Origin of the sequence: Pseudomonas sp. BN417, assembly GCF_029871205.1 — a bacterium.
Taxonomy (GTDB): domain Bacteria; phylum Pseudomonadota; class Gammaproteobacteria; order Pseudomonadales; family Pseudomonadaceae; genus Metapseudomonas.
The window spans coordinates 45140-102317 of record NZ_SSOJ01000163.1 but is presented as its reverse complement, the minus strand read 5'-3'; the positions used below and the strand labels follow the sequence as shown (position 1 = coordinate 102317).

Annotated in this window: 51 protein-coding genes and 6 pseudogenes (1 of these 57 only partly in view); 36 read left to right on the top strand and 21 right to left on the bottom strand. The window is 60.7% G+C overall.

Translation table 11 applies throughout. The features are described 5' to 3' along the window. The 5 genes from E8F11_RS28620 to potE form a co-directional block, all read right to left on the bottom strand. On the bottom strand, positions 1-90 hold the 5' end (the start) of the coding sequence (locus E8F11_RS28620; protein ID WP_280292286.1) for an AI-2E family transporter. 1014 nt of this gene lie to the left of the window's left edge; 90 of the gene's 1104 nt are visible here — the first part of the coding sequence; the start codon lies at positions 88-90; its stop codon lies off the left edge, out of view. Positions 91-240: 150 nt separating this feature from the next. Further along, the gene (locus E8F11_RS28615) at positions 241-1200 is read right to left on the bottom strand and encodes a biotin/lipoyl-binding protein (protein WP_280292285.1); all 960 of its coding nucleotides are present in this window, start codon (positions 1198-1200) and stop codon (positions 241-243) included. A gap of 2 nt (positions 1201-1202) precedes the next feature. Further along, positions 1203-1571 (bottom strand): DUF3302 domain-containing protein, encoded by a 369-nt coding sequence (locus E8F11_RS28610; RefSeq protein WP_280292284.1) that lies wholly within the window; start codon positions 1569-1571, stop codon positions 1203-1205. Positions 1572-1742: 171 nt separating this feature from the next. Then, on the bottom strand, positions 1743-2648 hold the full coding sequence (locus E8F11_RS28605) for an amino acid ABC transporter substrate-binding protein (protein WP_280292283.1): 906 nt from the start codon (positions 2646-2648) through the stop codon (positions 1743-1745). 15 nt (positions 2649-2663) lie between these two features. Beyond that, on the bottom strand, positions 2664-4022 hold the full coding sequence (gene potE, locus E8F11_RS28600) for a putrescine-ornithine antiporter (protein ID WP_280292282.1): 1359 nt from the start codon (positions 4020-4022) through the stop codon (positions 2664-2666). A gap of 310 nt (positions 4023-4332) precedes the next feature. Here potE and E8F11_RS28595 point away from each other — a divergent pair. The 9 genes and pseudogenes from E8F11_RS28595 to E8F11_RS28555 all read left to right on the top strand — a co-directional run. Beyond that, positions 4333-5076: pseudogene (locus E8F11_RS28595) on the top strand (DUF1302 family protein); the annotation flags it as partial. Further along, positions 5068-5262, top strand: a complete 195-nt coding sequence (locus E8F11_RS28590; RefSeq protein ID WP_280292310.1) for an AraC family transcriptional regulator ligand-binding domain-containing protein — start codon at positions 5068-5070, stop codon at positions 5260-5262. The pseudogene E8F11_RS28595 and the gene E8F11_RS28590, both read left to right, overlap by 9 nt. 140 nt (positions 5263-5402) lie before the next feature. Then, positions 5403-5780, top strand: coding sequence for a helix-turn-helix transcriptional regulator (locus tag E8F11_RS28585; RefSeq protein WP_280292281.1), 378 nt, complete (start codon positions 5403-5405; stop codon positions 5778-5780). Positions 5781-6351: 571 nt separating this feature from the next. Beyond that, positions 6352-8253 carry a potassium transporter Kup gene (locus E8F11_RS28580; protein WP_280292280.1) on the top strand — a complete coding sequence of 634 codons (1902 nt, stop codon included), beginning with the start codon at positions 6352-6354 and terminating at the stop codon, positions 8251-8253. Between the two features lie 270 nt (positions 8254-8523). Next, entirely contained in the window at positions 8524-10179 is a 1656-nt protein-coding gene (locus E8F11_RS28575; protein ID WP_280292279.1) for an arylsulfatase, read from the top strand. 147 nt (positions 10180-10326) lie between these two features. Further along, a complete protein-coding gene (locus tag E8F11_RS28570) occupies positions 10327-11592 on the top strand; it encodes an outer membrane protein transport protein (RefSeq protein ID WP_280292278.1) in 1266 nt (421 codons plus the stop codon). Positions 11593-11611: 19 nt separating this feature from the next. Next, positions 11612-12625 carry an HAD family hydrolase gene (locus E8F11_RS28565; protein ID WP_280292277.1) on the top strand — a complete coding sequence of 338 codons (1014 nt, stop codon included), beginning with the start codon at positions 11612-11614 and terminating at the stop codon, positions 12623-12625. Between the two features lie 36 nt (positions 12626-12661). After that, positions 12662-13117 (top strand): glycine zipper 2TM domain-containing protein, encoded by a 456-nt coding sequence (locus tag E8F11_RS28560; RefSeq protein ID WP_280292276.1) that lies wholly within the window; start codon positions 12662-12664, stop codon positions 13115-13117. A 187-nt stretch (positions 13118-13304) separates the two neighbouring features. Next, positions 13305-13625, top strand: coding sequence for a hypothetical protein (locus tag E8F11_RS28555; protein ID WP_280292275.1), 321 nt, complete (start codon positions 13305-13307; stop codon positions 13623-13625). A gap of 514 nt (positions 13626-14139) precedes the next feature. Here the strand turns inward: E8F11_RS28555 and E8F11_RS28550 are convergent. Beyond that, on the bottom strand, positions 14140-14640 hold the full coding sequence (locus tag E8F11_RS28550) for an outer membrane beta-barrel protein (RefSeq protein ID WP_280292274.1): 501 nt from the start codon (positions 14638-14640) through the stop codon (positions 14140-14142). Positions 14641-14676: 36 nt separating this feature from the next. Continuing rightward, positions 14677-15441, bottom strand: a complete 765-nt coding sequence (locus E8F11_RS28545) for a DUF3313 domain-containing protein (protein WP_280292273.1) — start codon at positions 15439-15441, stop codon at positions 14677-14679. Positions 15442-15718: 277 nt separating this feature from the next. Between E8F11_RS28545 and E8F11_RS28540 the strand changes: the two genes are divergently transcribed. Next, positions 15719-16564, top strand: a complete 846-nt coding sequence (locus tag E8F11_RS28540) for a winged helix-turn-helix domain-containing protein (RefSeq protein ID WP_280292272.1) — start codon at positions 15719-15721, stop codon at positions 16562-16564. Next, positions 16561-17034: a hypothetical protein gene (locus E8F11_RS28535; protein WP_280292271.1), complete on the top strand. Its 474-nt coding sequence runs from the start codon at positions 16561-16563 to the stop codon at positions 17032-17034. Before E8F11_RS28540 ends, E8F11_RS28535 begins: the two co-directional genes overlap by 4 nt. A 60-nt stretch (positions 17035-17094) precedes the next feature. On the opposite strand, the gene E8F11_RS28530 is transcribed toward E8F11_RS28535, so the two are convergent. Continuing rightward, positions 17095-17724, bottom strand: coding sequence for a hypothetical protein (locus tag E8F11_RS28530; RefSeq protein WP_280292309.1), 630 nt, complete (start codon positions 17722-17724; stop codon positions 17095-17097). Positions 17725-18036: 312 nt separating this feature from the next. Here E8F11_RS28530 and E8F11_RS28525 point away from each other — a divergent pair, with 312 nt between their 5' ends. The 3 genes from E8F11_RS28525 to E8F11_RS28515 all read left to right on the top strand — a co-directional run bounded on the left by E8F11_RS28525 (position 18037) and on the right by E8F11_RS28515 (position 20240). Further along, positions 18037-19062, top strand: coding sequence for a hypothetical protein (locus E8F11_RS28525; protein WP_280292270.1), 1026 nt, complete (start codon positions 18037-18039; stop codon positions 19060-19062). A gap of 27 nt (positions 19063-19089) precedes the next feature. After that, positions 19090-19554, top strand: a complete 465-nt coding sequence (locus tag E8F11_RS28520) for a hypothetical protein (RefSeq protein ID WP_280292269.1) — start codon at positions 19090-19092, stop codon at positions 19552-19554. A 68-nt stretch (positions 19555-19622) separates the two neighbouring features. Then, positions 19623-20240, top strand: a complete 618-nt coding sequence (locus E8F11_RS28515) for a DUF3313 family protein (protein ID WP_280292268.1) — start codon at positions 19623-19625, stop codon at positions 20238-20240. A gap of 157 nt (positions 20241-20397) precedes the next feature. Here the strand turns inward: E8F11_RS28515 and E8F11_RS28510 are convergent, their stop codons facing one another. Both E8F11_RS28510 and E8F11_RS28505 read right to left on the bottom strand, forming a co-directional pair. Further along, complete coding sequence (locus E8F11_RS28510) at positions 20398-20961, bottom strand: TetR/AcrR family transcriptional regulator (protein ID WP_280292267.1); 564 nt, start codon at positions 20959-20961, stop codon at positions 20398-20400. 244 nt (positions 20962-21205) lie between these two features. Continuing rightward, positions 21206-21643, bottom strand: coding sequence for a thioesterase family protein (locus E8F11_RS28505; protein ID WP_280292266.1), 438 nt, complete (start codon positions 21641-21643; stop codon positions 21206-21208). Positions 21644-21884: 241 nt separating this feature from the next. On the opposite strand from E8F11_RS28505, the gene E8F11_RS28500 reads away from it, so the two are divergent. From E8F11_RS28500 to E8F11_RS28430, 15 genes and pseudogenes are all read left to right on the top strand, one after another. Next, the gene (locus tag E8F11_RS28500; RefSeq protein WP_280292265.1) at positions 21885-23516 is read left to right on the top strand and encodes an AMP-binding protein; all 1632 of its coding nucleotides are present in this window, start codon (positions 21885-21887) and stop codon (positions 23514-23516) included. A gap of 202 nt (positions 23517-23718) precedes the next feature. Next, positions 23719-24315: a DsbA family protein gene (locus tag E8F11_RS28495; protein WP_280292264.1), complete on the top strand. Its 597-nt coding sequence runs from the start codon at positions 23719-23721 to the stop codon at positions 24313-24315. An 8-nt stretch (positions 24316-24323) separates the two neighbouring features. Further along, positions 24324-25028: an SDR family NAD(P)-dependent oxidoreductase gene (locus E8F11_RS28490; RefSeq protein WP_280292263.1), complete on the top strand. Its 705-nt coding sequence runs from the start codon at positions 24324-24326 to the stop codon at positions 25026-25028. Between the two features lie 148 nt (positions 25029-25176). After that, positions 25177-25251: pseudogene (locus E8F11_RS28485) on the top strand (OprD family outer membrane porin); the annotation flags it as partial. After that, positions 25251-25676 (top strand): annotated as a pseudogene (locus E8F11_RS28480) (restriction endonuclease); the annotation flags it as partial. The pseudogenes E8F11_RS28485 and E8F11_RS28480, both read left to right, overlap by 1 nt. Before the next feature lie 64 nt (positions 25677-25740). Next, positions 25741-27384: an acetolactate synthase large subunit gene (locus tag E8F11_RS28475; RefSeq protein ID WP_280292262.1), complete on the top strand. Its 1644-nt coding sequence runs from the start codon at positions 25741-25743 to the stop codon at positions 27382-27384. A 279-nt stretch (positions 27385-27663) separates the two neighbouring features. Next, positions 27664-27981 (top strand): annotated as a pseudogene (locus E8F11_RS28470) (OprD family outer membrane porin); the annotation flags it as partial. Between the two features lie 192 nt (positions 27982-28173). Next, positions 28174-29421: a cystathionine gamma-synthase family protein gene (locus E8F11_RS28465; RefSeq protein ID WP_280292261.1), complete on the top strand. Its 1248-nt coding sequence runs from the start codon at positions 28174-28176 to the stop codon at positions 29419-29421. A 176-nt stretch (positions 29422-29597) separates the two neighbouring features. Continuing rightward, complete coding sequence (locus E8F11_RS28460; RefSeq protein ID WP_280292260.1) at positions 29598-31037, top strand: amino acid permease; 1440 nt, start codon at positions 29598-29600, stop codon at positions 31035-31037. 65 nt (positions 31038-31102) lie between these two features. Then, positions 31103-31993, top strand: a complete 891-nt coding sequence (locus E8F11_RS28455) for a LysR substrate-binding domain-containing protein (protein ID WP_280292259.1) — start codon at positions 31103-31105, stop codon at positions 31991-31993. Positions 31994-32008: 15 nt separating this feature from the next. After that, positions 32009-33382: a threonine synthase gene (gene thrC / locus E8F11_RS28450; RefSeq protein ID WP_280292258.1), complete on the top strand. Its 1374-nt coding sequence runs from the start codon at positions 32009-32011 to the stop codon at positions 33380-33382. A 13-nt stretch (positions 33383-33395) separates the two neighbouring features. Continuing rightward, positions 33396-33833, top strand: coding sequence for an Lrp/AsnC family transcriptional regulator (locus E8F11_RS28445; RefSeq protein WP_280292257.1), 438 nt, complete (start codon positions 33396-33398; stop codon positions 33831-33833). 309 nt (positions 33834-34142) lie between these two features. Next, positions 34143-35186, top strand: coding sequence for a homoserine dehydrogenase (locus E8F11_RS28440; protein WP_280292256.1), 1044 nt, complete (start codon positions 34143-34145; stop codon positions 35184-35186). A gap of 16 nt (positions 35187-35202) precedes the next feature. Further along, positions 35203-36621: an aldehyde dehydrogenase family protein gene (locus E8F11_RS28435; protein ID WP_280292255.1), complete on the top strand. Its 1419-nt coding sequence runs from the start codon at positions 35203-35205 to the stop codon at positions 36619-36621. A gap of 133 nt (positions 36622-36754) precedes the next feature. Further along, positions 36755-37066 (top strand): annotated as a pseudogene (locus E8F11_RS28430) (RidA family protein); the annotation flags it as partial. A 287-nt stretch (positions 37067-37353) separates the two neighbouring features. Here E8F11_RS28430 and E8F11_RS28425 read toward each other — a convergent pair. The 3 genes from E8F11_RS28425 to E8F11_RS28415 form a co-directional block, all read right to left on the bottom strand. Then, on the bottom strand, positions 37354-38283 hold the full coding sequence (locus E8F11_RS28425; protein WP_280292254.1) for a malate dehydrogenase: 930 nt from the start codon (positions 38281-38283) through the stop codon (positions 37354-37356). A gap of 604 nt (positions 38284-38887) precedes the next feature. Continuing rightward, on the bottom strand, positions 38888-40186 hold the full coding sequence (locus E8F11_RS28420) for a HAMP domain-containing sensor histidine kinase (protein ID WP_280292253.1): 1299 nt from the start codon (positions 40184-40186) through the stop codon (positions 38888-38890). 231 nt (positions 40187-40417) lie between these two features. After that, complete coding sequence (locus E8F11_RS28415; RefSeq protein WP_280292252.1) at positions 40418-42469, bottom strand: multicopper oxidase domain-containing protein; 2052 nt, start codon at positions 42467-42469, stop codon at positions 40418-40420. Positions 42470-43047: 578 nt separating this feature from the next. On the opposite strand from E8F11_RS28415, the gene E8F11_RS28410 reads away from it, so the two are divergent. Further along, positions 43048-43551 (top strand): hypothetical protein, encoded by a 504-nt coding sequence (locus E8F11_RS28410; protein ID WP_280292251.1) that lies wholly within the window; start codon positions 43048-43050, stop codon positions 43549-43551. A gap of 62 nt (positions 43552-43613) precedes the next feature. On the opposite strand, the gene E8F11_RS28405 is transcribed toward E8F11_RS28410, so the two are convergent. The 3 genes from E8F11_RS28405 to E8F11_RS28395 form a co-directional block, all read right to left on the bottom strand. Beyond that, positions 43614-44222, bottom strand: a complete 609-nt coding sequence (locus E8F11_RS28405; protein ID WP_280292250.1) for a ribose-phosphate pyrophosphokinase-like domain-containing protein — start codon at positions 44220-44222, stop codon at positions 43614-43616. Positions 44223-44306: 84 nt separating this feature from the next. Next, complete coding sequence (locus tag E8F11_RS28400) at positions 44307-44849, bottom strand: Hsp20/alpha crystallin family protein (protein WP_280292249.1); 543 nt, start codon at positions 44847-44849, stop codon at positions 44307-44309. Positions 44850-44960: 111 nt separating this feature from the next. Beyond that, a complete protein-coding gene (locus tag E8F11_RS28395) occupies positions 44961-45524 on the bottom strand; it encodes a GNAT family N-acetyltransferase (protein ID WP_280292248.1) in 564 nt (187 codons plus the stop codon). A gap of 579 nt (positions 45525-46103) precedes the next feature. Here E8F11_RS28395 and E8F11_RS28390 point away from each other — a divergent pair. Beyond that, positions 46104-46946 (top strand): oxidoreductase, encoded by an 843-nt coding sequence (locus tag E8F11_RS28390; RefSeq protein WP_280292247.1) that lies wholly within the window; start codon positions 46104-46106, stop codon positions 46944-46946. A gap of 157 nt (positions 46947-47103) precedes the next feature. Then, positions 47104-48006: a universal stress protein gene (locus E8F11_RS28385; RefSeq protein WP_280292246.1), complete on the top strand. Its 903-nt coding sequence runs from the start codon at positions 47104-47106 to the stop codon at positions 48004-48006. 13 nt (positions 48007-48019) lie between these two features. Here E8F11_RS28385 and fnr read toward each other — a convergent pair whose 3' ends face one another. Next, positions 48020-48772 (bottom strand): fumarate/nitrate reduction transcriptional regulator Fnr, encoded by a 753-nt coding sequence (fnr, locus tag E8F11_RS28380; RefSeq protein ID WP_280292245.1) that lies wholly within the window; start codon positions 48770-48772, stop codon positions 48020-48022. 333 nt (positions 48773-49105) lie between these two features. Between fnr and E8F11_RS28375 the strand changes: the two genes are divergently transcribed. The 3 genes from E8F11_RS28375 (at position 49106) to E8F11_RS28365 (ending at position 51757) form a co-directional block, all read left to right on the top strand. Beyond that, a complete protein-coding gene (locus E8F11_RS28375) occupies positions 49106-50023 on the top strand; it encodes a universal stress protein (protein WP_280292244.1) in 918 nt (305 codons plus the stop codon). Between the two features lie 365 nt (positions 50024-50388). Next, positions 50389-51117, top strand: a complete 729-nt coding sequence (locus E8F11_RS28370; RefSeq protein ID WP_280292243.1) for a phosphoribosyltransferase — start codon at positions 50389-50391, stop codon at positions 51115-51117. Next, positions 51089-51757, top strand: a complete 669-nt coding sequence (locus tag E8F11_RS28365) for an alpha/beta family hydrolase (protein WP_280292242.1) — start codon at positions 51089-51091, stop codon at positions 51755-51757. The genes E8F11_RS28370 and E8F11_RS28365 overlap by 29 nt, the downstream gene beginning before the upstream one ends. Before the next feature lie 223 nt (positions 51758-51980). On the opposite strand, the gene E8F11_RS28360 is transcribed toward E8F11_RS28365, so the two are convergent. Beyond that, on the bottom strand, positions 51981-52964 hold the full coding sequence (locus tag E8F11_RS28360) for a magnesium transporter (protein ID WP_280292241.1): 984 nt from the start codon (positions 52962-52964) through the stop codon (positions 51981-51983). A 240-nt stretch (positions 52965-53204) separates the two neighbouring features. Further along, complete coding sequence (locus tag E8F11_RS28355) at positions 53205-54095, bottom strand: diguanylate cyclase (RefSeq protein WP_280292240.1); 891 nt, start codon at positions 54093-54095, stop codon at positions 53205-53207. Positions 54096-54214: 119 nt separating this feature from the next. Here E8F11_RS28355 and E8F11_RS28350 point away from each other — a divergent pair, with 119 nt between their 5' ends. After that, a complete protein-coding gene (locus E8F11_RS28350; RefSeq protein ID WP_280292239.1) occupies positions 54215-55579 on the top strand; it encodes an MBL fold metallo-hydrolase in 1365 nt (454 codons plus the stop codon). A gap of 519 nt (positions 55580-56098) precedes the next feature. Here the strand turns inward: E8F11_RS28350 and E8F11_RS28345 are convergent. Next, positions 56099-56524, bottom strand: a complete 426-nt coding sequence (locus E8F11_RS28345; RefSeq protein WP_280292238.1) for a potassium channel family protein — start codon at positions 56522-56524, stop codon at positions 56099-56101. A 382-nt stretch (positions 56525-56906) separates the two neighbouring features. Further along, positions 56907-57178, bottom strand: a pseudogene (locus tag E8F11_RS28340) (hypothetical protein); the annotation flags it as partial.

The following is a 57178-nucleotide window of genomic DNA, read 5'->3' as shown; positions in this document are numbered from 1 at the left end:
GATGACCAGCACTGCGATAAGTCCGGCACGGATCAGGACATCGAGCAGGCCACGGGACAGCATTCGTTCCGTGAGGGGGGTGGGTGACATCTGGCTTCTCCTTGTGATGCGACCAGGCAGGCAGAGGGAACGCGATTGTTGTATGGCGGGCCTGGAACCGCCGTAGGGATCACGGCGGTGTCCGCCCGCGGGGACGGCCTGGAAGGTTTCGGCCAGGCCGCCCGTGTTCGACCGCGACAGTCAGTGGAACGGGAAGATGTAGTTCATCCAGGCCGCCATGCGCAGGAGGATCTTGCGCATCACCGCGACATGGTGGAAATGCTTGCTGTAGAGCGCCGCCTGGCCGTAGGCGCCGCCCGGCATCAGCTTGCTGTAGGGCTCGAAGGCGGGGTCGGTGATCTCGATGATCACCGGCACCCGGCCTGGCGGTGGCGAGCCCGTGTAGCTGAGCAGGGTGCCGGAAGGCTGTACCTGGCCTTCGCCGATCACCCCGATCACTTGTTTCACCTTGCCGCTGAAGACCTTGCCGGGAATGCCGTCGAAGGCCACCTCGGCCTCGTCACCGGGAGTCAGGCGCAGTTGGCTGTTCTGCCGCATCCAGGCGGTGAAGTAGTGGCCTTCGTCCGGAATGAAAACCATCGAGGGGCGTAATGGCAACCTGGTCGCCATCATCCCGGGGCGCAGCGAGACATGGGTGACGAAGCCCTTGCTTGGCGCCCGCACCACGGTGTGGTCCAGTTCGAACTGGGCGATGTTCTGTTGCGCCTGCAGGTCATCCACCCGTGCCGTGGTGATGTCCACATCCCTTCGATTGCCGACGTTACGCGCGGCCAGCTCGCGGGCGCGGAACTGGTCGGCCTTGGCCGACACCAGCTGGGCCTTGAGGGAATTGACCCGGTTCTCGAAGGGCGTCGGGTCGATGCGGAACAGGACGTCGCCCTTTTCCAGCGGTTGGTTGCCCTGTACCGGCACATCTATCACCTGGCCGGTCACCACCGGAATCACCGGAACCGAGACGAAGTAGCTGCGGGCTACCTCCGAGTAGGGGTGGTTGTAGTTCATGGTGAAGATCAGCGCGCCGATCAGCACCACCCCGCCGAGCACGGCGGTGGGCACCGACCATTTGTTCAGCGGGATGCGGAAGATCTTGAAGATGGCGACGCAGAGGGCCGTGTAGGTAAGGATAAGCAGGAGATCCATGGTCAGACGTCCTCTTCCCGGGCCGGAGGCGCCGGCGGTTGCGGGGTGCCCCGCTGGCCTTCGAGCCGCTCCAGGCGCTGGAGGACTTCCGCCATCTGTTGTTCGAGGTGGGCTACATGGACCTGCGCAGGCTTGCCGTCACTGAAGCCCCAACCCCGGTCCTCGCGATAGGCCATGGCCCAGATCCACAGGAAGGGCCAGAGCGCGTGCAGGGTGAACAGGCTGACCCAGCCGGTGGCATGGATCGCATCCTGGTGCGGGTGGTTGCGGTGCACGGCGATCTCGTAGGGGATGTCGTGCAGCACGATGATCCCGTAGAACAACACTATCCCGACGAAAAACAGCAAGCCCAGGGCGAAGTAATCGAGCATGAAATCCTTCCCTCAACGGTGATCCATGGATATGGAAAAAGCGGAATGCTGATGGCCTCAGGTCCAATGATGGAAATTAAAAATCGTCATTACCGCCTTGATCTGCGGTGCTCCGGCCCGTGCGCTGAAGTCTAGCAGCGGTATCGTTCGAGCCATGGCCGCGGCGAGGTCTCAGGGCAATCCATAGACCTTGAACAGCAGCCTGGACGTGCCGCGAGCGCCTCCCAGGTAGGTGGCATAGGCTTTTTCGATCTCGCCGGAGCGGTACATTTCGCTCAGGACGGTGTCCACCAGCAGACGGAAGTCTTCGTCGCCACGTGTGACGATCATTGACGCCGGGGCGAACTCGAAGAGGCGGGGCACCACCATCAGGTCGGCGGCGTCCTTGCTCTTGTCCACCTGGTGTTGCAGGAGCATGCGTTCGGAAATAAAGGTACCGGCCTTCCCCCCGGCGACCGCATCCACGCCGGCGGCGATACTGTCGACCGTAACCAGCGTGGTCAGCACGCCGAGCATCTTCATCTTGTTGCGTACCCAGTCCTCGCTGACGCCGCCTGCGAGGACGGCGATGGTCTGGTTGGCCAGCCCGCGGTTGACGGTCGCGCGCCAGGTCGGCCCGCTATGCACTTCCTCGCCATTGAGCGCTCGTAACAGGGATTCAGGGGCGTCGCGGCGCACCACGGCCGAGAGGCCCGCAGTGTAGACAGGGATGGAATAGCTCACGCGCTTGCGGTTTTCCAGCGTCGCTGGCGTCGGCGTGCAGACAATGTCGACTTCTCCCGAGCTGACGGCACTCACCTCACTGTCGAGCGTCACGGCCCGATAGCGCACCTGCAGGTTGGGCAGGTCCAGGTCCTCCTTCAGGCGGTCGGCGATCTTCAGGCACAGCGCCATGGCATAGCCAACGGGTTTGTCGCCTTCCAGGCTGCTGAAGGGCGCGAAATCCTGCACATAACCGAGGGTGAGCGCATTGGTGCTGCGTACCCGCTCCAAGGTGTCGGCGCCCGCCAGCCATGGCAGAAGGGCGAGCGCGCCGGTGAGCAACATGCGAATGGCGGATGGCGAGCGTGCGTTCATGTCCTGTTCCCTGCATCAGGCTGTCTTTTCAGGCGAGGACGTGCCATCGCTTCCCGGACCAGCTCGTGTTTCACTGGCAAAGCGCTTGGCGATGACGCCATAGAACAGGTAGCCGACCGCCAGCACCAGGGTGCCGCCGAACACGGCTTCCATGCCGCAGGCGTAGAGGGCGTAGAACGAGTAGCACAGAGCCACCACCAGTACCAGGGTATTGCGGGTGTAGATCACCGGGCCGACCCCGGCCTTGTACATGATCACCAGGAGCCCGGTCAGCGCCGTGACGTAGGGGATCAGGTTGGTCACCGCGGCCAGGCTGACCAGTTTGCCGAACTGTTCGCTGGCGTTCGGCGAGATGGTCGACAAGGCCATCAGTGTCTGCAATATGCCGCAGACGATCATGCCGAAGATCGGTGCGCCCAGGCGACTGGCCTTGCTGAACAGGTCTGGGAACATGTCCTGGTCGGCAGTCATCTTGGCCGTTTGCGCCAGGGTGAACTGCCAGCCCAGCAGGGAGCCGATGCAGGCCATTACCGCCAGGGCCATGATGATGTTGCCGATGGTGGGGTTGAACATCTGCGCGTAGACATAGGCGAACGGCGCCGAGGAGTTGGCCAGCTCGGCATTGGGGACTATGCCCTGGATCACCGTGGTCGACAGCACGTACACCACTGCGGCGCCCAGGGTCCCGAAGAGGCAGGCCAGCGGCACGTTGCGCTTGGGATTTTCCACCGCATCGGTGGCTTGCGCCGCGGATTCCATGCCGAGGAACGCCCAGAGGGTCAGGGGAATGGTCTTGGCGATGGCCTCCGAAACCGGCAGCTCGTTCGGGTTCCAGGCCGCGATAAGGATGGCCGGGTCGAACCAGAACCAGCCGATCAGGCTCAGGCCCGCCACCGGAATGATCACGCCCCATACGGTTATCGCGCCGATCCTGCCGGTAGCGCTCGGGCCGCCGAAGTTGGCCAGGATGGTCAGCCAGATCAGGCCGATGGTGCCGACGCACAGCGGAATCGCGCCGCTGCCGAGCCAGGGAATGAACGCGGTCATGTAACCCACCGCGGAAATGGCGACGGCGACATTGGCGATGGCCAGCGAGATGAAGTACAGGTAGGAGCAGAGGAAGAACCCGGACTTCGCGTGCGCCTCTTCGGTATAGGCGGACAAGCCGCCGGATCGTGTGCAGAAGATGCCGCACTGGGCGAAGCAGTAGGCGATGGCCATGGAGCCGATAGCGGTGAAGATCCAGGACAGCAGTGATACGGCACCGAGCTGGGCCATGTTGGTGGGCAGCATGATGATGCCTGAGCCCATCATGTTCACCGCCACCAGGGTGGTCAGCCCGGTGAGGGTCATCTTCTTGTCTGACTCAGCCATCGACGACTCCATCCCGGATCGTTGCCTATTGGGTATAGATCATTCTGCAAGGGGCACCGCACGGAATCCGACTCTCCCTGGTATGGCCGACTGCTACCGGTGGAAACAGCTGCCGGGTATTCGGCGCCCGGGAACGCTTGCCGCCTGCCGGCCGTCGCCAGGCGATCGTGGAACTGGCCGTGGTCCCTCTCCGGGGCCCTCGACGTCACTCTTGGGGATGACTCTTAAAATCACTACTTCGTCCGTTACCGCCGCGGAGGGGATTGATTAGCTTTGGCCACCGAGCAGTAGTCCACCTGGGAAAGGCCAAATGACAACAAAAATAGCCCTCAACGCTTTCCGTCCTCATGCGCTGGCCATGGCCATCGCGTTCTGTATCGCGGCTCCGGCCGAAGCGGTGAACTTCAACGTCGGTGAAATCGAGGGGCAGTTCGACTCCTCGCTGTCCGTGGGGGCCAACTGGTCCATGCGCGGGGCCGACAAGGACCTGATCGGGGTGAACAACGGTGGCGATGGCCTGTCGCAGACCTCCGACGACTCGCGTCTGAACTTCAAGAAGGGCGAGACCTTCTCGAAGATCTTCAAGGGCATCCACGACCTCGAGCTCAAGTACGGCGACACCGGTGTCTTCGTCCGTGGCAAGTACTGGTACGACTTCGAGCTGAAGGACGAGAGCCGCCTGTTCAAGGACATCGACGACAGCGGCCGCAAGGAAGGCGCCAAGTCCTCCGGCGCCGAGCTGCTCGACGCCTTCGTCTACCACAACTATCAAATAGCCGACCTGCCGGGCAGCGTGCGCCTGGGCAAGCAGGTCGTGAGCTGGGGTGAAAGCACCTTCATCGGCAACAGCATCAACTCGATCAACCCGATCGACGTGTCCGCCTTCCGCCGTCCGGGCGCCGAGCTCAAGGAAGGCCTGATCCCGGTCAACATGTTCTATGTGTCGCAGAGCCTGACCGACAACCTCTCCGCCGAAGCCTTCTACCAGCTGGAGTGGGACCAGACCGTTGTCGACAACTGCGGCACCTTCTTCGCCCAGCCGGACGTGATCGCCGGCTTCCGCGAGCTGGTCGGCAAGCTCGGGCGCGACCCTGTCCCGTTCCTGGAGCGCTTTCGCGTCCGCCCGGAACTGCTCGACGACGAGGACGCCAGGGTGCCGCTGCGCTCCCTGGTCGGGCTGCTGGAATACGCGGCCCAGGAGCTGGACTGCGCCGACTTCGGCCTGCGCATGGCCGAGTAGCAGAACCTGAATGTGCTCGGCCCGATCGCCGTGATCGCCCGCAATGCGGTGACCGCCGGGCACGCGCTGGCGGAGATCGTCCGCTTCATCAGCTACCACAGCTCCGGGGTCCAGCTCGATCTGGACTGCAGCGAGCCCTGGTGCAGTACCTCAGCCATTTCAATCTACAGAGCTCGTCCGACCTGGTGGACCAGGTCCAGCGCCTGGTGTTGCGCATGCTGCCGACCCAGCAATGCCGCCTGCCACTGATCGCCGAGCAGATAGGTCTGCACGAACGGGCGCTGCAGCGCCGGCTCGCCGAACTGGGCTGGCGGTTCGACGACCTGGTGGAAGGCATTCGCCGCGATCGTGCCGATTTCTACCTGGCCGAGCGCGACATCCCCATGGCGCAGATCGCCGGCATGCTCGGCTACAGCGAGCAGAGCGTGTTCAACCGCGCCTGCCGACGCTGGTTCGCGATGACGCCCGGAGCCCGGCGGCGCCAGTTGCTGGCGCAACGGATGAATTCGCCTGGGTAAGGATCCGCGTTCGAAACATGACGCCCGTGCAGGGCTCAACTCTAGACCGTAGGAGCGAGCTTGCTCGCGAACAGCCCGAGCGCGACCTTTCGCGAGCAAGCTCGCTCCTACATAAGCCCCTCAAGCCGGGCACTAGTGCCTGAAGTGCAGGTGATGCCTGTCGCACCATAGTTTGATGGCTGGCCGGTTGACCCACAGGGCCATTCCGATGCAGCCGATGAAAGCGCAACCGACTATGATCAGGCCTAAGGTATTCACGCTCATGGCACGCCTCCCACATCTTTCGACCGACTACAGAAAAAACCTAACAAGGAGGTTTTCGGCTGACAAGTTGCTTCCATCTGCAACTAACGACCGTTGATCGAGAGCCGTTGAAGGGCCAGCTGCAAGCGAATTTTTTACGCTTTTTTTACGCCGGGAACGCCAATTGCACAGGATACTTGACGCCCTCTCATGGCAGGTCGGGCTGCCTATCCGAGTTTCCCGCACCTCCGCTTCAGCTCGGCGACCGACCTCGATGCCATCAACCTTCCACCCGCTTTGCCGCCAATATTTCCCCCGGAGTTGATCGATGAGCTCGAAGGTCCTGGAGCCGATGGCCCATTCTCCTGCCCACTCGTCATCCATTGGCTTGCTCGTCGCCGCCACCGGCGTGGTCTATGGCGATATCGGCACCAGCCCGCTTTACACCCTCAAGGAAGTCTTCGCCGGTCACTATGGCGTGGAAGTCAACGCGCCGGGCGTGCTCGGGGTCCTGTCGCTGGTCCTCTGGTCCCTGCTCTGGGTCGTGTCGCTGAAATATGTGTTGTTCATGCTGCGTGCCGACAACGGCGGCGAGGGCGGCGTCATGGCGCTGACCGCGTTGGCACGCCGCGCCACCGCCGCTTATCCCAGGCTCAGCGCGCTGCTGGTCCTGCTGGGGTTGTTCGGTACGGCGCTGTTCTACGGCGACAGCATGATCACCCCGGCAATCTCCGTGCTGTCGGCAGTCGAAGGTCTGGACGTCGCCCTGCCTGGTGTGGGCCATTGGGTCGTGCCGATCACCGTGGTGCTGCTGATCGGCCTGTTCCTGATCCAGAAGCACGGAACGGCGCGGATCGGCATCCTCTTCGGACCGGTGATGGTGCTGTGGTTCGTGGTGCTGGGCGTGCTCGGCATCCATGGCATCTCGCAGCGGCCCGAGGTGCTGCAGGCCGTCAATCCGTGGTGGGCCTTCAACTTCTTCGTTGCCCACCCGGGCATCGGGGTGACCATCCTCGGCGCCGTGGTGCTGGCCCTGACCGGGGCGGAAGCCCTGTATGCCGACATGGGACATTTTGGCCGCAAGCCCATTGCCAGGGCCTGGTTCAGCCTGGTCCTCCCCGGGCTGGTGCTGAACTATTTCGGTCAGGGCGCCTTGTTGCTGTCGAATCCGGCCGCCGCCCGCAACCCCTTCTACCTGTTGGCCCCGGAATGGGCGCTGCTGCCGATGATCGGGCTGGCGACGCTGGCCACGATCATCGCCTCCCAGGCGGTGATCTCCGGCGCATTCTCCTTGAGCCAGCAAGCCATTCAGCTGGGCTACATCCCGCGGATGCAGGTGCAGCACACATCCAGCGCCGCACAGGGCCAGATCTACATCGGCGTGGTGAACTGGGCGTTGATGACCTGCGTCGTGCTGCTGGTGATCGGCTTCGGTTCGTCCGGCGCGCTGGCCGCGGCCTATGGCGTGGCCGTCACCACGACCATGCTGATCGACACGCTGCTGGTCTCGGCCGTGATGCTGCTGTTGTGGCGCGCGCCACGCTGGCTGGCGGTGCCGCTGCTACTGGGGTTCCTGGTCGTGGATGGGCTGTTCTTCGGCGCCAACGTGCCCAAGATTTTCCAGGGTGGCGCCTTCCCGGTGGTCGCGGGGGTGATCCTCTTCCTGCTGATGACGACCTGGAAGAGCGGCAAGCAAATCCTGATCGAGCGCCTGGACGAGACGGCGCTGCCGCTTCGGGGATTTCTCGACAGTATCCGGATCCAGCCGCCGCATCGCGTCGGGGGCACGGCGATATTCCTCAGCGCCAGCCCCGACGCCGTCCCCCATGCGCTGCTGCACAACATGCTGCACAACCAGGTGCTGCATGAGCAGGTCGTGCTGCTGACGGTGGTGACCCGGGACACCCCGCGCATAGAGGATGAGCAGCGTTTCGAAGTCCTGCCGTACGGTGACGGCTTCTACCGAGTGCTGCTCCACTTCGGTTTCATGGAAGAACCCAACGTGCCGGGCGCGCTCCAGCAGTGCCGCGTCGAGGGCCTGGACTTCGCGCCAATGCGCACCACCTACTTCCTCAGCCGCGAAACGGTGATACCCACCAAAGGCCTCGGCATGTCGCTCTGGCGCGAAGGGTTGTTCGCCTTCCTGCACAAGAACGCCAACAGCAGCCTACGTTACTTCCAGTTGCCGGTGAACCGCGTGATCGAACTGGGCACCCAGGTCGAGATCTGATCCATTCTGGGGCTCCCCTGGGAACGAACAGTTCCCAGCTCGCAAATTCTTTGGTGAAAAAACCACCTATTGCACGCGCGATAGAAAAAGTCGCACTAGACTCCCTCCTGGCCTTAACCAGTGCATGGTCATCTTATTTGGGGGAAGTGATTCAGTACGCAGTACCTAGGCTATCCGCTCGGTGGTAAAGCACTGAAGTTCGTAGTTGGTGTGCGCTCATCACCTGGGCTGCAAACAGCATCGAGCAACACCTGCGAAAGGATACCTGGCATGAAAACCCCATCAGTTCGCTTGAAATTTCCAATCGCGCTAGCCGTGATCATGACCTTGTCCGGTCTTGCCCAAGCCCAGACGGAAAAACCCAATATTCTTTTTATCGTCTCCGACGATACCGGCTACGGCGACCTGGGGCCCTATGGGGGAGGGGAAGGCCGAGGGATGCCGACTCCGAGCATCGACCGGTTGGCCGCTGAAGGTAAAACTTTCTATTCGTTCTACGCGCAACCCAGTTGCACCCCTGGCCGCGCTGCCATGCAGACCGGCCGCATCCCAAACCGCAGCGGGATGACGACAGTGGCCTTCCAAGGACAGGGCGGTGGTCTGCCAGCCGCCGAATGGACTTTGGCGTCAGTACTCAAGACCGGTGGCTACGAGACCTACTTCACCGGCAAGTGGCACTTGGGCGAGGCGGACTACGCACTGCCCAATGCCCAAGGGTATGACGTGATGAAATACGTCGGCCTTTATCACTTGAATGCGTACACCTATGCCGACCCCGATTGGTTCCCGGACATGGACGCGGAGACCCGCGAGATGTTCGTCAAGGTGACCAGGGGTGCACTATCCGGCAAGGCGGGTGAAAAGGCGGTCGAAGAATTCAAGGTCAACGGCCAGTACGTCGATACGCCGGTCGTCGATGGCAAACCGGGAGTTATCGGTATTCCATTCTTCGACAGCTATGTCGAGAAAGCCGCGCTGGAATTCCTCGATACGGCGGCCAAGTCGGATAAGCCGTTTTTCATCAACGTCAACTTCATGAAAGTGCACCAGCCGAACATGCCGGCGCCCGAGTTCAAGCACAAGTCGATTTCCAAGTCCAAGTACGCGGACTCCATTGTCGAACTCGACACGCGCATCGGCCGCATCATGGACAAGCTCAGGGCCCTTGGCCTGGATAAGAACACCCTGGTCGTCTACACCACCGATAACGGCGCCTGGCAGGATGTCTATCCGGATGCTGGCTACACGCCATTTCGGGGCACCAAGGGCACGGTGCGAGAGGGCGGAAACCGTGTACCGGCAATCATGAGCTGGCCTGGCCAGATCAAGCCTGGCACGAAAAACCACGAAATCATCGGTGGCCTGGACCTGATGGCGACCTTCGCCGCAGTGGCTGGTGTGAAGCTACCGGAAAAGGACCGCGATGGTCAGCCGATCATTTTCGACAGTTACAACATGACCCCGGTGCTGCTCGGGACTGGCGAGTCCCCGCGCAAGGAGTGGTTCTACTTTACCGAGAACGAGCTGTCGCCCGGTGCCGCCCGAGTTGGCCATTTCAAGGCAGTATTCAACCTGCGTGGCGACAATGGTGCCCAGACCGGTGGCCTGGCCGTGGACAGCAACCTTGGTTGGAAGGGTGAGGCCAAGTACGTAGCGACCATCCCCCAGGTCTTCGACCTGCTGCAGGACCCGCAGGAGCGCTACGACATCTTCATGAACAACTTCACCGAGCACACCTGGTCGGTAGTGCCTATCAGTGCGGCGATCAACAAGCTGATGAAAACCTACATCGAATACCCGCCGCGCAAAATGCAGAGCATGACCTACGACGGCCCCCTCGAACTGTCCAAGTATCAGAAGTTCCAGTGGATACGGGAGGACCTGAAGAAAGAAGGTATCCACCTGCAATTGCCGACCGGTAATTAGCGTTGCTCTGTGGCAGCCCCGCCGGGGCTGCCATGGAAGCATTGCGCCAGGCACCACATGGAAAAGATGGGATCGCGAGCTGGTGCCTCTAATTACCGGCTTCAGAGGATGGTTCATCCCTAGCAGGGGGCAAAGATGCAGCCGAATATGCGTACGCTGTCGATGGCCAAGTTGACCCTATTGGCGCTCTTCTGCAGCCAGGAAAGTCTGGCGGGCGGCCTGATGCTCTACGAAATCGCCACGGACAACGCCGGCCTGGCCAATGCCGGCGCTGCCGCCCGGGCGCAAGGACCCTCGACCATCGCCAGCAACCCTGCCGGCTTGAGCTATCTGGACGGCACCCAGATCACCGCCGGCGCGCAAGTGCTGTTCGGCGACCTGACCTTCCATCGCGATGTGGCAACCAACACTCCGGGCACCGGCAGTGGCAACATCCTCGACCCGACGCCGGGCGCCAGTTTCTTCATCAGCCACCGGCTGGATGAGCAATGGAGCGTCGGTTTCGGTTCCTACGGCGATTTCGGCCTGGCGGAAAACTACGATGACGACTGGTCCGGGCGCTATTTCGTCCAGGACGCCAGCATCGCCGGCCTGTCGCTGGTGCCCAGCGTGGCCTATCGCTTCAACGACCAGTGGTCGGTCGGCCTCGGCCTCAAGGCCATGTTCGGCATGCTGGAGACCGAGGCAGCGATCAACCGCGCGCCTTTCGGCCTGCTGGACCGCAGCGACGGCCAGTTCAAGTACGCGGACAACACCTGGGGCTACGGCGCCAACCTGGGGGTGATCTACGCGCCGCGGCCCGGCACGCGGATCGGCCTGGCCTATACAAGCGAAATCGACCTGGATTTCGAAGACCGCCTGGACGTCGACGGGACGGGGCCGCTCCTGGATCCCCTGGATGGCACGAACCTCGAACTCGACACACAGATCCCACAAACCCTCACCCTCAGCCTGTACCAGCAGCTGGACGCGCAATGGGCACTGCTGGCTTCGGTCAATTGGCAGGACTGGTCGGAGTTCGGTGACATCGCCGTGGAGGTGGAGACGGCGCGGGACCGCGCTACAGCACGCGCTGTCGACGCCAACTACAAGGACACTTACCACCTGTCCCTGGGCGCGCAGTACCAGGCAACGCCGGCGCTGCTGTGGAATGTCGGTGTCGCCTATGACAGCGCGGCGGTTTCCGATTCCGACCGGACCTTTACCGTGCCGATGGGCGAGTCCTGGCGCCTGGCGACCGGTGCGACCTGGGCACTGGACAAGGACACCGACGTCAATTTCAGCTGGGTCTTCATCTGGCTCGGCGACATGCCGATCGACCAGACCAAGACCCTGTCTGGCGAGCGCACGTCGGGAGAGTTCGACAATGCCTGGCTCCAGGCCTTCACCGGCAACATGACCTGGCGCTTCTGACAGCGGCGGAGGGAAGCACATGAACCGCGTCTCCTTGCCCCACCTGACTGCCCGCTGGATCTTCCTCCTCCTGCTCTGGCCGCTACTGCTGCAGGCCGCCGAACCCTTGCCATCCTGGCAGGACAGCCCTCCCAGGAAGGCCATAATCGAGTTCGTCGAGGCGGTCACCGCCGAGGGATCCAAGGACTTCGTCGCGCCAGCCGAACGCATTGCGGTGTTCGATAACGACGGCACGCTGTGGAGTGAACAGCCCATGTACTTCCAGGTGCTGTTCGCCCTTGCCGAGGTCGAGCGCCTGGCCCCGCAGCACCCTGAATGGAAGACCCAGCAGCCGTTCAAGGCGGTGCTGGAGGGCGACCAGAAAACCCTGGCCGAAAGTGGCATGGAAGGGCTGATGAAGATCATCGGCGCCACCCATACCGGTGTCAGCACCGAGGCCTTCACCGCCAATGTCCGCGCCTGGCTGGCCAAAGCGAAGCACCCGAAAAGCCAGAAGCCCTACACCGAGATGGTCTACCAGCCGATGCTGGAACTGCTCGACTACCTGCGCGCCAACGGCTTCAAGACCTACATAGTCTCCGGCGGCGAGGTGGCATTCATGCGCGCCTGGACCGACGAGGTTTACGGCATCCCGCCGGAGCAGGTGATAGGCACCACCTTCACCGGCCAATACCAGTACAACGACGGCAAGCCGCTGATCATGCGCACTCCCAAGCTGGCCCACAACGACGACGGTCCGGGCAAGCCGGAAAGCATCGACGCCGTCATCGGCCGCCGCCCGATCCTGGCCTTCGGCAATTCCGATGGCGACCAGCAGATGCTGCAGTGGACCGCCGCCGGCAGCGGCAAGCGCTTCATGGGACTGGTGCACCACACCGACCCGTTGCGCGAGTGGGCCTACGACCGGCAGTCCAGGATCGGCAAGCTGGACAAGGCGCTGGATGAGGCCAAGGCCAAGGGCTGGACAGTGGTGGACATGGCGAAGGACTGGCGCAAGGTCTACCCCTTCGACGCCGAGGTGGCGAAGCAGTGACCAGGCGCGACCGTTCTGACTAATGAGGTGATCACGATGAACGTAATGGTTTCCAGGATTGCAACCTTGCTGTTCAGCCTGCTGCTTTCCGCCTGCGCAGCGGTCGATGCCGGGAGTGGTGGGCCCGGTGAAATGGAGATTCGCAGCGGGCGGATCGAGCAGATCGTGCCGACGCAGATGCAGACCAACCATGACAGCGGAGTCGGCGCCATCCTCGGTGGGTTGGCTGGTGTCGGCCTGGGTAGCCTGATCGGCCAGGGCACGGGCCGGGATGTCGCCATGGTCGCCGGTGCCCTCGCCGGAGCGGCCGGTGGCAACTATGCCGAGAAGAAGCACTATGACCAACCGCAGGAAGCCCAGCAGGTCATTGTGCGCGTGAAGAACGGTGTATTGGTCTCGGTGACCCAGCCCATCAACCCGGCGCTCAAGCAGGGCATGGCGGTGTATGTCGAGGGCTCCGGCAACGAGGCCCGGGTCGTACCGCAGAACTGATTGGCCGAACTTGGCGATCAGCAAGAAGGACGGGGCTGTTGCAATCTGTTGGCGTCGCGACAGCGTTCGCGCTGGGCGAGGCGTCGGTGGACCCTGCGCAAGTCGAAGGTCGATGATCGTCGCGCTCGTAACTTCTGGTGGGTCGCGAATGTCCAGGGCCGCACTGGGTTGGGAATGAGGTTCCGCTATGCACTACCTGAATTCTGTTATCGCGGTGGCTGCGGTCAGCTTGTGGGGAACTGGCGCATTTGCGGCAGCTGAATGCGTGGGGCCGAACAAGCTTGGCAATACCTGGAGTCTGGTTTGCGCGGCCGATGGCGACGGGGACGAGTATTACCAATGCGACTACGTACTGTCGGTGACCAATGCGCAGGGCCTGAGCTCTACCGTCAATGCCAGCGGAAGTGTTGCCGAGGGGCAGAGCGGGGTGATCATCTGGTCCGCGATTCAACACGATGGCTCCGATATCACCTCTGCCCTAGTCGAACGGGGATCCTGCAGCCGTTAGCCAATACCACCGCTGTCGGAACCCGTATGGGAGAGGCGGGCGGTTTGGGCCACGCACGCGCCGCCTTGTTGGGCTTCGCTTCGCTCAACACCAACCTACTCGGGGCTTCATGGCGTGGCGCCCCGAATTGACGATGAGTTCAAGTTGCCGATGGAGATACCCGTGGTACGTTTTCCGCTTCGCCCGTCCCTGCGCGCTCCCGTCCGGGTTGCCGCGCTTTCCCTTTTCGCCCTGGCCATGATTCCCGCTTGCGCCGATGCAAGGCCCGACAGGGCGCCCGCTGATTACCTGCAATCCTTGGCGCTGGATGTACCGGTTGCACAGACCGACGATTTCGACCGGATCGCGGAGCGGCGCATCCTGCGCACTGGCCGAGGAGCGGCAGCAGGAAAGGCTTGCCGGCCGACAGGATGGCCCAGGCGGAGGCTGGCGGGGGAGGGGCCGACCCGGCGCTGGGCGGCCGGTGGCGGAGGGAAGCGGCTCGCTGCGAGTGCAGGAGCCGCCGTGGATCGAATCAGAAAATGAAGTAGACGGAGGCGCTGGTCTGGTCCAGGTCGATATCACCCACCTTCAGGACCTCCTGCTCCACACGTACGCCGATGTTCCTGAACAGGTCGAGTTCGACGCCGGCACCGTAGGTGAGGTCCATGTCATTGTCATCCCCGGCGGAATCTCCTTCGGCATCCCAGGCATGGACGCCGCCACTGGCGAACAGGCGGATCCGGTCGCCGATCGGGACACCGAGGTGCACCGCGGCCTGGACGGATTTGCCGTCGAAGCGTTGCCCATCGCCTTCGAACTCGCCCAGGTCGACCACTGCGCCTTCGATTGCCAGGTATGGATTGAAGCGGTAACCCGCGTAGGCCTTGTAGCTGTTATCGCTGTCGCCGAGGCTGTGTTCATCCGTTTCCACGTGGGTCACACCGGCACCCACATAAAGCCCTCTGTCATCCGCAACGGCGCCAAAGGAAGCAAGGGTGAGCAGGGTTGCAGCAAGGTGTTTTCCGAATTTCATCTTTCTACCTGATGGTTCCTGTGAGGGGTTTCCGGGTTAATTGGAAGTGGCATGCAGGGCGCTCTCGCCCTGGAACTCGCGATCCAGTCGCTCGCGAAGTTGTCGCGCCTTGGCGTCGATTGCGGGGTAGAGATCCTCGGCAACGGGGGAGTCGGACGGGTCTATATCCGCGCTGCGCACCCGGTTCACGGCCTGGCCGAAGGTTTCCCCGTTCATGCCGTCGGTGACTTCGGTCTTGAAGAACAGATAGAGCGTTTCATCCCGCAAGCCGGCCGTGTGCATGCCCAGACCGACGAGGAATCCGATCGGGACGTATTCCATGACGGTCATATCCCGCGGCGTGCGCTTGATATCGGCTATCGACACCTTGAGTGCGAGGGAGCGCGGAGTGGGGGTGTCGACGAGTTCGTAACCTGCGGATAAAAGTTCGTGTTGCAGTTGAGAGCGGAAACGGTTGAGAATTTTCCGTTCTTCCGCCGAGTCGAGGTCCTGGCTGGTACCATCCGCGGCCGAAACCAAACCAGTCGGGCTCAGGAAGATCTTCTTGTCATAACTTGCAGCAAAAAGGACGTCATTCCGTTTCCAGTAAATCATGTCTTCGTTCTTCTCGACCTGGGTATGCCCACGCGGATTGTCAAGTTGCTCTGAATGGCTGGAATCAATCTTCGGGGCCATCGAGCAGCCGACCAGCGAGAGTGTGAATGGAATGATCGAAAGTAATTTCAGGTTCATGGAAAGTTCCAGAAGCGGATGTTCAAAGGCTTCGTCAGCCGTGTTTTCGAGGCATTGCAGAAAGAACACTGCGCTTGCCGCGATCGCTGGATAGTGGGGCGATGCTGGCTAAGCTTCGGGGATCGGTCGCCGTGGCTGGTTAGGCTGGCGGGGAGCGACAACGGATGGAATGGTCGGGCCTCACACTCATGATTGTGGTGTGGGCAATTTTCACTGGAGAAGGTCGATACACCGAATCAAAAATCGTTATTTTCGGTTTTTGATCGACTTTGAAGATCAGTTGTGCGGGAAAATAAGGCAGCCGCCTGGCGGTCATCCATTATCAGTGCAAGATTCACCGGAAAGCATGAGAAGCAAGTTTCAGTTTTTATTGAAGAATGGCGATACGGCGACTCTCGACGCTGCAACCAATCAATTGAGTTTCGCGCCGCAGGGGGGCGAAGTGAACTCCGTCACTTTGGCCTATGCGGAATCTCGACTCCTGCAACTGCTGTTGCTGGAGCCCGGAGAAATAAAGAGTCGCAGCGAGATCATGGAGTTCGCCTGGGATAATCGTGTAGTCGCTGCGGGAAGTTTGAACCAGGCGATCTTCACCTTGCGCAACCTGATCAACGACGGTCGTGACCACGACTTGTTGCAGACAGTTCCAAGGCGTGGCTATCGATTCAATGCCAGTTATGTAGTCGACGAAGCTGGCGCGGTTTCCGCCGAGGAAACCGAAGAGGCCGCGGCTGAAGAAATCAGCCTGTCGAATGAAAATGCTCCCGAACCGGTGCAGACGGAAGTGTTGCACCGCGCCGGGACGAAGTTCGACTGGGGACGGTTGCTGTTGCCAGCTTACGTATTGATGTCAGGCCTGCTTGTTGCGGTTTTCTGCTATAGGGGCGGGCTGTTCGATGGGATGGGCTCCGAACTGGCCATTGCAACTGTGGTCAAGGGGCCGGTGACCTACCGGTTCGTCGGCGTGAACGAAGCGGAAACCGAAAGGCTGATGGCAGACTTCAAACCCGTGCTGGAATCCCGGGATGTTCACCCGGCAGGAGAGGTTTGGGTCAACAAGGCGAACCGGCTCTTTGACCTGAGTTGTGTGAGGGCGGATGGAAGAACCGGCAACCTGATGTTTTCCGAAGACAACAAGATGGAAAACCTGAAACTCGCAATGGTCAGGAAGTGCCTGGAGGACAGCCAATGAACTTCGTCCGTTTCAAGCACCTGTTCATTCTTTCCGGCATGGCGTTGCTGGCCCTGGCCGGAGTCGTCTTCGACCGGCCCGCCTATACCAAGGGGGTTTCCTACCACGGCACGAACAACATCGTCCTGAACAGCGGCGAGATGATCCACTCGGAAGAGCGGCTGATCATCGGCGACACCCTGAGCCTCGCCGTGATTGAAAAGTCGGAGGCGAACCTGAATTACGCCTCCCTGTCTGCGAAGGCGGTGAGTTTCGGCAGGAGCAGCCTGGAGCTCGAGATCCAGCAGGCGCAGAGCAGCCGCAGCAACCCGCTTTCCGGGCTGAGCGAAGTTCCGGACGTGTTCTTCGGCCGACAGTACGGCCTGGCGACCGGGGCGGCCCTGCACCTTGAGTTCTTGCCGACCCAGGTGGAAAACACCATCTGCTACTACACCCAGGAACTGGACTACGTCCGATGCCTTTACCGATAAGGTGATAGCGGTGAATCCTCCGCCAACGGGGGATTCGAGCCAGGTTGGCGGCGCCGCGGTTCAGGAGCTGAAAAGCCGCTCGAAGAATCCATCCGGCAAGCTTTGCTTGCAGCCCTGGTATTGCCGGCTGTACGTCTCGGACCGATCCCCGACCCGCGCCGCGACAGTTTTCAACCAGGGTTTGCGCTCGTAACTGCGCTTGCGATATCCGCCCCAGCCTTCGTGATAGTTCAGATACTGGGCCGAGGCGTTGGAGACGGATATCCCGTTTACTTTCTGCGTCTTGCTGATGTACCAGCCCATGAAATCCATGGCATCGGCAAAGTCGTCCCGTTCCGCTCCCCAATTGCCGGTTTCCTTGAGGTAGTCACTCCAGGTCTCTGTCTTGGCCTGGCTGTATCCATAGGCGGAACTTACCCGTCCCCAAGGAATGAAACCCAATGCATAACGCCTGGGCGGCAGGGCGTCGCTACGGAAACTCGACTCCTGCTGCATGAAGGCCATTGGCACATACAGGGGGACATTCCAGCGCTCCTGCATATCCAGTGCACTTTCGTGCCAGCCTGACTTTTCCCTGAATATCGAGCAGATATTACTTTGGTCGACGGGTGGCGTTACTGCACAACCAGACAGCAGCAGTGTGAAAAGAATCGCAATGGAGGCGATGGTTCGCCTGTTGGAGTAGCGCATCTGAATTCCGTGATGATGAACTTGAAAGTTGCGAAGCCAGACTCTGGCGAGAAAACGGAATAGTACTGAGCCGATAGCCTGGATTGATACGCCTTTCAGGGTCGGATGGGGTGATTTGATAGAAAATGAATATTGATGACTTTGATTGGCTTCGCTCCCACGGATAATTCCGTGACGTGCCATGGCGAGAGTCGGTTATCGGATCTTGCGTGGCTTAATTTACTAATGTTCGGCGAGTGAAGTCAGTTGAGAGTCGAGAGTGTTTTCCGCTTTTTCTGCTGGGTGTCCTGCTGCCTGCTGGCAGTCTTGTCCGTGGGAGCGATCAACAGTTCGTTCGCAGGAGGAACGGCCATTTTTGTCGCGGCAGTCCTGCTCTGCCCGGACCTCTGGCATATCGTTAATCGCCTTATTGGCAAGTCGATCGATGGCATCGTCTTCGCGACGCTGGCCTTTCCGTTATTTCTGATTGGCGCCTATGTCTCGATAAGTTCGGAGATTCCGGATGCACTATCGAAGGATCTGGCAAAGGTCTCCGGATATTTCCAGTCGCTATTCGACGGCGATGGGGAAGGAAAGGCCGATAAATCCTCCGGGCCGGAAGTTGACCAGGGGGCCTTGAGTTTCTTTCGCAATGTCATGGAGCAGGATTACCTGGTAGGGCTCGCGGGAGGTAAGTCGGCCCTTGTCGAATTGGCCATGGTCAGCCCGGTCGAGCGCCTGCCAAGTTCCAGACTGGCGAGCATCTATAAGGATGACGAGTTGGCAGCGGAAGAACTCTACAAGGGCAAGAAGATAATCGTCAGCGGTGAAATCGTCGGTGTACGCGTTAATTTTGCCGACGACGTTATCGTTGAACTTCCCGGTAACGATGACTTTTCCAATGTCCAGGCCGAACTTCACGGGGACGTGGGGCGATATACCGGGCTCTTGATGGAGGGTGAATATGTCGGGTTGTACTGCAGAGTTCGCGGGCGGGTTCTCAACGACACTGCCAGTCTTATCTATCTGGAGGACTGCGAGTCGGTCGACTTCAGCCGTGACGCCAAGGATTACGCGAGCCACCTTGCCGAGAAGATGAGTGCCTGGCTGCATGCCGGCGGCGTACATGAGTTTCCCTCCGACTTCGCGGCCTCCTACTTCCTGGCGACCTACCTGACGGGCACCAGGCTACCGGCGGAGAACCCGTGCCGTGTCGAAGCGACTGCGCTCGAGGCGTGCATCAGTTCCCTGGAAGCGTTGAACACGCGAAGCCTGTTCGAGATGGCCAGGGGCGATCTCGATCGCTGGCGCACGTGGCTGGCCCTGCGGCCCCTGGCCAGCCATGTATCCAGCCGTTGATCCACCCTGAAATGGTCCAGTCCGATGATGATTGATCATGCCGACCTTACCCCACGAAGCCTGGGCAGGCTGCTCCTGCCCGTGGGCGGTCAATACAGGAAGGTCGCAAGCCTGCTGATCCTGGCGATCACGTGCTGCTTCGCTTCCAGCGCAGCAGTCGCCCAGGCCCATCTGCGCGCGCACTGGGTCCAGGACATCGAAGAGGAAGCCACCTTCGTCGGCGTCCTGAGCCGCGCCGAATACGAAGACATTCGCTACGTCGACCTGCGCCTGGAGGTATTCAGCAATGGGGTTTCGCTAGGTACTGAGGTGCATCGGATCGAGCTTGCCGAAACCGTAGAGCTCTTTTCGCTGCCGGTAGAGGAGGGTATCGACTGCCTGGAAGTCGAGTCCGTCGTTGGCCTGGACAGCCAAGGCTTCACAGTCCCCAGCGAAGAGACTCCACCTGCGGGCATCGACGAATGCAGCATCAAGGGCACGCGTTATTTCTGATCCCTAGGGCAGGTCCTGGGTGGGCTTCGGGCCCGCACCAGCCGTGATGGATCCATCGAGTACTGGAAATGATCCTGAAACTGAGCATCATCGCTCCGCTCCTGGCGGGGCTGTTGGCCGGCTGCAGCGCAGCACCGCAGACAGGCTCCGAAAATCCGGGGTTCCCGGACGACCATGCGGCTCTCGCTCCCCGGGCTGAGCAAGGGGATGTCCGCTATTGGCAGGCTTCGGGTGTCGCCCTGGCTGAGCAGTATCGCAAGAGGGTTCTTCTGGAACCGCCGCGGCTAGTGCTTTCGGATGGCTCGGGGCTGGACTTCACTGCCAGGGAAATCGACACGCTGCTGTTTTTTTTCCAGCGGCAATTGCGTCGGGAACTGCTCTCGAACGGCTATGAGATGGTCGGCCAGCCTGAGCCCCAGGCACTGCGCATCCAGCTATCCGTGACCGGTTTGAAGCGAGCGCCGCAGGCCGACACTGCCGAGCCCCAGGTAGGCGACAGGTTTTCCCTGTTCTTCGAAGCCGACGTCAAGGATGCGATGAGCGGAGCGGCGCTGGCCCGATCCACCAGCTTCGTCGTGGGTGGTGAACTGGCTGATTCGAGGATTCGGGTCGAGGATCTGCGTCCCGTGCTGGCGCGCAAAGCCAGGGAGGCCAGGGAGCGGCTCGACCGGGTTTTCCAGCGCTGACTGACACCTGCTTTCAACTTTCCGAATGACTCGGCGCAGCGCTGTATGGTTTTCGAGGCAGAGGAAGCCGACAGCTTTCCTGGACTGCACTTGGCTGCTTTCGTAAGGGTTATCGCGGAGTTCCGGGGGAAGTGAGGATGCCGGCTAAAGCTGCTCACTACTCTTGGCGGAAGTGGTTTTTTTCAATGGCCCTGCGGGTCGAGGCAATGATCTCCTTTCGAGTCTTTTCCTTTTCGACCGCTCGGGACAATATCAACGCCCCTACACACTGGGCGATGATGGCCCAAGCAGCATCCGAATCGCCAACACGACTGGCCCAGGCCTTTTGGATTTGCTTCAGTCCCTTCTCAACAGCCCCCCGCACCTCGGGCTCTGCGCGTGCGATCTCCCCGCCGAGAGCAGGCAGCACACAGCCTTCCTCGGGATGCAGGACATGAAATGTACTCAGGTAGTCGCGCAAGCATCGTTCCAACTGCTCGCCGGAAGCGTTTTCCCCGCCAGCCAACATTTCGGCGCTATTTCTGATCTCATCCTCGATCACAGCTTGGAAGAGTGCCTGTTTGGACGGGAAGTGACTGTAGAAAGCGCCCCCCGTCATGCCAACGGCTGACATCAGAGCATCCACTCCCGTTGAGCTGAAGCCACCTTTCTTCGTGATCGCCCTGGCGGTCTCTATCAGCTTTGCGCGTGTCTCAATCTTGTGTGTCTTGGAGTAGCGCATCTGGGTTCCTTTGGAGCCGTATGAAGTAGATAAAGCGTAGCAAATAACTCGTTTACTAAACGATCGTCTCGGAATGGGTGAAATCCCTGGAGTTAGATCCAGATAATCCGGCCGTCATTCCGAGGAGTAGGTTTTCGGGGCGACGTGCAGTACCAAGGTGCGGCAGTAATCAGCCCTGAGGACAGAGGCGTCGCTCCGTTCGTTGGCCCGATTCCACCGTTTTCTCAAGGACGCCAATTGGTGATTAAGCGTCCCGCGCACAGGCCCGCTCGTAAGCCTCCAGGAATTCCTCCGGCATTCGCCTGGGCTTGCCGCTGGAGATCTCGACGCAAACGAATGAGGTTTGCGCTCTCAGCAGCAACTGCCGATCTGCCGGCCGGATAATCTGGAATTGGCGGACCAGCTTGACGCGCTTTTCCAGAGCGACGATCCAGGTGCCCACCAGCAAGCGATCACCTTCGTAGGCGCTGGCCAGATAGTCGAGCTCGTTGCGAACCACCGCCATCCCACGATCCATTCGTTGGTAGTCCGACAATGACATGCCCAGGCTCAAAGATTGAGTCCACGAGCACTGCTCGAGCCACTTCACGTATATCGAATGATTGACGTGACCCAGGCCATCAATATCTGCGTTACCCACCACGACTTCGATCAGAAAAGGGTTCGGTCTATCCCAATTCATTCTGATTGACTCCTGCATAGCTTTCACGCGAATGGGCAGCGCCTGGAAAGGGCACTCCGGCGACGTTCTGAAGCCACAAGGGCGGCATTGCACTTCAATTCGAATCACGTTTGACACGCTGGGGAGCATAGCATAACGTTCGTTCAGTAAACGATCGTTTTTTATATGGCGCGCAAGTCGCCTGGCAAGGAAAGCAGGTCTCCTCAACAACAGAACAACAGCACGAATGCGGGAGTCGTCAATGCAGCAACAGATCTGGCATCAGAGTTATCCATCTGATTTTCCAAAGGAAATTGATACGGCTGGCATCAGTACGCTTGTCGCCACTCTCGAGCGCTCGTTCAGGCTCTATCCTGATCGCATTGCGGCTTTCTGCCTTGGCGAGGCATTGAGCTACGGCCGGCTGGAGGTGCTATCGACGAATCTCGCCAGCCACCTCCGACAGCTGGAACTCGAAAAGGGTGATCGGGTCGCCTTGATGATGCCCAATTGCCTGGCGTACCTCGTAGCAATGGCGGGAGTTCTCCAGGCCGGCTTGACCATCGTCAACGTCAATCCTCTGTATACGCCCAGGGAGCTGGAGCACCAGCTTCGTGACTCGGGGACCAGGTGTCTAATCATCGCTGAAGGGCTCACCCAGGCCTTCGAGCAGATCGCAGACCACACAGCGGTAGAGCATGTGCTGACCGCTCCCTTGGCTGCATTGATGGAAAGGATTCGTGCACACGAATCAGGGCAAGCAGCAGTTCAGCCAGACTCATCGACTGGCTCCACCCGGCCTCTCGCTTCCGTGATTGCGCGCGGTGGGAATGCTCATCCTGGCGATCTGCGGGTGACGCTGGACGACATTGCATTTCTGCAATACACCGGCGGTACTACGGGCGTTTCGAAAGGGGCGATGCTGACCCACAAAAGCGTGGGCGTCAGCCTGGAGTTGATTCTTCTGTGGCTAGCGCCACCGGCACATGACGCCCCGATTTCCATCGTACTGCCCTTGCCGCTCTATCACGTGTACCCGTTGGCTGTTGCTCTGTTGTCGATTGCGACAGGTTCGAGTCTTCGTCTCATCCCCAATCCGCGAGATCCGGTTTCTGTACTCGACGAACTTCGACGAGAGCCCTTCGACATGTTCATGGGGGTCAATACGCTGTTCAACAGTCTGGTGGACAGTCCGGATCTGCAACGCGTCGACTTTTCCCGGACGAGCTATGTGATAGGTGCAGGTGCCTCTGTTCAGCAGGCCGTGGTGAAACGCTGGATCGCAGCGGGAGGCATGCCGATTACTGAAGCCTACGGGCTGACGGAAACATCCCCCTGCGCCATGTTCAACCCTCCGGGGAGAAATGGCAGCATCGGCGTGCCGATGCCCTCGACCGACGTTCGTGTCGTGGATGATGACGGGGTCCCTGTTCCGCTGAATGCTCCCGGAGAGCTGCTGATCAAAGGACCACAGCTGTTTGCCGGCTACTGGAACAATCCCGAAGAGACGAGCAAGGCCTTTACCCCGGATGGCTGGTTCAAGACCGGCGACATAGTCACCATGGGTGATGACGGATTCATGCAGATTGTCGATCGCAAGAAAGACATGATCCTGGTCTCGGGGTTCAACGTGTATCCGAATGAGATCGAGGCAGTGGCGGCCGCGCACCCGGAGGTGGTGGAGTGTGCCTGCATAGGTGTGCCGGACGCCCGATCGGGTGAGGTGCCTCATCTATTTGTCGTCCCCCGGAGCCCAGATGTTACGCCGGAGCAGATCAGACAGCATTGCCGAGAGCAGCTGACGGCCTACAAGATTCCGCGACACATCACGTTTACCAGCGCATTGCCCAAGTCGCCAGTTGGGAAGATCTTGCGCAAGGACCTGCGGCGCTAGCTTGGCTGCGCAGCGATCGGGTTAGAGCGATCCGCACCTGACAGCTGCAGAGGGCACTCGTCGATTGACCCTACGTTTGGACTGAGACCAGGGCTTAGCCCTGGTCCAGCGCCGCATATTTCCAGACGTTGGCTAGCTGATTTTTTTGGGCTTCTGGATTCCATTGGACATCCAGAAGCCCAGGCACCACAGGAGAAATGGCATGTCGCTGGAGTTCGTGCTGGATTACAGGAGCCCCTATACCTACCTGGCGAACACTCAGGTAGCGGATTTGAGCTCACATACGGTTTATCAGGTTGTCGATATCGTTAACGTCATGAGGAAGGTGCACAACCAACCCTCACCTGAGTGCCCGGCCAAAGCGCGTTACTCGGCCATCGACTCGGCCCGCTGGGCCAAGCTCTACGAAGTTGCCTGGGCACCCAATCTGGTATTGCTGGGAGCGATGAGAGATCGCGAATTCGATGGCAGTTTTATCAATCGCGCCGGCTTGGCGGCTCAAGAGCTGGGCGTGTTCGAGATTGTCAATTCAGCGTTGTTCGCCGCGGTCTGGGCGGGCAGCGACGATCTGCTGACATCGGAAGGCAAGAGCACGTTTCTCAAGAAGCAGGGTTGCGACATCGACATATGGGAGTACTCGAGCTCTGCCTACATCAAGGAACGCCTGGCCTCGAATGACGAAACCGCGGCTTCGCGTGGTGTATTCGGAGTGCCGTCCTTCTTTGTGGGCGATGAGCTGTTCTTCGGAAACGACCGGATCGAGTTCGTTCGGGCCGCCTTGAAAAAACTATCCGCGTGAGGTGCAGCATGAATAGTGGAAAAGTGGCTGTAGTGACCGGTGTAGGGCCGGGCACAGGAGTGGCTATCGTCCGGCGACTGGTAGGCGAGGGTTACAGCGTCGCCATGCTCGCGCGCAGCGAAGAACGCCTCACAGCGTTAGCTAATGAACTCCCCAATTGCTTTGCCTATCCGGTCGATGTCACCGACTTCCATAAGCTCCACGACGTGCTGGATCGGATCGAGACTGACCTGGGGGCTCCAGAAGTGCTGGTCCACAACGCCGTAGGTGGTGCCTTCGGGAACTTTCTGGAGATTGATCCCAAGGTCTTGGACCTGAACTTCCAGACCAATGTGATGGCTTTTCTCCACCTGTCGCGGCGTTTTGCTCCTGCCATGATCAAGGCCGGCCGCGGGGTGATCATCGCGACCGGAAATACCTCTGCGTGGCGAGGCAAGAAGAAGTTTGCTGGCTTTGCCCCGACCAAGGCGGCGCAGAGGATTCTCGCCGAATCGATTGCGCGCGAACTGGGGCCACAAGGCATCCATGTCGCCTATCTCACGATTGATGCCGTAATCAACGTTGACTGGGCAAGAAAGCGATATCCGGAAGCTCCCGAGGATTTCTTCATCCAGCCTGACGACATAGCCAGCGAGGTTCTGCACCTGGTGCGGCAACCAAAAGGTGCCTGGACATTCAGCGCTGAAGTGCGTCCGTACCGGGAGAACTGGTAATGGGTTGCCGGGTACTCAGTGAGATTTCGCGCGTTGGGTACCCGGGACCGATGAGGAAGCAACATGGGCCATTCCCAGGCAAGCAAGCCGGAAACGCATGAGCGGATTGTGAAGCTGGCAGCACGCCGACGCCGCCACGACAGTGGAGGAGGGCCATGAATGGGAACGCAATACCGACCTGCAGTACGTGTTCCAGAGCGGACCGCTCAAGAACCTGGGAGTATCGAGGGCACCTACTTGGTACGCGCCGAGGCGCCGTTCCAGGCAGTGGATGAACTCGACCGAGAGGGTGTACGCATCGCCGTAGGTCAGGGCGCTGCCTATGACCTGTTCCTAAGTCGTACCCTACAACACGCGGCACTTGAACGTGCCGCCACTTCGGCGGCGGCGGTGGACTTGTTCATTGACCGCGACCTGGATGCTGCCGCCGGCGTACGCCAGCCACTGGAGCAGGTGGCTGCCGGTGACAGCAGTTTCCGAGTGTTGGACGGCGCCTTCACTGCAATCCGCCAGGCCATGGCTGTGCCAAAAGGGCATGATGCCGGCGCCGCCTACGTGCGTGACTTCGTCGAGCGCTGCCTGGCCGAAGGCTTTGTCCGTGGCGCGTTGCTGGCAAGCGGCCAGACCGACGTCAGCGCACCGCGCTGAACCCAACAGGGACTTGCCAGCGAGCTGGTCCTTTCCGTGTGTCACCCATGAGGTAGTGAGAAAGATGGCCAAGGCCGCCGATGTAGTTGTGCAGTGTCTGGAGAACGAAGGCGTGGAATATGTCTTCGGCATTCCCGGTGAAGAAAACCTCGATTTGCTCGAGTCTCTTCGCAAATCTCAGATCAAGTTGGTGCTGACCCGTCACGAGCAGTCGGCCGGCTTCATGGCAGCTACTTACGGTCGTCTGACTGGCAAAACCGGGGTGAGCCTGTCGACTCTCGGCCCAGGCGCCACCAACCTGGTGACTGCCGGCGCCTATGCCTTCCTCGGTGGCATGCCGATGCTGATGATTACCGGGCAGAAGCCCATCAAGAAGTCCAAACAGGGCCGCTTCCAGATCCTCGACGTCGTCGGCATGATGCAGCCGCTGACCAAGTACACCCACCAGTTGGCTTCCGCCGACAACATCCCGTCGCGGGTGCGCGAAGCCTTCCGCCTGGCTGAAGAAGAAAAGCCCGGCGCTGTGCATCTGGAACTGCCAGAAGATATTGCTGCGGAGCAGACCGACAGCCTGCCGATTCCGCCAAGCCTGCACCGTCGTCCCCTGGCCGAGCACAAGGCCATCCTTGCCGCAGTGGAGAAGCTGCAGGCCGCACGTAGCCCGATCCTGGTGATCGGCGCGGGTGCCAACCGCAAGATGACTGCCAAGGTCCTCAAGCAACTGATCGACAAGACCGGCATTCCCTTCGTCACCACTCAAATGGGCAAGGGTGTGGTGGATGAACGTCACCCACGCTTCCTCGGCAACGCCGCGCTTTCATCTGGCGACTTCGTGCACCGCGCGGTAGAGGCCGCGGACCTCATCGTCAACATCGGCCATGACGTCATCGAGAAGCCGCCGTTCTTCATGGTCCGCGGCGGTACCGAGGTGATTCACGTGAACTTCCGCTCCGCCGAAGTCGATCCCGTGTATTTCCCGCAGGTCGAGGTCATCGGCGATATTGCCAACGCCGTCTGGCAGATCGGCGAGGCGCTGACTGACACCTCGCATTGGGACTTCACCCGCCTACTGGCGATCCGCGAGGCCAACGAGGCGCAAGTCGCCGAAGGCGCCGACGACGACCGATTCCCCATCTACCCGCAGCGCCTGGTGGCCGATGTTCGCCGCGCGCTGCCGTCGGAGGGCATCGTTGCCCTGGACAATGGCATCTACAAGATCTGGTTCGCCCGCAACTACAAGGCGCACATGCCCAATACCGTGCTGCTGGATAATGCTTTGGCGACCATGGGCGCAGGCCTGCCTTCGGCCATGGCAGCGCACCTGGTCTACCCGGAGCGCCCGATCGTTGCAGTGTGCGGCGACGGCGGTTTCATGATGAACAGTCAGGAGCTGGAAACGGCGGTTCGCCTGAAGATGAACCTCACCGTCATCATCCTGCGCGACAACGGCTACGGGATGATTCGCTGGAAGCAGTCCAACATGGGCTTTACGGACTTCGGCCTGGACTACGGCAATCCGGATTTTGTGCAGTACGCCCAGTCCTACGGCGCCCTGGGGCATCGCGTGGAGAGCGCCGACGGCTTCCTTCCTTTGCTGCAGGAATGCCTCAGCGCCCCGGGCGTGCATGTCATCGATTGTCCGGTGGATTACTCGGAGAATGATCGCATCCTGAATACCGAACTACGCGAGCGCAGTCTGGCTATCTGACGGCGACTACTGGCTGCCCCTACGTATGTAGGGCAGTCATCTTGCGGTTGCCTTGAGCCCATGAACCTGGGTTTGAGGCATTCAGATATCTAAGTCCTCCGGAAGTCCGTATTTGGCGAGTTCCTGCCGTCCTCAACCGGCGCCGGGATGCAGCCAAGCTGGACTATTGTCTGCTTTGGCGATTCACCCGCCTCCAGCCAGATCTCTGGAGGGGGACTCTTCACGTCTTGAATTGCTCGAGGGATAACAACAATGAAACTCTCAAGTCATTCTGAACGCATGCCGGTATCAGCAGTTTCGCCGGCTATCGCGCTAGCCATTGCATGCGCAATTGGAGCCTCTTCTGTCGCGGCTGCACAGCAAGAAAGCGGATTCATCGAAGACGCGACGGGGACCCTGACCCTGCGAATCTTCTATCTCAACCGCAATTTCGTGGACACCACCCGCCAGGGCAGGGCCGAGGAGTGGACCCAGAGCTTCATCCTCGATGCCAAGCCCGGCTTCACTCAGGGCTCGGTGGGCTTTGGCGTCGACGCTCTCGGACTGCTGTCGGTGAAGTTGGATGGCGGCAAGGGCACCAAGGGCACTCAGTTGCTCGTGCCGTAGCCAAGTCAAACGAACGGCAGGAAAGGCGTCTGCGGGATTGGCTGGATTGGTGGGTGTTCAGCCATTAAAAAAACGGCCCTTAGGGCCGGATAACATCGTTTTTCAGTGCTTTTGTCATTCCCTATATTTCCCGGCAACCAATTCTGATTGGCGAAGTTGTCTCACCGTCTTCGGGAAATTCATATGAACAAGAAAGTGGAAACTGCTCCCGGCGAGTATCCGGGTATCGGCACTCAGGTTGTCTGGGCCGGCGAGCGGATTCAGCATCCTTATAACGCCACGCAAACTCCCATAGTTGTTAGCGCGGCCTATGGCTATGACGATATCGATGTCTGGTACGACGTTGCCCTGGGCAAGAATCCGGGCTTTATCTACAGCCGCATGAGCAACCCGACGGTCTCCGTCCTCGAAGCCAAGCTCTGCGAGCTGGAACAGTCGGAGTCGGCGGTGGCCTTCAGCAGTGGCATGGCCGCGATCAGCGGGGTGCTGCACACCTTCCTCTGCAGCGGCAAGCGTGTGGTGTCCACCCGCGACAGCTACGGCGGCACCAACAAGATCTTCGAGGAGTTTCTGCCGCGCATGGGCGTGGAGGTGACCCTCTGCGACACCCTGGATACCGAGGCCATCGAGCGCGAGATCGCCCAGGGCTGCGACCTGCTGTACCTGGAAACCCCCACCAATCCGACCCTGAAAGTGCTTGATATCCGTCGTCTGGTGGCTGCGGCCAAGCGCGCTGGCGCTCTGGTGGTGGCGGACAACACTTTCGCTACGCCGCTCAACCAGAACCCCCTGGCCCTTGGTGTCGACGTGGTGGTGCATAGCGCGACCAAGTTCCTCTCCGGTCACGGCGATGTACTCGGCGGCGTGGTGTGCGGCGCGGAAAGCCTTATGGCCCAGGTACGCCATTACCGCGAGATCAACGGCGCGGCGCTGGACCCGTTCTCCGCCTACCTGATTATCCGTGGCATCAAGACCCTGGCACTGCGCCTGCGTCAACAGCAGCAGAGCGCCCAGGCGCTGGCTGAATACCTGCTCACCGAACCCCTGGTGGAGGCGGTGAATTACCCCGGGCTTCCCGGTCATTCCGGTCATGCCATCGCGCGCTCGCAGATGCGCGGTTTCGGCGCCATCGTCAGCTTCGTCCTGGCCGGTGGCATGGACACCGTGAAGCGCCTCCTGCCGCGCCTGCGCTATGCCCATCGCGCCGGCAACCTGGGCGCGGTGGAAACCATCTACGGCCCGGCGCGCACCACCAGCCACGTCGAGAACACCCTGGAAGAGCGCCTGGCGCTGGGGATTTCCGAGGGCCTGGTGCGAATCTCCGTGGGGATCGAGGAAACCGCCGACCTGCTAGCCGATCTCCAGCAAGCGTTCGCGCTGGTGCACCGTGAACTAGCGATGAGTCAACTTCGAACGCCGCTCTTGGCCTGATCCGAACGTCACACCGAGGTGGAAACCTGACGTTCGCCCCCTGACTCCTGGCCGGAGAGCCAGTGAGTTGATCATGAAAAGGAACAATAACAATACCCGATGGCAACTTGATCAGTTCTGCCTTGAAGTTGGTTGCAGAAACTTCTTTGCCCGCAAACTTTCATGAGAGTCCACTTATGTCCACGCATACAACAACAGATAAGAAGACTTCGGGTCCTGGTTTCAAACAGGATATGCAGACGCGCCACATCGTGATGCTGGCGCTGGGAGGGGTGATCGGTACCGGCCTGTTCCTGACTTCGGGCTATACCGTCAACCAGGCCGGCCCGCTGGGGGCGGTCATCGCCTACATCATCGGCGCGGTCATGGTTTACATGGTGATGATGTGCCTGGGCGAACTGGCCGTGCAGATGCCGGAAACCGGTTCCTTCAGCAGCTACGCCTCACGCTACCTGGGCCCCGGTACCGGTTATACGGTGGCCTGGCTCTACTGGCTGACCTGGGCGGTGGCCATCGGCTCGGAATTCACTGCAGCCGGCATTCTCATGGTGCGCTGGTTCCCTGATACCCCGGTGTGGATCTGGAGCGCGTTGTTCGCCATCACGGTGTTCGTCAGCAACGTGGTGTCGGTGCGGCTGTTCGCCGAAACCGAGTTCTGGCTGTCGCTGGTGAAGGTAGTGGCCGTGATCGCCTTCCTGGTGGTGGGCACCGGCGCCATCATCGGCTTGTTCGAGGTGCAGCAGGCCCACAGCATCGGCCTCGGCAACTTCACCCGTGAGGGATTGTTCCCGACCGGCTTCTGGTCGATCGCCATGACCCTGCTGGCGGTGTCGTTCGCCTTTTCCGGCACCGAGCTGATCGGTATCGCCGCCGGGGAAACCCGTGACCCTCAACGCAACGTGCCCAGGGCCATCCGCACCACCGTAGTACGCTTGGCGTTGTTCTTCGTCGGCACCATCTTCGTCCTCGCGACCCTGCTGCCGCGCGAGCAGGCCGGCCTGGTGGAAAGTCCCTTCGTCACGGTGTTCGAGTTCATCGGTATCCCCTATGCAGCCGACATCATGAACTTCGTGATCATCAGTGCGTTGTTGTCGGCCGCCAACTCGGGCCTATACGCCGCTTCGCGGATGCTCTGGACCCTGAGCGACCAGGGCCACATGCCCAAGCGCTTCGGCGAGCTGAGCCGCATGGGCACACCGTTCAACGCGATTGTGGTGAGCATGGCCGGCAGCATCGCCTCGTTGCTGAGTGGCGTTTTTGCCCCGGATACCGTCTACCTCGCACTGGTGTCGATTTCGGGCCTGGCCGTGGTGGTGGTGTGGATGAGCATTGCGGCGAGCCAGATCGCCTTCCGTCGCCATTACGTGGCCAATGGCGGCAAGGTCGAGGATCTCAAGTTCCGGGTCCGCGGCTATCCCTGGGTGCCGCTGGGCGCGCTGGCGAGCTGTACGCTGGCCTGCATCGGGATTGCCTTTGATCCGGCCCAGCGAGTTGCGCTCTACTTCGGGGTGCCGTTCATTGCCTGGTGCTACTTCGTCTTCTGGATCACCCGCAAGAGTCGTGAGCGGCGCCTAGCTTCCCATGCCGCGCCGGTCCGCACGCCCGAGACGGCCTGAGCGAAGCAGGCACCCTCTGCCTGCCCCGCCAGGATCGCCCCAATATGACCTATGAGGTACCGCGCATGAACCAGAAAACCTTGCCCCCGTTGAACTGGTTGCGAGCTTTCGAGGTATCGGCGCGGTACCTTAATTTCACCCACGCGGCGGAGGAGCTGCACCTGACCCAGGGGGCGGTGAGTCAGCAGATCCGCCAGCTGGAAAGCCACTTCGGGGTGGCACTGTTCAAGCGTCTGCCACGTGGCCTGGGCCTCACGGAGGAAGGACAGTCCTACCTGCCGGTGGTACAGGACGCCATCACCCGCCTGGCGGTGGGCACCAGCGAGATCTTCGGCCAGCACAAGCGGCGGCCGATCAAGGTGCGTGGCAGCCTGTCGTTCCTGCACTTCTGGCTGGCACCCAAGCTGGCCGATTTCCGTCGCACTCATCCCCATCTCGATATCCGTTACATCAGCAATCTTTGGGTCAAGGAGCTGGATGGCGAGGACGATGTGGAGATCCGCTGGGGCCACGGGCACTGGCCGGGGCTGGTGTCGCAGCGGCTGACCTGGGACACGCTGTTCCCGGTCTGCTCGCCGCAACTGATGGCGGACTCGCCGCTGCGCGAGCCGCGTGACGTCGCGCGCCACCCGCTGCTGCATGTGCTTGGCTACGAAGAGGGTTGGGGCTATTGGCTGAAGCGGGTGGGTGCCGACGACGTCGATTTCTCCATCGGCCCGCAGTTTGACACTCTGGTCTCCACCCTGCGCCTCGCCGAACTGGGGCAGGGTATCGCCCTGGCGCGTTCGTCCATGGTCGAAGACCTGCTGCGCGAAGGCCGCCTGGTGGAGCCTTTCGACCGTCGCATCGAGGCCAGCGAGTCCTTCTACCTGGTCCACGGCACGGGGACGAAACTGCATCCGGATGCCCTGGCCTTCGCCACCTGGCTGGTGGCCCAGGCCCATCTCTACAAGTAAGTGTCGGGAGTGAATATGCATTACGTGAGTACACGCAGTGCCGCCCTGCGGGCGGATTTCCGCACTGCGGTGTTGTCCGGGCTTGCCGCCGATGGCGGGCTCTTCGTGCCTGCCAGCCTGCCGGTGTTCGGTGCCCAGGAAATCGCCAACTGGTCTTGGCTGCCTTTCGAGGAACTGGCCTGGCGGGTGATCAGCCCCTTCGTCGGCCAGACCATTGCGGAGGATGACCTCAAGGCGTTGCTCAAGGACACCTATCGCCAATTCACCCATCGCGCCATCGCGCCGCTGCGCCAAATCGACCGCAACGAGTGGGTACTGGAGTTGTTCCACGGTCCGACCCGAGCGTCCAAGGATTTCGCCGCCCAACTGCACGCGCGCCTGGCGCGCTACTTCCTCGATCGCGAAGGCGGACGGGCACTGGTCGTTGGCGCCACCAACGGCGACACCGGGCTCGCAGCCATTGCGGCCTTCGGCGCTTGGGCGGGCTGTCGTGTGGTGACGCTGTACCCGGAGGCCGGCGTACCGCGCGACCGCCTGCATGCGCTGCAAACTGCCAACCCTGAGCGGGTGCTGGCCTGCGCCGTGGCCGGTGGTTTCGACGACTGCCAGACCCTGGTCTCGCAGCTGTTCCGTCACTGGCCGCTGGAGGAGGTGGTGCCCATCGGCTTCAACTCCTCCAACTGGGTCGGCGTGCTGGCGCAGATCGTCTTCTATTTCCACGCAGCCCTGCAGCTCGGCGGCGGCCAGCGGCCCATCGGCTTCAGCATCCCGGCGGCGAGTTTCGCCGAGGTCTATGCCGGCTATATCGCGCAGAAGATGGGGCTGCCGATCAACCAGATCATCATTGCCACCAACCGCAACGACGCGCTGCACCAGTTCATCCACAAGAACCGCTATTCCACCCGCGAGGCCAACCGCACCCTGTCACCGGCCATGGACTTCTCCATCTTCTCCAACCTGGAGCGCTTTGTCTGGGAGCTCTACGACCACGACGACCAGGCGGTGAACGCGCTGATGGAGCACTTCGAGAGCAGTGGCGAACTCAGCATCGCCAACCGCCAGTGGCTGCAGGCGCGCCTGCTGATCGACTCCTACGCGGTGGGCGACGAGCAGACGGCGGAGGAGATACTCGGGCTGTTCCGCGACACCAGCCTCTCCATCGATCCGCACACCGCTACCGGCGTGCTCGCGGCGCGCCTGTACCGGCGCAGCATGGTGACGCCGATGGTGACCCTGGGGCAGATTGCCCCGGAGAAGTCGGCCGAGCTGCTGGCCGAGCTGGGCGCCTGGAACGCGCCGCTGCCGCAGCTGCAACCGCCCGCAGAACATCCGCGACAGCTGGCGCGTGGCGACCTCGACGGCCTGTGCCGGATGCTCGGTGAATGGTAGGGGGAGGGCGGCGATGAAGCGCATCCTCGATCCGCTGGACGAACGCATCCTGGCCGAACTCACCGCCAACGCGCGCATCGCCCACGCGGAACTTGGCGACAAGGTCAACCTGTCGCGCAACGCCGTTCGCCAGCGCATCGAACGCCTGGAACGCGACGGCGCCATCCAGGGCTACACAGTGAAGACCGGCGACGGCCGTCGTCCGGCGTCGCTGATCAGCGCGGTGATCTTCGTCTACCGCTACGACCGCATGCGCGGCGAGGAGGTGCTGGAGGCCCTGCGAGGCATTCCGGAAATCGTCCAGTGCGAAGTCATGAGTGGTGAGTTCGATCTCATGCTGCGGGTCGACGCGGCGACGCCGGAGCGCGTGCATCTGGTGTGGAAGGAGATTTCCGCCATGCCCGGCGTTTCCAACACGGTTACCTCCTTCGTGCTCTCCTCTGTGATCTGAACTGGGGAGCATGCGCCCTCAGCGCCGCCCGGACCTGGTCCGGGCGGCGTTTTTTATGCGCGCTCGCATGGGCTGCCCGGTTCGAGCGAGGCCACTGTCGTCACTCGTAGCCGGATGAAATCCGTGAAATTCCCTCTCGCCCATGTTGCCGGATCGCTCCGGGCTATCCGCTGCGCCCCGCATCTGCGCAGCAGGCGCCGGCTCTGGTCAAAATGGCCAATAAATACAGCGGATTGCCATATTCAACTGCCAGCGCCCGGCTCTTAGGCTGGAACCCATCAAGCAACTGCCTGTATGGGAGGCAACCCGATGTCCGAATACAAGATTGCCCTGGTTGGTTTCGGCGGCGTGAACCGCGGCCTGGCCCAACTGATCGCCGAGCGCAATGCGGCCTGGCAGGCCGAACTGGGCTTCAGCCTGAAGATCGTCGGCGTGACCGACCTTTTCCTGGGCTCCATCATGAACCGCGACGGCCTGGACGCTGCGCAACTGGCCGCACTGCCGGCCGCCAAAGGGGCATTCGCAGAACTGCCGGGAGGCACCGCCGAAGCGTTCAACGAGACGATCATCAAGCAGTCCGGCGCCGACATCATTGCCGAGGCCACCTTCACCAATCCGGTGGACGGTGAGCCGGCGGCCACTTTCTGCCGCTGGGCACTGGAGAGTGGCAAGCATGTGGTCACCACCAACAAGGGCCCGATCGCGTTACACGGCGCCGAACTCAAGGCCCTGGCCGAGCGCAATGGCGTGGCCTTCGAGTACGAAGGCTCGGTGATGAGCGGCACCCCGGTCATCCGCACGGCGCGCCAGACCCTGCCGGGCGCGGTGATCACCGGCTTCGAAGGCATCCTCAACGGGACCTCCAACTACGTGCTGACCCGCATGGAGGAAGGCCTGAGCTTCGCCGATGCGGTGCGCCAGGCGCAGGAGCTGGGCTACGCCGAGGCCGACCCGACCGCTGACGTCGAAGGATTCGATGTACGCCTGAAGGTGGTGATACTCGCCAACGAACTGCTCGACGCCCGCCTGCAGGTGAATGACGTGCATTGCAGCGGCATCAGCGGCCTGAGCGCCGCCGACCTCGAACAGGCTCGCCAGGCCGGCGCCCGCTGGAAGCTGATCGGCTCCGCCCAGCGTCAGGCCGACGGCTCGGTGAGCGCCAGCGTCGAGGCCCGCCGCCTGGACAACGGCCACCCGCTGGCCGGCATCTCCGGCGCCACCAACGCGGTGTCCTTCAACACCGAACTGCTGCGGGCGGTGACGGTCTCCGGTCCGGGGGCCGGGCGTATCGAGACTGCCTTCGCGCTGCTGTCCGACATCGTCGCCATCCACACCGCGCGTACGAAGCGCTGAGCCTGGGAGAACACTCATGACCGCATCCCGTCTGGCCCTCGCCAAGGCCATGGAAAGCCCCTTGATCGACGTGTTCAACCCCTTCGACGGTAGCCAGGTGGGCAGCGTGCCCCGCCTCGGTGTCGCCGACGTTCCCGGCCTGCTGGAGCAGGCCCGGGCGGGCGTGCGGACCTGTGCCGCGCTGCCGCGCCATCGCCGTGCACGCATCCTCGAAGACGCCGCGCGCCTGGTCGAGCGGGACGCCGTTGCCTTCGCCGGACTGATCGTCGCCGAGGCGGGCAAGACCCTACGCCAGGCGGAGAAAGAGGTGAAGCGCTGTATCAACACCCTCAAGCTGTCGGCCGAAGAGGCCAGGCGTAATGCCGGCGAGGTGGTGCCGTTCGACTCCTACGAGGGCTCCGAATCCCGCCAGGGCTGGTTCACCCGCGAGCCGCTGGGGCTGATCGTGGCGATCACCCCTTACAACGACCCGCTGAACCTGGTGGCGCACAAGCTCGGCCCAGCCATCGCCGGTGGCAACGCGGTGTTGCTCAAGCCCTCGGAGTTGGCGCCCCTGTCGGCGTGCAAGCTGGTGGACTGCCTGCGCGAAGCCGGCCTGCCGGAGTCCGTCGTGACCATCGCCACCGGCGGTGCGGAGCTGGGCAAGGCGCTCACTGCCGCCCGTGAGGTGCGGATGATCTCCTTCACCGGCGGCTTCGTCACCGGCGAGAACATCGCCCGCAACGCCGGCCTGAAGAAGCTGGCGATGGACCTGGGCGGCAACGCACCGGTGCTGGTACTTGAGGATTGCGAGCTGGAGGCCACGGTCGAATCCTGCGTGTCCGGCGCCTTCTGGGCAGCGGGGCAGAACTGCATTGGCACGCAGCGCATCCTCGTGCAGGCGTCGATCTACGAGGCCTTCCGTGAACGCTTCGTGGCATTGAGCCAGGCGCTGGTGGTGGGTGATCCAAGCTGCCGCAAGACTGACGTTGGTCCGATGATCACCGAACAGGCCGCACGCAACGCCGAGCAGGTGGTGACGGAGGCCCTGGCCGAGGGAGCACGCCTGCTCTGTGGCCACCGTCGCCAGGGCACCCTGTATGCACCGACCGTACTGGAGCGGGTGAGCCATGAGAGCCGCCTGTGGTGCCACGAAGTGTTCGCTCCGGTGGTGGTGCTGGAGCCGTTCGACAGCCTGGACGAGGCCGTGGCCCTGGCCAACGAGCCAGAGTACAGCCTGCACGCGGGCATCTTCACCGCGGACCTCAAGCGCGCACTGGGCGCCGCGAAGCGCATCGAGGCAGGCGGGGTGATGATCAACGACTCCTCCGACTACCGCTTCGACGCCATGCCCTTCGGCGGCTTCAAATACGGCAGCCTGGGCCGCGAAGGTGTGCGCTTCGCCTACGAGGACATGACGCAACCGAAGGTGGTGTGCATCAACGATTTGAGCTGAACCGTCGGGCGACGTCCGTTCACGGTCGTCCTTTGCATCGGGCGGGTCTGCTCGCCGCGCCGTCCGGTGCGTTTTTTTCAGTCTGCAAGGAGATGGATACGCAATGATCGCGCGCTTTGACGAAGGACAGCGCATGTCCCTGGCAGTGGCCTACGGTCCTTTTTTCGAAACTGCCGGGATAGTTGCCGATGATCCCACGCTAGATGTCACCGGGCAGACACGCCAGGCTCTGGCAGCGATCGAAGAGCTGATGGCCCGCGCTGGAATCACGCGCAACGATCTGACCCGAGTCCAGATCTGGATTGCCGATTACGCGTTGTTCGACCAGGTCAATACGGTGTACGACGCCTGGGTCGACGGTTTCTGCAAGCCGGTACGTGCTTGCGTCCAAGGTGACCTGGGTGGATACCTGATCGAGATCCAAGTATTTGGCTTTTGCCTGAAATCGACGACTAGAGGAAATCTCTTAGCCAGTCGGCGGCAGCGATCGCACCGCCTACGTGCCCAGCGTGCAGGTAAGGCAAAGTAGGGGAGGGCTCGGCAATCACTTTCGTGACGCGGTGAACGCCAGCAGCTATCTGGTGTTCACCAATAAACGCGACTATCCGGCCTGTTCAGACCCATAAAAGATCATGGTGCCACTGCCTGACACCAGGCAACACCATGACCCCGAGCGCCAGGGGCCGGCGCTCCACTCCCCCTTGCGCCCAAAACCCCCTCATATACCCCCGCTCACAAAGCATTCATTTCAGCAATATCACGCACCACCTGATCTGCAGAGTGGTCGAACATCGCCTGCTCCTGCGCATCCAGAGGCAACTCGATCACCCGGACAACCCCCTCCTCTGCCAGCACACAGGGGACACCCATGGCAATATCTGTTCGCCCGTACTCGCCCTCGAGAATCACGACCGCCGGCAAAATGCGGTTTCGCCCATTGGCGATAGCATCCACCATCTGTGCAATTGCCACGCCCGGTGCATCGCAGGCGCTCCCCAGCTTCTTCAAACCCAGAATCTCGCCGCCACCCTGACGTGTGCGCTGCACAATCCGCTCTATCTGCTCACTGGACAGGAAGTGGGACAGCGGCACCGAACCGACCGCACAGTACCGCATCAACGGCACCATGCTATCGCCATGCCCTCCCAGCACCAGTGCCGTGATATCCCGAGCAGAAAACCCTGTCTCCTCGGCAATGAAACACTTCATGCGCGCTGTATCCAGCACCCCCGCCTGCCCGAACACCCTGTCGCGTCCCAGCCCACTGAGACTCCAAGCCCGATAGGTCAGCACGTCGACCGGGTTCGACACCACCAACACCGTCGCCGCCGGAGCATGACGATTAATATCCAGCATGATGCTATCGAGAATTGGCAGATTGATACTCAATACATCCTGGCGCGACTGACCAGGCTTGCGGGGCACACCCGCCGTAATCACCACCAGGTCGGAATCCTGCAGCAATTCGGCATTGGACCCACCGTAAACCCGGGTATCAGAACCTGACTCAACTGCCGCTTGCCAGACGTCCAGCGCCTTGCCCTTTGCCAACTCACCCTGCACATCAATCAACACCAACTCACGACAGAACTCTTCCCGGGCGATGATCTGAGCCGCCGCCTCACCCACCATACCGACACCCACAATTGATAGCTTTTTCACCTCACACCTCCCGGCGGCGCGCGCCACCAGCAACACGCCCGCCTTTGCAGAGAAGTATTACCCGCTAATGCAAAAAGGCCACCCGAAGGTGGCCTGTAGTTGTTTTACCTTCTTTTCGCCATTCCCATGGCGGTATTACTTCAGCCTCTGAATAGGAAGGAGCAGCCGAGAGGAGGAACGTATCGAATTTAAGCTGCTGCTACCCACAATCGTGTGTCGGAACTCCAGAAGCTAGGGGATAGCCTGGTCCAGGTCCTGGTCATCGTTCGCGAGGACCAATCGAATGCGGTGCCCCGCTCTGAAGCGTCGGGCATTTACTACCAGTGGAGTATGGAATTTCACCATCTCTCCTATCGGCACCGGCCGAGCAGTCGTGCAGGGAAGCACCGGGGCACCGATCCAACTTTGTCGTTCATCCACCTCGCGCAGGTGTCCGGCGGTGACATTTCGGACGCTACCGGACGGATCGACATCCTGGAGGCGCGCAAACCATGCGGTGTCTATCGCAGTGCTGGAGGCGTCCAGCTCTTCCCAGGACTGGGACGTCATGGTCGACAGCGGCCCCTTGTGATGGATCAGAGTCGCCGGGCGTGTACACGCGCTGTCAACCCGCGCACGCCATCGGCAACACTTGGCTGCGCTTAAGGTCAAACGCCAGGAAGTATCGGCTAACTTCCGCCGACGCGGATGTGTAGTGCACCGACCACCCCAAGTGGTCGGCCACGCGCTTGACGATAGACAAGCTCAAGCCAGTGGCGTCGTGGTCATGGGTAAGTCGATCGGCCGGAGGTTTCTCGACGGCATCAGCGGCCCCCGTTCCACGGCCCTCAATCACGATGCCGCTGGAGTTCAGTCGGACCGTTATTACGCCCCGTTCAGTATGCAAGCTGGCATTACGTAAGAGGTGGCTTACCGCGATGGCAACCAGCTCCGGAATGGCGGGGACCAGCACGTCTTCAGTCGAGATAAACTCGATCGCCAAGGGTTTTCCCTGCAGCAGCAGTTGGCAGCGTTGCAGTTCCTGCTCAATCAGCGGACGCAAGGCTACACGGAAAAGGTGAGTACTCTCGGGTACCTGCGCCAGTTCCAACAAGGCGCTCATTTGTTGCGCGATGTCCGCAGCGTTATGCCGAATCCGCTCGGTCATCGTCAGCAATTTGGGATGATCCTTCAAGCGCCGCTCCAGTACTTCTGCCGCGCTGAGCAGGATAGTCAGCGGATTACGCAATTCATGACTGACGTCAGCCGTGAACCAACGCTCGCGCTGGAGAGCCCGCCTAAGTTCGTTGGTGCGATCTTCGATCGCACGGGCCAATACGCCGATCTCGTCGGCTGCATCTAGCCCGGGAAGCGTTTCCTCTCGCTGCTCATCCTGCACTGCAGAGGCCAGTTCAGTCAGGGGCAGAATCACCCGGCTTGCGCTGGCCCGCCCAATTAGTAACGCCAATGCGAGGCCGCCCAGAAACGCCAGGCTCAAGGCAATATAGGTACGGTCTTCAATCGCTTCGAAGTCGCTTTGGTCATCCACCACGGCATAGCGCTGGCCGTCCGCCTCGCCAATCAACACGTGCAATGTCCGACCATTCAGACGCAATTCATGGGGCCCTGAGTCCAGGCGCTGCAAAGACTGTGGCAATTGCTGGCCGACAAAGAAACTCAGGTCGCTCGCTTGCAGCTGCGTTGTACTGATTAAGCCTGAAGTCCAGAGTTCGGTTACTCGAACCAGGCGCTTATCGATCAGTTGGTTCTCGATCTCCTCGATCACGAAGAAAGCCGAGCCGGCGAATACTCCACCGATGATCGCCGCTAACAGCAAAAAGGCAGCGACCATTCGGCTGCGTATCGAATTATGGTTCTTCATTGGCAGCCACCAAGCAACCGCCGTTCTGGGTGTATTAAACATACGTGCGCTCCATTCGACACCGGAGAAGCAGGTGGAACCCCTCCAACTACGCGAGCTGGAACGGTGCGTGGTCTGGCTGGTGCGGGCAGGGGGATCGGCCCCGGCGGGCCTGGTCGGTTCGACCCGAGCGAGACCGCTTGCTCCAATTCTTTCAGGATCCCTGCGTCCGAAGGTCCATCGACAGTCGCAGGGATGGCTGGGGTCTGCGGGATCGTCCAGATACCGCCCCGTTCAACCCACCTGGAGTATCCGCATCATCTCGTGGTCCTCATGCGAGAGGATGTGGCAGTGCCATACATATTGGCCCGACTTGTTGAAGTGGGCTTTTACCCGAACCATCTGGCCCGTGGGATTGCCGGACTCGGGCTCGGGGTTTCCCGGCAACGCCATGACCATGTCCCTGGGAGCCGCCTCGAAGTACTCCGGTCCGACGGGAGCGGGGGCGAAATTCCCGACGAAGGAAATCTCCGGCGCCTCGCCGGTCATGCCGTCGTGCTGATGGGTCATCTGCGAACCGGTGACCTGGTACTCGAATACCTGCCGGTCGAGGATCTCGAAGTTGACCAGATGCAGGTGGACCGGGTGGGCGTCGGCGGTGAAGTTGTAGATCTCCCATATCTCCGTTGTGTCCACGCCCGGAGTCTCGGTTGTCGGTTGGAACCACGCGTAAGCGGTGGCGACGTTCGTGGTGTTGAGGTTGCCATCCTTGACGGTGCCCAGCAGAGGCTGGAGCCGCCCGAATTGATCCATGCCTTCGAAGAGCGCGACCCTGCGGGTCGAGGCACCGCCGGATACGCCCGCATAGCTGGGGAGGCTTCCGGGGTTGAAGTTGTCCGGCACGCCGGATTTCGGCTTGACCACATCGAAGGCCATGACCCGGTCGGTTTGGCGATCGTCGAACAGGTCTTCCGGGGCAAGGTCATCACCGAAGGCGCCGCCAAACGGCGTATCGCCCCCGAGGTTTTTCATGATGACGCGGTTACCGGCGGGGACCTGCGAGAAGTCGATGACGACGTCGTAGCGTCCGCCTGGCTCGAACACCAGGGTGTCAGTCTGGCGCGGAGTGCCAAGTCCCTGGTCGCTACCAATGACCCAGAAGGGCAGTGGTGCGCCGGCGCTAGAGTGCTTGGGATCCGCGACGCCAGGGGCGACAGCCACAAACTGGAGCACCATGAACCGCGAATCGCAGCCGTTCACCAGGCGCACGCGATAGTGACGCGGCTCGACATTGGCCTTGGGCCAGATCTTGCCGTTGACGACGATGTGATCGCCGAAGAACTCGGCCAGCGCGGTCGGGCCACCGTTGGGGAAGAGTTCAGGTGGCAGGATCGCGCCTTCGCCGGTGATGAAGTCGGCGTAGGAGGGATCGCCCGGAAAGGCCGGATAGAACAACGCGCCCTTCTCGGTGAACATCCGATCCTGGATGAGATAGGCCAGCTCGTAAGGGTAGGCGGGCAGGTTCAGCGGGTTGTTCGCCTGCCCGGTATCAAACTCGTCGCGGACGAAGTACTGGCCCGCGAGGCCGGCATAGACGTTGAGCCGGGTAATGCCCAGGGCGTGATCGTGATACCAGAGGTGGTTGGCTGGCACGCCATTGTTGTAACGGAAGCGGTCGGTGAAACCGCCGTCAACGAAGTCCCACTGAGGCCCCCTGACCTTGGCATAGGGGCTGTAGAAGAACTCGGGATTGCCGTCGAACTGGAAATCGCTGTTCCCGCCATGGAGGTGGGTGCTGATCGGTACGCCATTCTCTCTGATGCTGAACTTCCGGTAGTCGACGCCATTGGCCGAATGCTCGCCGTGCAGCGCATAGCACCAGTGCAAGTTAGTGTCGAGGGGAAGCAGGTGCTGCCTGCTCTGCAGTTCGTTCCTCCAGCGCACGATGGTTTCGTCGGCGCCGCCGGCCGAACTGCTGACAACCTGGATGGTCTGGCCCGGCCAGCTCACGGTCTTATTGCCGTAGCCCCAGACTCGGGTCCACAGCTTCCTTTGGTTCTTCGGGTTGATAAGCCCTGTCTGTTGGTCGGTTTCACTCAGGCGAATGTTGAAATTCGGCAGTTTGCTTGGATGGCCGTCACTGTTTAGGTCCTTGAACAGGAAGGCCGGATCCAGCGCATTGGGTGCAAGCTCGACGAACTTCGGCTGCAGTGCCGGATCGCTCAGTAAACCGACATTGGATAGGAACGCGACCGCCTGGGCCTGACGTAGAAAGGGGTGGCTGGGAAGCAGATAGGCGCCCGCTGCGAACGCGCTGTACTGCAGGAGCTGACGTCTCGTGATCATGTCGAATTCTCCCATGCAAGGGACGAGAGACTGGTAGGGCCCTTATCTGCAATCAGCTGGAGGAAGGGTTGATTTCTTGTGCGCCCTGCGCGGATGGTTCGAATTGATCTAGATCAATCGTTGAAGTTGCGCGATGCAGTTGTGCGCACGAACGGTGCTGCCAGGGGAGCGACCGGTATCGGGAGACAAGCATGTGCAGAGGCAGGGGGCCGTTCACTGACCCACCCTGTCACCGGAATGCTGCTTACAGCGCGGTTAGGCCTGCCCATTTGGATTCGCTTCGTGTCGAGAAAGCCAACACCTAATCGGCAAGTCTAGGAAGCGGCCTGAATGCTGTGACTGTCCGGCCACGTCACCTTCCCGAGGCGAATCCTTCGGCCAACGCGACTTGCGACCCAAAGCTGCCGGTGGGGCCGGCAGAAACCGGGCAAATGCGGTCATGCACGCCCCTCTTCATTGCGTGTGTTGAGGCTTCAGGGTCAGCCTTTGACTCACATCAGTTTGCGCCCTTAACCGAGGCCTATATTGGATAGTGGCAATCCATTCCCTGCCCACCATCCCCTGCAAGGATCTGAATGATGAAAGCATCCAAACTCGCCGCCCTCGCTTTGGCGGCTGTGCTTTTCCCCGTCCTAGCTTTTGCGCAGCAGGATGCTGACGCCGCCAAGCCGACTCAGCAGCCGATGAGCATCGAGCAATTTGACCAGGAGATGGCGAAGGCGCAGGAAAACCTGAAGAACATGCAGGAGCAGATGAGCCTAATCCAGAAGACGACCGATCCTGCGCAACGCCGGAAATTGATGCAGCAGCACCAAGCCATGATGCAGCATGGAATGCAAATGATGAACGGGATGTGGGCCGGCGGAGTGATGGGTTGCTGCGGAGGCGGCAAGATGGGCGGGCATATGACGGGAGGCGGCCACATGATGGGCTGGGGTCAAATGGGCAGCCACTATTCCCAGATGACGCCTGAACAGATGAAGCAACATCAATACATGATGGACAGGTACATGGGCATGCAGCAGATGATGATGGATCAGATGATGCAGCATCAGCAGCACATGGGCACACCGCCTCGCTAAGCCCTCACGCTTGTTCCACGGGAATCGCCCTATTCCCACTGTTAAGCGTCTGCCCAACTCACCTACGCGTGAGTTAGGCAGGCCCCCACCGATGGCCAGGACCTGTCGGAAGCGCTCGGCTCGCTTGATTCCGCCCAAGTCTGGAGACGCGACCACGAGAGGTTCGCCGTCGTACCAGCGGATGAAGTGCTCGGCGAAGAGCTGGGCGCTCTACAGGTGCCGGGTCGGAACGCGAAACGTTGTCGAAGGCTGCTGGGTCGTGCACGTCCATGGCCGGCCGTCAGGCCGTCGATGCTGCTCGCTTCCATCAGCGTCGCGAGGTAACGGGTGATGACCGGGTCCTGGGCCTGGATGCGCCGTTCCTTGCGCGTATAGCAGAGGTAAGGGGAAACGACCTGAAGGTGCCTGGCGCCTGCGTCCTTGATCGCGGAGCAGAAGAACAGCAGGCGGCATAGCTTGTCGTGCACGCTCAGGTCAGGTTCTGGATAGAGCCCTGCAAATACGACGACATTTCTACCTGTCACAGGTTCCAGCGGATGGCATTTGTACTCGCCGTCTTCATACCTGCGCTCCCCGACTGTGCTGAGGGGGATGGCAAGGTGCCGGGCGACGCGGGTAGCGAAGGGCTGGCTCTCACGAAGAGCGAAGATCAGTGGGGCGTCGTTGACCATAGCGCTTTCTCCTCGAGAGGCAGGGCGCCTTTGGGGCGCTGGAGAAAGCAGGCCCTGCCGCCCGCAGGGCCTGCGCAATGGCGATCAACTCGACTTGACCGGGATGACCTTCTCCGGCTTGATCGCCTCAGGGCACTTGGGCAACGAGATCGTCAGGACCCCTTTGCAGAAGCCCGCTTCGATCTGTTCCGCATCGATGCCTTTTGGCAGGCTGAAAATGCGCTCGAAGGAGCCATAGTGCCGTTCTGAGAGGTAGTAGTCCTTACGCTTTTCATCCTTTTCGTCCCTTTTCTCACCGCTGATGACAAGGTTGCCGTTAGCGAGTCTGATCTGAATGTCCTTTTCTTCCATGCCTGGCAGTTCGACAGTGATTTCGAACGACTTGTCCTTCTCCGCGATGTCCACCGCAGGCAGGCCGTGACCGGTCATGGTGCGCTTCCAGAACGGCTCGACATCGAACGCGCTGCGGCCGAACGGAAAATGCAGAGGGGGCCGGCCGAAGTCCTCGAATAGACGGTCCACTTGCTGGCGCAGGGTTTCCAGTGGTCGCCACGGGTCGCTCGGGGCGGGACTTCTGCTTAGTTGGGATTTGGGCTCTTCAGGTGGTTTCTTCGCGGAATCAGCCATTTTTATTCCCTCCAGTTCAGGGTGTTCTGAACTTGACCGTCGTGATTCTGTAACGCCCGCCGGGGAGATTCTTGATCTTCATCAAGAAAGCGCTTGCCAGCTAGCCGCTCACTAGAGGTGTAGGCTGTGAATCAGCTGTGCGGCATCCTGCGGATCGCGTGTACTCAGGAAGCCCAGTTCGCGGGCCAGGGCCTGCACGTGCGTGTTGGCGGCCGCGTCCACCGAATACATCTGCTTGAAGCCGTTCTTCCGGGCGGTTTCGATGAGGTGGCGCATCAGCGCGGTACCGAGGCCGCGATGTTGCCAGGCATCGGCTACGGTCACGGCACATTCGCACTGACCGTTTTCTTCGGTGGCTGCATAGCGGCTCACTCCGACCTCGATCAGCTTGCCGTCCTGGTGGGCAAGCGCGACGAAAGCCATCTTGCGCCTGTAATCGACCTGCATCAGCTGATCGAGGAGGGCAGGGCTGACTTCCTTGACGGCACCAAGGAAGCGAAAGTGGCGGGCTTCCGGAGACAGGTTGCGGATGAACTCCACTTCACGCTCCCGGTCCTCGGGCCTGAGCGGTCGGATCAGGACGTGACTGTCGTCGTTCAGAGGCTCGATCCAATGTTCTTCGGCTTCTGCGTCGAACCCTTGGTTGGCCAGGTGAGTGTTGTTGGGCGTGGACATGCTGCGTACTCCCTTGAAGAGAAAGCCACCTGCAGCTTTACGCCCATCCCGAAGTGACGGATTGATGAGGATCAATTCTGCGACTGGCACGGACTGCCTCGCGTCGGTCCGCAAATCCCGTCCCGGTTCTGATCGGACCCAGAAGCGCTTTCTTGATCCTCATCAATCCGACCGCAGCGCCGTATGCATAGCTTGAGACAGGCGCTCACTGGCGGGAGCGTGGGGAGGGGAGATGGGTACATTCAGGATGGAACACCTCGAAGTACTGCGATCCGATTTGGAAAATGGGCGACGGCAATATGAGGCCAGTCTGGAAGAGCAGGGCGGGCAACAAGTCGATGCGGAGGATAACCGCGAGCGGGTCAGCGACTCCTGCGTCCCCAGGGACTTACAGCTGGAAGCGGGCGGGCAGAGTCCCAGCAGCGCAAGTAGGCGAGAGCAGCACTTCTGGTTGCCCAAGTCCGGCAACGACTTCAAGGCTCGATTTGGTCGCTATGGTTGCGTCGGCCGCGCTCGCTGCAGTGGGTCCGAAACGCACGGCGTAGGCGCGCGACAGCTGTTGCGTCGGATCGCCAGGCTATGAAAAGCCTGACGCCCAGGACGCTGCGGCTATCCGGCTCCCAGGCGGATGGCGAAGGCGCGCGGGTATTCGATTTTGTCATCGAACGGCCAATGGATTGCGACCGGGATGTCATTCCCGGGCAATTTTTCATGCTCAGTGTTCCCGGGATGGGTGAGGCGCCGTTCAGTTACCTCGATTTGCCGGACGTGGCAGGCAACTTTCAAGCGCTGATTCGTCGTCGCGGAGTCCTGACGTCGGCCCTTTTTGCCCAGGCGCCCGGGGCGATACTGGGCTATCGCGGGCCCTATGGGATCGGCTGGCCACTGCTCATCGGCCGGCACAAAGTGTTGGCCGTCGCCGCCGATTGTGGGCTGATTCACCTGACCTCGTTCATCGAAGAGGCCCGTGACTGGCATCTTCCGGTCAATCTGAACCTGCTGCATGTCACCGGCGGTCACCAATCCCGGACCCTGAGTGCTGCGCAGGAAGGCTGGAAGGAGTGCTTCCAGGTAGTGGCTACCACTGGCGAAGACGCATCGGCATTGCGGCTCCAGGGGGCGCCGCTTCTGCAAATGGAGCAAGTGCTCGACAGCGAGCGGCCAGATGCGGTGCTTTGCTCCGGCCCCGAAGCGCTCATTCGAATACTGGCGCGAATGTGCACTACCAAGGGAATCCAACCAAACAATATCTGGCTGTTTATCGAGCGTCGCATGCCATGCGGGATTGGCCTGTGCGGACACTGCCACTTCGGCACGTCCTACGTTTGCGTGGATGGCCCGGTCTACCGTTACGACCATTATCGACACCAGATTGACATCTGCGAGTCACGTGCACCCAGAGGTGGTGACTGGTATTCCTGAAGTGCATCCAGTGGCTGGAGCATCCGGGACTGTTGCCTTGATGCACATCAATTCGGCCCGAGGCTACCAGGCGCACGCTGGCCCCACCGGACGCCTAAGTAGCCCGCCCATACAGCGGATTTCCGAGCTTGGGCTGTCCAACTTATTGGAGGTCGACATGAGCGCACAACAACGCCTGTTACTGATCAGCGACCCGGACCAACCCCAGTCTCCGGCATTCGATAGAGCTGCCGCCCTGGCGGAGGCTACCGGGGCCACGCTGGACATATTGGTCTGCGGTGGACCCTCAGGCACGCTATGGCTGTTGGACGAAAATATCCGGGATCAGGTAAGGGCGGCTTTTTTCGAGCGCCAACATGCGTGGCTTGACAATCTGGGCGAGCACCTACGGGCCAGAGGTATCCAGGCGACTGCCGAGACCTTTTGGGCGGACAAGCCCGAACTGGAAGTGCTCCGTTTCCTGAAGACCAAGCCAGCAGATCTGGTGATCAAGCCGACCAGGCATGAGTTCCTGCTCAAGCGAGCATTCATCACGCCACTGGATTGGCAGCTGCTGCGAAATTGCCCGATGCCGCTGCACCTGGTCAGCACGGCAGAGCATCGGCTTCCACGCAAAGTCGCCGCAGCTGTGGATCTGTCGCGAACTGATGCAGAGAGCACTGCCCTGAACGAACATATCGTTTCAGTCGCGGAAGACTTTGCACTGCAATGTGGCGCAAAGCTTCACCTGGTGATGGCGTACGAACAGTCACAGTCCTTTTTCGCCTATGCAGCGGGTCCGGTTGGCTGGACCGAGGCGCTCCAGGAGCAACTCACCGGGAACCTGCATAGCACATTCAATCAGTTCGCCGAGCGTCGGGGAGTACCAGGACATCGTCGTCATTTTCTGCCCGGCGTTCCCGCAAAGATCATCACTGAGTTCGCGGTACGCGAGGAGATGGATGTGGTGGTGGTGGGAACCCTGACGCGCAAGGGACTGGACAAGGTGCTTGGCAGCACGGCCGAGCAAGTCCTGTACAAGGTACCCTCGATTATCGCAGTACGCCCGCCGGAGGCTTGAGCCTGCGGTCACTCTAGAGGTGGCTTGCGTTGGTGGGGTGGTTCTGCTGGCACAGGGCCTGGATATCAAGCAGGCGCAGTTCGCGGCCGGAGGTATCAATCAGGTTCAGGTCACGAAAGCGGGTAAACAGGCGACTGACCGTCTCTGTGGTCATGCCCAGGTAGTTGGCGATGTCGCTGCGGCTCATGGGCAGGACGAAGTTCGATGCGGATAGCCCGCGTTTACTATAGCGGGCCGAGAGATTTAGCAGGAAGGCCGCAAGGCGCTGCTCTGCGCTTTCCCGTGTGTGGCATTGGCGTTCATGCTCGGCCTGGATCTCCCGGCTCATGCTGTGGAGCAGCTGTTTGCGCAGCCCTGGAATCAGGCCGGCCAGCTCTTCGAGCTGATGCAACGGAAGGGCACATACCATCGAGGTGTCCAGGGCAACGGAATAGCTGGGGTAACTGTCCTCACCGATGGCGTCCAGGCCGATCAGCTCGCCCGGTAAATGGAAACCGGTGATCTGATCGACGCCGTCCGGATTTAGCAGGTAAGTCTTGATCGCGCCGGAGCGCAAGGCGTACACGTTCTGTACCGGGTCGCCTGCGCGAATCAAGTACTCGTGCTTACGTAGCGGTCGACTGCGCTTGATAATTCCCTCAAGGCGGCTGATGTCCGCCTCGAGAAGGCTGTCCGGAAGGCACAAGTGGCTTAGCGAGCAATCATGGCAGGTGACGTGCGTTGGCCGCGGCGATGACACAGGCCTGCTGAGCGGATTGTCAGCCATCGGGTATACCTTTCTGGTGCCAGACATTTAAGTCTAGGAGAGCGATTTCCTGTGGAATCGGCGGCTCGTCGGAATAGTGACATGTGGGCCGAGGCGAGCATTTGGTCACAGTAATGCCCTGTCAGCATTGGTTGTTTTCTGAATGATTGGCGACCTCGAAAGCTTCGCGCCACAGGTTGTCGATGTGGGCCTGCCGTGGCCAACAAAATTGACGCACATCAATTCGCTCGTTCTTCCCTGTCGCAGGATGCACTTAGCCCTGGGTCTCGAGATGGCTGTAGACCAAGCAGGGAATCCAAACTAGATGAAGTATCCGTCAGGCGGAGGTGGGTCATGAGCCAAATGCGAAGAATTCTGCTGGTCGGCCATGCGGAGCAACGCCAGTCCGCGGCGTTTCAGAGAGCGGTAGCGCTCGCGATGGCTAGCGGTGCTCCGCTCCATATTTCGGTTCTGGTCGAGCCCTTCATGACCTTTCCATTATTGGCAATTGAGCTCAGGGAGCAGATACGCCAAAGCGTGCTCAACGAGCAGCGTCGATGCTGGGAAAAGGAAGTCGAAATCCTTAGAGATAAAGGCATCCAGGCCACTTGCTCTGTGGTCTGGGCCGAGAGCCTGCATGAGGAAATCATTCGCCACGTGCAAGAGATCCAGCCGGATATGCTGGTGAAGGACATTCAGCGCGAGCCAGTGCTCAAACGTGCCTTCGTCACGCCTCTGGACTGGCACCTGTTGCGCGAATGCCCTGTGCCGCTTCATCTGGTGAATGACGCCCGCCATCCGAGGCCGCAGGTGGTCGTGGCAGCGGTCGACCCGACCGATCCCGAGGCACAGTACTCGGGCCTCAACGATCAGATCATAACGGCCGGCGCCGGCCTGGCCATGCAATGCAGCGCCGAGTTCCAACTGCTGTATGTCTACAACAACATTCCGGCCTACATGACAAGTTCCGGCGAAACGGTTGGTGCCTGGGCGGACGTTGTCGAGGAGTTGCGCAGCGCGCTACATCAATCCTTCGTCGACCTGGCCGAACGACATGGCGTCCCACAGGAGCGACGTCACTTCATAGTTGGCCATCCGGTCACGGGAATCACCGAGTTTGCAGAAGAACAACAAGCCGATGTGGTGGTCATGGGGCGCGTTCACCGAAAGGTCCTGGACAAGTTTATCGGCAGCACGACCGAAACGGTCCTCTACCGGCTGTCCGGGAGTGTCCTGGCCATCCAGCCCAAAGACAGCGACGCAGAAACCTGACTCGGGAATGCCGAGGCTTTCCTTGGCTGTAATGATTACAAGAAAGTTCATAGTGCGGCCCGTCCCGCGAACGGAGTGCGCACCAGCTGATCATGAAGATGGAAACCACGAGGAGGCCAGCGTTATGGCAACTTCACACAAAAATGCTTCCGCGCCTGAAGACAAGCCAAATGAGATAAAGCGCTCTTCAATTGGCTGCTGGTTCAAAGCTCTGGCCGAACGCTTGAATCTGTTCTTTTTCCAACTGATACGTACGCCTGACACGTCGGGCTCTGTGACACTGGACACCCAATCCGGCCGAAAAGCTACGAAGAAGCGCAGAGCGATGTAGAACCAACATCCAGGGGCGTTTCGAGGGCAGCAAGATGAAATTCTCCGGTTCGATCCATATCCCAATTCTCGACCGTCTGGCCGCTGGGCAGGCGCTTGTGCCTATGTTGCTCTCATACAGGCGCCGACCTGACACCATTGTTCTCGCCCTGCCACGAGGTGGCGTCCCTGTTGCCTATGAGATCGCTGCAGCTCTGGAATTGCGCCTGGATCTGATGCCGGTGCGCAAGCTGGGCCTTCCTTTCCACGACGAACTGGCCATGGGAGCCATCGCCAGCGGCGGTGTACGCGTTCTCAATCGTGACGTGGTGAAGATGCATGGCGTCGATGAGGCCACGCTGGATTCGGTAGCGCAGCGGGAGCTACAGGAGCTTCAACGTCGGGAGCGGGTCTATCGCGGCGATCATCCCTTGCCGGACCTGCGTAACCAGCAGGTGATTCTGGTGGATGACGGGCTGGCTACTGGCGCCACCATGCGGGCGGCCGTGCGGGCGGTGCACAGCCAGGGGCCGGCGCGAATTGTCATTGCCGTACCCGTGGCGCCAAACGACACGATTACCGAGTTGCGTAGGGAGGTGGACGAAGTGGTCTGCCCCTTCGTGCCTGAATGGTTCACGGCGATTGGCCGCTGGTATGTGGATTTCTCACAGATCACGGATCGAGATGTGATCGATCTGCTGCAACGCGCCTGGCAACGTAAGCTGCATGGGCGAGCTGAGTCCCGGGAGGTGACCGATGCTCCAACCTCAACATCAAGGCATTGAGCTGCCGGGTGTGCAGCTAGTTGGAGACCTACTGCTACCGGCCCGAGCGAAGGATCTTGTGGTGTTCGTGCACGGCAGTGGCAGCAGCCGCTCCAGCCCACGCAATCAGCACGTAGCGCGTTACCTGAGCGAGCGTGGTCTCGCCACTCTGCTGTTCGACCTGCTCACCGAGCGAGAGCAGAGCATCGACCGGATTACCTGCGAGCTGAGGTTCGACATTCCAATGCTGACGCATCGGCTTGTCGGGGTACTTGACTGGCTCGCCGTCAAGCGTGAGCTAAACCATCTGCCGGTTGGGCTGTTTGGTGCCAGCACCGGCGCAGCCGCGGCGATTTTGGCTGCCATTCAGCGGCCAACACAGGTGCATGCAATCGTCAGCCGCGGCGGAAGGACCGACCTGGCCGGCGATGCGCTGTGCCAGTTGCGAGCACCGATCCTGCAGATCGTTGGCGCCCGTGACCTGTCCGTGCTCGGGCGAAACCGCAAGGCCAGTCGGGTTTTGGCCTGCGCGCAACGACTGGAAGTGATCCCCGGCGCTACGCACCTGTTCGAGGAACCGGGCACCTTGCAGGAAGTTGCGCGACTGGCCGGCAACTGGTTCGAGGCGCACCTGCATGAACCGATGCAACGGGGCGCCTAGGTCCTGACGAATGCGCTGATGTGGGCGGCTTTAACGTTCGAGAGCGTGCTGAGCCTGTATATCAATTGCACGCCGTTGGGCGATTGGCTGGTCGGCGCCACGTCGCTGCCAGCCGCTGCCAGCCTCTGCCTGGCTATTTATGGTGCCCTTTTCGATAGCCATGGCGTTGTTCGAGGGAGCGCGCAAAACCTTGATTGCGAGAGCGCGATGAACGGTGTCGAATTCACATCAGAGCAGTCGCGATGCCGAGGTAGATCAGGATCGATAGCAGGTCCTGGACAACGGTCGCCAGAGGGCCGCTACCGAATGCGGGGTCCATTGAAAAGGTGCTGAGCAGCCAGGGCAGCACCATGGCCGCCAGGGTGGCAGTCCCGCAGGCTGCGAATACCGCGAGGCCGACGCAGAGAGCAATGTCCGTCTCGCCCCAGAGCAGCCATACCAGCGGGCCGGCAACCAGGGCCAAGGCGAGACCTATGGCCAGGCCCACCATCAGCTCACGGCCCAACATATTGCGCATACCTACGCCCACCGAGAGTCCGCGGACAACCACGGTTTCGGTCTGGGTGCCGACGGCATCTGCCAGATAGATGATCCCCGGAAGGAAGAACGCCAGCATGACCTTACCCTGTAACTGAGCCTCGAATCGTCCAACGAAACTCGCCGCCAGCAGGGCCCCCGCGAGCCCCACCAGCAACCACGGAATGCGATGACGAAAGCGCCGCTTTACGGGCTCCTCGCTGGACATGCGTGCAGCCTCAGTGCCCTTGATGAACCCGCCCAGGCGTGTCAGGTCCTCCTCGTGCTCGCTAAGCAACACCGCCAGCAGGCGATGGGGCGGGATCACGCCAATTAACCGCCCCTCGCCGTCGACCACGGTGAGCGCCGATTCCTGATGGCGAACGGCATGCCAGGCAGCGATCTCCTGGTCTATGCCCGGTGCCACGATGGGGGCGTCGCGGTCCATCAGCGCATCGAGGGTGATGTCCGGTGGTGCGCCAAGCAGGTCCTCGATCCTGACCAGACCGAGAAAGTGATGGTCGTGGCAGACCACGATGTGGCTAGCGCACTCGTAATGCTGGCTCATCAGGGTTACATGGGCGTCGCCGACCTGCTGCTCGGGCGTGAATACTGGAATGCGGAGCGTGGCGTGTTGTGCTGCGGTTTCGAAACTGATCCGCTCTCGGGCTTCTTGAGGGGCCGACGGCATGGGCATCTCCTGTCCTGCGGCAGTGGAGGCAGGGGCCGTGCCATCTGTCTCGGAGCTGTCTGGAATATAGGCGGAATCGCCGTTGGCGCCCTGCTGCAGACAATTGACTGGCGCTACCGACCACACGCTGCATCAGGTACCTAGCTGCATCCTGGCGGTTCAGGTCGACAAGTAGTTGCTTCACAGGGGGGACTGGGGCGCGACGTGGCTCCCTCTCGCTCCCCCTTGCTGATGTATCGATCACTCCTGCGTGCTGAACCGGTACGCGCCGCCCCCAATCGCCTTGGCCTTGTACATGGCTGCATCCGCCCGGTCGAGCAGTAACTCGGCTGTAGACCCGTCCGTAGGATAGAGACTAATGCCAATACTGATATGGGATTGCACGAGATGTTCATCCAACATGAATGGCTGGTCGATGCTGGCTACCAATAGGCTTGCCATGGATTCAAGAACCTCGGCCCGGTCAAGGTTGGTTACGAGAATCGCGAACTCGTCTCCACTGAGCCGCGCCACAACGTCGGTCTTGCGCACGGAACGCCCCAGGCGCTCGGCAACGGCCACCAGCAACTGGTCGCCAATCGCATGGCTGAACCGGTCGTTGACCTGTTTGAACTGGTCGAGGTCGAGAAACATCAGGCCCAGCATCAGCCCTTGCTGTGCTGCATGGTTGATTGCGTGGCGAACTAGTTCGAGGAACAACATGCGGTTAGCCAGCCCGGTCAGCCCATCGTGGTAGGCCAGCTGGTGCATTTGGGCACGCTCCTGATCTGCCATGGTCTGGCTGTGCTGAATAGCGACAAAGTGAGTGATGCACCCGGTGTCGTCGAACAGCGGCGTGATGACCTGGTTGACCGTGTAGCAGCCGCCGTCCTTGCGCCTCTCGATCAACTGACCTTGCCAAGCCCGGCCAGCAAGGATGGTTTGCCAGAGGTCCTGGTAAAAGGCCAGGTTCTGATGGCCTGAATGGAGCAGGTGGGGTGTCTGCCCTATGAGCTCGTGGAGCATGTAGCCACTCTGGTGGCAGAGCGCCGGATTGACCCAGACGATGCAGCCGGAGCGGTCAGTGATCAATATGGCGTTCGTTGCGGCTTCCAATGCCTTCACCAACAACTGTTGGTCATGTTCGTACATTGGAGCCTCCGTCTTCGATCGGAGTTCTTAGCTTGATATCACCACGTTAGCCCGCAGGACTGCTAAACCCTTTGATCAGGATCAATCGACTTTTGAGCCGCGCCCGACGGGAGATTTCGATGCGACTGACATTCCTGGGGGCTGCCGGCACCGTGACTGGCAGCAAATACCTCGTCGAAGACGAACATGGACGTGTGCTGATCGATTGCGGGTTGTTCCAGGGCTACAAGCAGTTGCGCCTGCGCAACTGGGACCAGTTTCCCGTGCCGATCGAAGACCTGGACGCCATCGTGCTGACCCACGCTCACCTCGATCACAGCGGCTACCTGCCGGTGCTGGTACGGGAAGGTTATCGGGGGCCCGTTTATGCCACGCCAGCTACTTGCGAGCTGGCTCGTATCCTGCTGCTGGACAGCGGCAGACTGCAGGAGGAGGAGGCCGATTACGCCAACCGGCGGGGCTATTCCAAACACCATCCAGCGAAACCGCTCTATACCGAGGCCGATGCCGAGAGTGCACTCAAGCTGTTTCATCCCATAGAACTGCACCACCCGCAGGACATCATTCCCGGCATGCGCATGTTGCTGCGCTCTGCCGGACATATCCTGGGAGCGGCGACCGTCGAGCTGGAGGTCGGCGGCGTCAAGTTGCTGTGTTCCGGTGATCTGGGGCGGTTGCAGGACCCGGTCATGCCAGCACCTGAAGCCATCGACCAGGCCGATTACCTGCTCGTCGAGTCGACCTATGGTGACCGCAAGCAACCGCCAGAGTCCGTCGAGTCACAACTGGCGGATGTCATCAACCGAACCGCCATGCGCCAGGGCATCACCCTGGTACCGGCCTTTGCGGTGGGGCGTGCGCAGCTGCTGATGTACTACCTGTACCGTCTCAAGGCGCAAAAGCTTATCCCCGATCTGCCAATCTTCCTCAACAGCCCTATGGCGACCGATGCCACCTCCCTTTACCACCGATTTCGGAGCGAGCATCGGCTGACGGCGGCGGAGTGCGAGGGGACCTGCACTGTGGCCCATATCGTGCGATCGGTGGAAGAATCCAGGGAACTTGATGACCTGCGCAAACCCGCGGTGATCATCGCCGCGAGCGGCATGGCGACCGGCGGGCGAGTGCTCTACCACCTCAAGACCTTGGCGCCGAATCCCCGTAATACCTTGCTGTTCTCCGGCTTCCAGGCCGGCGGTACGCGGGGTTCGCTGATCGTCAACGGTGCCGGGACCGTGCGCATGCACGGTCAGGAAGTGCCGATTCGGGCCGAAGTCGTGCAGATGGAGAATCTGTCCGCGCATGCTGACGCGGACGAAATCATGCAATGGTTACGCGGTTTCAAAATTCCGCCTAAACACACCTATGTGGTGCATGGTGAACCCATGGCGGCAGACGTTTTACGGCGACGGATCAGCGTCGAGCTGGGCTGGTCGGTCTCGGTGCCAGAACATCGGGACGAGGTAGAGCTCAAGAAAGCGTGAGGACCGGGGCTTGCTCCACCTGCGTGGCCATCGACACGAGCCTTGCGCGGTATAGACATGTAGTAGCGCAAAGGCGGGAGGAGGCCCACAGCCTGTCCGGTCAAAGGGCAGGAATGCAGAAGCTTGAGCCGCGGATTGCCAAGACATTCCTCAGGTGCTTGGCTACAGGGCCCTTCGGCAATCGGAGGAGGCCCATGCCTAGAGTGCAAAGCGGCATCGCACCGCTTACTCGAAAGCATCCAGAGTTAGCACAGTCTCTTCGGCGTCTTTCTGACAAGGGGAGGGCGTCAGGATATCGGCCGCATGTGGATACCTGACTGGTTTACTCACCAGGCTGAGCTTTTAAAACCTAGAGCAGCACGTGGAGTCGAGTGTCTAGGACCACCTATCCTCGGTCTATTCGCTCCTAGAGAACGAAGGTCAATCCGTGTAATTAAATCTGATCGGAATCAAGCAGCCTACACGCGCACGCGGATCCAGGCTATCTCCAGCCAAGAACCCTGCGCAATTGTAGATCGTTTAATTTGATTTCCAGTATTTCTGCATTTCAATAAACAAGAAAGATGCCGTCCAAGTAATAAGAACAAGGCCAGTTAGCGCCTCAAGGCCCGTCAGGTACCTCAGATCCCCAATTGGTTCGATGTCCCCGAATCCTATGGTTGTGAACGTCGTGAACGAGAAATAAACACAATCCAAAAGACTTCCGTCGAAACGCCCTGTCAAGGTGCCCCAGCCCTCGGCCCGAATCATCAAAAAATAGGAAATTGCGAATATCCATACTTCGACGGCATGCGCGACGAGGGCTCCTAGTACTCCAAAAATTATCCTAGACCTATGCCATACTTTGAGCTTCGGCATGAGAAGATTCAAACGAAGAAGGAATTCGTAATGAACAATCACTGCCATCAGTACTACTAGAATGTTAACCAATATTGTTGAGGTCATTAATTTTTCCCGGGCACCAAATTTGATGACGTCTGGGGCAGGACGTCACCCTAGAAAAAACATTAGCAGGTCAAGCCACTCCGCCATTGAAAATAACATTGCGATGTAAACCGATAAAAGCTGCTACGTTGCCCGCCATAACCGGGAAAGAGCGGTTTGATGTGTTTGCAGTTTTCAGAAAGTCTCTTGGAGCGTCTTGCAAGCAGCCATTTCCGCCGCGGCTTCGCCACCTGGGCGACGGGCAGCGGCTGAGTCCAGAAAACGTTCAGTGACTTACAAGCGGACCGGCAAAGCTTCATAGGCGGGAAGGGCAGCCCATCTCCTGACTTGGCACGGCGACTGGGTTAATGATGCGTTGGCTCTACTGCTGAACCATTGGGTATCAGCCATGGGAGACACCAAGTAGCTCGTCCCTGGCTGCAGCGTTTATCCGCTCAGGTTGGGTGGCTACCAGATCCTGAGGTCGCTGGCCGCCCAGGAAGCTATTCACTGAGGCAAACCAGTAAGCCAACTGCCAGCGGTCCTTCGCATAACCAAAGAGCCCGAGTCCGCATTTGGCCGATCTCTGCCGGTCGTAACCGACAGGAACTAGCCGATTCTGTTGAAAAACTCCCTTCGAGATTTCTGCCCACAAAAGTGCATTGCTTACGCTGA

Bases quoted from the DNA above. Each gene is read 5' to 3' on its own strand.
- E8F11_RS28615 (WP_280292285.1), bottom strand. From the start codon at position 1,200: ATGGATCTCCTGCTTATCCTTACCTACACGGCCCTCTGCGTCGCCATC.
- E8F11_RS28610 (WP_280292284.1), bottom strand. From the start codon at position 1,571: ATGCTCGATTACTTCGCCCTGGGCTTGCTGTTTTTCGTCGGGATAGTG.
- E8F11_RS28605 (WP_280292283.1), bottom strand. From the start codon at position 2,648: ATGAACGCACGCTCGCCATCCGCCATTCGCATGTTGCTCACCGGCGCG.
- potE (WP_280292282.1), bottom strand. From the start codon at position 4,022: ATGGCTGAGTCAGACAAGAAGATGACCCTCACCGGGCTGACCACCCTG.
- E8F11_RS28580 (WP_280292280.1), top strand. From the start codon at position 6,352: ATGAGCTCGAAGGTCCTGGAGCCGATGGCCCATTCTCCTGCCCACTCG.
- E8F11_RS28575 (WP_280292279.1), top strand. From the start codon at position 8,524: ATGAAAACCCCATCAGTTCGCTTGAAATTTCCAATCGCGCTAGCCGTG.
- E8F11_RS28570 (WP_280292278.1), top strand. From the start codon at position 10,327: ATGCGTACGCTGTCGATGGCCAAGTTGACCCTATTGGCGCTCTTCTGC.
- E8F11_RS28565 (WP_280292277.1), top strand. From the start codon at position 11,612: ATGAACCGCGTCTCCTTGCCCCACCTGACTGCCCGCTGGATCTTCCTC.
- E8F11_RS28560 (WP_280292276.1), top strand. From the start codon at position 12,662: ATGAACGTAATGGTTTCCAGGATTGCAACCTTGCTGTTCAGCCTGCTG.
- E8F11_RS28555 (WP_280292275.1), top strand. From the start codon at position 13,305: ATGCACTACCTGAATTCTGTTATCGCGGTGGCTGCGGTCAGCTTGTGG.
- E8F11_RS28550 (WP_280292274.1), bottom strand. From the start codon at position 14,640: ATGAAATTCGGAAAACACCTTGCTGCAACCCTGCTCACCCTTGCTTCC.
- E8F11_RS28540 (WP_280292272.1), top strand. From the start codon at position 15,719: ATGAGAAGCAAGTTTCAGTTTTTATTGAAGAATGGCGATACGGCGACT.
- E8F11_RS28535 (WP_280292271.1), top strand. From the start codon at position 16,561: ATGAACTTCGTCCGTTTCAAGCACCTGTTCATTCTTTCCGGCATGGCG.
- E8F11_RS28530 (WP_280292309.1), bottom strand. From the start codon at position 17,724: ATGCGCTACTCCAACAGGCGAACCATCGCCTCCATTGCGATTCTTTTC.
- E8F11_RS28520 (WP_280292269.1), top strand. From the start codon at position 19,090: ATGATTGATCATGCCGACCTTACCCCACGAAGCCTGGGCAGGCTGCTC.
- E8F11_RS28515 (WP_280292268.1), top strand. From the start codon at position 19,623: ATGATCCTGAAACTGAGCATCATCGCTCCGCTCCTGGCGGGGCTGTTG.
- E8F11_RS28510 (WP_280292267.1), bottom strand. From the start codon at position 20,961: ATGCGCTACTCCAAGACACACAAGATTGAGACACGCGCAAAGCTGATA.
- E8F11_RS28505 (WP_280292266.1), bottom strand. From the start codon at position 21,643: ATGAATTGGGATAGACCGAACCCTTTTCTGATCGAAGTCGTGGTGGGT.
- E8F11_RS28500 (WP_280292265.1), top strand. From the start codon at position 21,885: ATGCAGCAACAGATCTGGCATCAGAGTTATCCATCTGATTTTCCAAAG.
- E8F11_RS28495 (WP_280292264.1), top strand. From the start codon at position 23,719: ATGTCGCTGGAGTTCGTGCTGGATTACAGGAGCCCCTATACCTACCTG.
- E8F11_RS28490 (WP_280292263.1), top strand. From the start codon at position 24,324: ATGAATAGTGGAAAAGTGGCTGTAGTGACCGGTGTAGGGCCGGGCACA.
- E8F11_RS28475 (WP_280292262.1), top strand. From the start codon at position 25,741: ATGGCCAAGGCCGCCGATGTAGTTGTGCAGTGTCTGGAGAACGAAGGC.
- E8F11_RS28465 (WP_280292261.1), top strand. From the start codon at position 28,174: ATGAACAAGAAAGTGGAAACTGCTCCCGGCGAGTATCCGGGTATCGGC.
- E8F11_RS28460 (WP_280292260.1), top strand. From the start codon at position 29,598: ATGTCCACGCATACAACAACAGATAAGAAGACTTCGGGTCCTGGTTTC.
- E8F11_RS28455 (WP_280292259.1), top strand. From the start codon at position 31,103: ATGAACCAGAAAACCTTGCCCCCGTTGAACTGGTTGCGAGCTTTCGAG.
- thrC (WP_280292258.1), top strand. From the start codon at position 32,009: ATGCATTACGTGAGTACACGCAGTGCCGCCCTGCGGGCGGATTTCCGC.
- E8F11_RS28445 (WP_280292257.1), top strand. From the start codon at position 33,396: ATGAAGCGCATCCTCGATCCGCTGGACGAACGCATCCTGGCCGAACTC.
- E8F11_RS28440 (WP_280292256.1), top strand. From the start codon at position 34,143: ATGTCCGAATACAAGATTGCCCTGGTTGGTTTCGGCGGCGTGAACCGC.
- E8F11_RS28435 (WP_280292255.1), top strand. From the start codon at position 35,203: ATGACCGCATCCCGTCTGGCCCTCGCCAAGGCCATGGAAAGCCCCTTG.
- E8F11_RS28420 (WP_280292253.1), bottom strand. From the start codon at position 40,186: ATGTTTAATACACCCAGAACGGCGGTTGCTTGGTGGCTGCCAATGAAG.
- E8F11_RS28415 (WP_280292252.1), bottom strand. From the start codon at position 42,469: ATGATCACGAGACGTCAGCTCCTGCAGTACAGCGCGTTCGCAGCGGGC.
- E8F11_RS28410 (WP_280292251.1), top strand. From the start codon at position 43,048: ATGAAAGCATCCAAACTCGCCGCCCTCGCTTTGGCGGCTGTGCTTTTC.
- E8F11_RS28405 (WP_280292250.1), bottom strand. From the start codon at position 44,222: ATGGTCAACGACGCCCCACTGATCTTCGCTCTTCGTGAGAGCCAGCCC.
- E8F11_RS28400 (WP_280292249.1), bottom strand. From the start codon at position 44,849: ATGGCTGATTCCGCGAAGAAACCACCTGAAGAGCCCAAATCCCAACTA.
- E8F11_RS28395 (WP_280292248.1), bottom strand. From the start codon at position 45,524: ATGTCCACGCCCAACAACACTCACCTGGCCAACCAAGGGTTCGACGCA.
- E8F11_RS28390 (WP_280292247.1), top strand. From the start codon at position 46,104: ATGAAAAGCCTGACGCCCAGGACGCTGCGGCTATCCGGCTCCCAGGCG.
- E8F11_RS28385 (WP_280292246.1), top strand. From the start codon at position 47,104: ATGAGCGCACAACAACGCCTGTTACTGATCAGCGACCCGGACCAACCC.
- fnr (WP_280292245.1), bottom strand. From the start codon at position 48,772: ATGGCTGACAATCCGCTCAGCAGGCCTGTGTCATCGCCGCGGCCAACG.
- E8F11_RS28375 (WP_280292244.1), top strand. From the start codon at position 49,106: ATGAGCCAAATGCGAAGAATTCTGCTGGTCGGCCATGCGGAGCAACGC.
- E8F11_RS28370 (WP_280292243.1), top strand. From the start codon at position 50,389: ATGAAATTCTCCGGTTCGATCCATATCCCAATTCTCGACCGTCTGGCC.
- E8F11_RS28365 (WP_280292242.1), top strand. From the start codon at position 51,089: ATGCTCCAACCTCAACATCAAGGCATTGAGCTGCCGGGTGTGCAGCTA.
- E8F11_RS28360 (WP_280292241.1), bottom strand. From the start codon at position 52,964: ATGCCGTCGGCCCCTCAAGAAGCCCGAGAGCGGATCAGTTTCGAAACC.
- E8F11_RS28355 (WP_280292240.1), bottom strand. From the start codon at position 54,095: ATGTACGAACATGACCAACAGTTGTTGGTGAAGGCATTGGAAGCCGCA.
- E8F11_RS28350 (WP_280292239.1), top strand. From the start codon at position 54,215: ATGCGACTGACATTCCTGGGGGCTGCCGGCACCGTGACTGGCAGCAAA.
- E8F11_RS28345 (WP_280292238.1), bottom strand. From the start codon at position 56,524: ATGACCTCAACAATATTGGTTAACATTCTAGTAGTACTGATGGCAGTG.